Origin of the sequence: Bacillus basilensis, from assembly GCF_050630465.1 — a bacterium.
In the GTDB taxonomy this organism is placed as follows: domain Bacteria; phylum Bacillota; class Bacilli; order Bacillales; family Bacillaceae_G; genus Bacillus_A; species Bacillus_A basilensis.
The window spans coordinates 230,687-287,581 of the sequence record NZ_JBNTQO010000006.1 but is presented as its reverse complement, the minus strand read 5'-3'; the positions used below and the strand labels follow the sequence as shown (position 1 = coordinate 287,581).

60 protein-coding genes and 3 riboswitches (1 of these 63 running past the window's edge) are annotated in these 56,895 nt (G+C 34.4%); of the genes, 35 read left to right on the top strand and 25 right to left on the bottom strand.

Going from position 1 to position 56,895, the window contains the following annotated elements:
* Positions 1 to 223 precede the first annotated feature (223 nt).
* The 5 genes from ACQVV1_RS15570 to ACQVV1_RS15550 all read left to right on the top strand — a co-directional run bounded on the left by ACQVV1_RS15570 (position 224) and on the right by ACQVV1_RS15550 (position 3,952).
* On the top strand, positions 224 to 1,000 hold the full coding sequence (locus tag ACQVV1_RS15570) for a hypothetical protein (protein ID WP_088020132.1): 777 nt from the start codon (positions 224 to 226) through the stop codon (positions 998 to 1,000).
* Positions 1,001 to 1,030: 30 nt separating this feature from the next.
* Entirely contained in the window at positions 1,031 to 1,993 is a 963-nt protein-coding gene (locus ACQVV1_RS15565; protein ID WP_309259605.1) for a hypothetical protein, read from the top strand.
* Position 1,994: 1 nt separating this feature from the next.
* Entirely contained in the window at positions 1,995 to 2,663 is a 669-nt protein-coding gene (locus ACQVV1_RS15560) for a hypothetical protein (RefSeq protein WP_001171286.1), read from the top strand.
* An 87-nt stretch (positions 2,664 to 2,750) separates the two neighbouring features.
* Positions 2,751 to 3,626 (top strand): hypothetical protein, encoded by an 876-nt coding sequence (locus ACQVV1_RS15555; protein ID WP_088313891.1) that lies wholly within the window; start codon positions 2,751 to 2,753, stop codon positions 3,624 to 3,626.
* Positions 3,627 to 3,688: 62 nt separating this feature from the next.
* A complete protein-coding gene (locus ACQVV1_RS15550) occupies positions 3,689 to 3,952 on the top strand; it encodes a DUF4176 domain-containing protein (protein ID WP_071728650.1) in 264 nt (87 codons plus the stop codon).
* A 57-nt stretch (positions 3,953 to 4,009) separates the two neighbouring features.
* Here the strand turns inward: ACQVV1_RS15550 and ACQVV1_RS15545 are convergent, their stop codons facing one another.
* Entirely contained in the window at positions 4,010 to 4,279 is a 270-nt protein-coding gene (locus ACQVV1_RS15545) for a WXG100 family type VII secretion target (RefSeq protein WP_309259606.1), read from the bottom strand.
* A gap of 739 nt (positions 4,280 to 5,018) precedes the next feature.
* Here ACQVV1_RS15545 and ACQVV1_RS15540 point away from each other — a divergent pair.
* Positions 5,019 to 6,974 (top strand): S9 family peptidase, encoded by a 1,956-nt coding sequence (locus tag ACQVV1_RS15540; RefSeq protein ID WP_242256399.1) that lies wholly within the window; start codon positions 5,019 to 5,021, stop codon positions 6,972 to 6,974.
* 175 nt (positions 6,975 to 7,149) lie between these two features.
* On the opposite strand, the gene ACQVV1_RS15535 is transcribed toward ACQVV1_RS15540, so the two are convergent.
* Together ACQVV1_RS15535 and ACQVV1_RS15530 are read right to left on the bottom strand one after the other, a co-directional pair.
* The gene (locus tag ACQVV1_RS15535; protein WP_242256397.1) at positions 7,150 to 7,656 is read right to left on the bottom strand and encodes a DoxX family membrane protein; all 507 of its coding nucleotides are present in this window, start codon (positions 7,654 to 7,656) and stop codon (positions 7,150 to 7,152) included.
* Between the two features lie 158 nt (positions 7,657 to 7,814).
* Entirely contained in the window at positions 7,815 to 9,101 is a 1,287-nt protein-coding gene (locus tag ACQVV1_RS15530) for a DUF5068 domain-containing protein (RefSeq protein ID WP_309259608.1), read from the bottom strand.
* A gap of 440 nt (positions 9,102 to 9,541) precedes the next feature.
* Between ACQVV1_RS15530 and ACQVV1_RS15525 the strand changes: the two genes are divergently transcribed.
* On the top strand, positions 9,542 to 10,318 hold the full coding sequence (locus tag ACQVV1_RS15525; RefSeq protein ID WP_063223542.1) for an SDR family oxidoreductase: 777 nt from the start codon (positions 9,542 to 9,544) through the stop codon (positions 10,316 to 10,318).
* Positions 10,319 to 10,355: 37 nt separating this feature from the next.
* On the opposite strand, the gene ACQVV1_RS15520 is transcribed toward ACQVV1_RS15525, so the two are convergent.
* The 4 genes from ACQVV1_RS15520 to ACQVV1_RS15505 all read right to left on the bottom strand — a co-directional run bounded on the left by ACQVV1_RS15520 (position 10,356) and on the right by ACQVV1_RS15505 (position 14,052).
* Positions 10,356 to 11,024 (bottom strand): methionine ABC transporter permease, encoded by a 669-nt coding sequence (locus tag ACQVV1_RS15520; protein WP_242256393.1) that lies wholly within the window; start codon positions 11,022 to 11,024, stop codon positions 10,356 to 10,358.
* Positions 10,999 to 12,039, bottom strand: coding sequence for a methionine ABC transporter ATP-binding protein (locus ACQVV1_RS15515; protein WP_242256391.1), 1,041 nt, complete (start codon positions 12,037 to 12,039; stop codon positions 10,999 to 11,001). The genes ACQVV1_RS15520 and ACQVV1_RS15515 overlap by 26 nt, the downstream gene beginning before the upstream one ends.
* A gap of 12 nt (positions 12,040 to 12,051) precedes the next feature.
* The gene (locus ACQVV1_RS15510) at positions 12,052 to 12,864 is read right to left on the bottom strand and encodes a MetQ/NlpA family ABC transporter substrate-binding protein (RefSeq protein ID WP_431169065.1); all 813 of its coding nucleotides are present in this window, start codon (positions 12,862 to 12,864) and stop codon (positions 12,052 to 12,054) included.
* 84 nt (positions 12,865 to 12,948) lie between these two features.
* Positions 12,949 to 13,063: riboswitch (SAM riboswitch) on the bottom strand.
* Positions 13,064 to 13,143: 80 nt separating this feature from the next.
* Complete coding sequence (locus tag ACQVV1_RS15505; RefSeq protein WP_309259610.1) at positions 13,144 to 14,052, bottom strand: NAD(P)-dependent alcohol dehydrogenase; 909 nt, start codon at positions 14,050 to 14,052, stop codon at positions 13,144 to 13,146.
* Between the two features lie 156 nt (positions 14,053 to 14,208).
* Here ACQVV1_RS15505 and ACQVV1_RS15500 point away from each other — a divergent pair, with 156 nt between their 5' ends.
* From ACQVV1_RS15500 to ACQVV1_RS15480, 5 genes are all read left to right on the top strand, one after another.
* Complete coding sequence (locus tag ACQVV1_RS15500; protein ID WP_431169064.1) at positions 14,209 to 14,973, top strand: hypothetical protein; 765 nt, start codon at positions 14,209 to 14,211, stop codon at positions 14,971 to 14,973.
* A gap of 66 nt (positions 14,974 to 15,039) precedes the next feature.
* Entirely contained in the window at positions 15,040 to 16,476 is a 1,437-nt protein-coding gene (locus ACQVV1_RS15495) for an FAD-binding oxidoreductase (RefSeq protein WP_431169063.1), read from the top strand.
* A complete protein-coding gene (locus tag ACQVV1_RS15490; RefSeq protein ID WP_063223548.1) occupies positions 16,473 to 17,006 on the top strand; it encodes an MFS transporter in 534 nt (177 codons plus the stop codon). Before ACQVV1_RS15495 ends, ACQVV1_RS15490 begins: the two co-directional genes overlap by 4 nt.
* Positions 17,007 to 17,084: 78 nt before the next feature.
* Positions 17,085 to 18,803: a DUF3981 domain-containing protein gene (locus tag ACQVV1_RS15485; protein ID WP_242256410.1), complete on the top strand. Its 1,719-nt coding sequence runs from the start codon at positions 17,085 to 17,087 to the stop codon at positions 18,801 to 18,803.
* A 118-nt stretch (positions 18,804 to 18,921) separates the two neighbouring features.
* Positions 18,922 to 20,181 carry a multidrug effflux MFS transporter gene (locus ACQVV1_RS15480; RefSeq protein ID WP_142332696.1) on the top strand — a complete coding sequence of 420 codons (1,260 nt, stop codon included), beginning with the start codon at positions 18,922 to 18,924 and terminating at the stop codon, positions 20,179 to 20,181.
* 33 nt (positions 20,182 to 20,214) lie between these two features.
* Here ACQVV1_RS15480 and ACQVV1_RS15475 read toward each other — a convergent pair whose 3' ends face one another.
* Complete coding sequence (locus ACQVV1_RS15475) at positions 20,215 to 20,661, bottom strand: hypothetical protein (RefSeq protein ID WP_431169062.1); 447 nt, start codon at positions 20,659 to 20,661, stop codon at positions 20,215 to 20,217.
* Between the two features lie 274 nt (positions 20,662 to 20,935).
* Between ACQVV1_RS15475 and ACQVV1_RS15470 the strand changes: the two genes are divergently transcribed.
* Positions 20,936 to 21,439, top strand: a complete 504-nt coding sequence (locus ACQVV1_RS15470) for a hypothetical protein (RefSeq protein ID WP_242256381.1) — start codon at positions 20,936 to 20,938, stop codon at positions 21,437 to 21,439.
* Positions 21,440 to 21,455: 16 nt separating this feature from the next.
* Here the strand turns inward: ACQVV1_RS15470 and ACQVV1_RS15465 are convergent, their stop codons facing one another.
* A complete protein-coding gene (locus tag ACQVV1_RS15465) occupies positions 21,456 to 21,671 on the bottom strand; it encodes a DUF3951 domain-containing protein (protein WP_242256379.1) in 216 nt (71 codons plus the stop codon).
* A 173-nt stretch (positions 21,672 to 21,844) separates the two neighbouring features.
* Positions 21,845 to 21,950: riboswitch (SAM riboswitch) on the top strand.
* A 138-nt stretch (positions 21,951 to 22,088) separates the two neighbouring features.
* Here ACQVV1_RS15465 and ACQVV1_RS15460 point away from each other — a divergent pair.
* Genes ACQVV1_RS15460 through ACQVV1_RS15440 form a run of 5 tightly spaced genes read left to right on the top strand, consistent with a single transcriptional unit; the run spans position 22,089 to position 27,368 of the window.
* Entirely contained in the window at positions 22,089 to 23,006 is a 918-nt protein-coding gene (locus ACQVV1_RS15460; protein WP_242256378.1) for an ABC transporter permease, read from the top strand.
* A 17-nt stretch (positions 23,007 to 23,023) separates the two neighbouring features.
* Positions 23,024 to 24,028, top strand: a complete 1,005-nt coding sequence (locus ACQVV1_RS15455; RefSeq protein ID WP_242256377.1) for an ABC transporter permease — start codon at positions 23,024 to 23,026, stop codon at positions 24,026 to 24,028.
* A complete protein-coding gene (locus ACQVV1_RS15450) occupies positions 23,985 to 24,995 on the top strand; it encodes an ABC transporter ATP-binding protein (RefSeq protein WP_242256376.1) in 1,011 nt (336 codons plus the stop codon). Before ACQVV1_RS15455 ends, ACQVV1_RS15450 begins: the two co-directional genes overlap by 44 nt.
* A complete protein-coding gene (locus ACQVV1_RS15445; RefSeq protein ID WP_242256375.1) occupies positions 24,992 to 25,765 on the top strand; it encodes an ABC transporter ATP-binding protein in 774 nt (257 codons plus the stop codon). Before ACQVV1_RS15450 ends, ACQVV1_RS15445 begins: the two co-directional genes overlap by 4 nt.
* 13 nt (positions 25,766 to 25,778) lie before the next feature.
* On the top strand, positions 25,779 to 27,368 hold the full coding sequence (locus ACQVV1_RS15440; RefSeq protein WP_242256373.1) for a peptide ABC transporter substrate-binding protein: 1,590 nt from the start codon (positions 25,779 to 25,781) through the stop codon (positions 27,366 to 27,368).
* A 29-nt stretch (positions 27,369 to 27,397) separates the two neighbouring features.
* Here the strand turns inward: ACQVV1_RS15440 and ACQVV1_RS15435 are convergent, their stop codons facing one another.
* A complete protein-coding gene (locus ACQVV1_RS15435) occupies positions 27,398 to 27,865 on the bottom strand; it encodes a YusW family protein (RefSeq protein ID WP_242256371.1) in 468 nt (155 codons plus the stop codon).
* 172 nt (positions 27,866 to 28,037) lie between these two features.
* Between ACQVV1_RS15435 and ACQVV1_RS15430 the strand changes: the two genes are divergently transcribed.
* From ACQVV1_RS15430 to ACQVV1_RS15420, 3 genes are read left to right on the top strand one after another with little or no spacing between them, the layout of a single operon-like run.
* Positions 28,038 to 28,937: a helix-turn-helix transcriptional regulator gene (locus tag ACQVV1_RS15430; protein WP_242256369.1), complete on the top strand. Its 900-nt coding sequence runs from the start codon at positions 28,038 to 28,040 to the stop codon at positions 28,935 to 28,937.
* Between the two features lie 11 nt (positions 28,938 to 28,948).
* Positions 28,949 to 29,140, top strand: coding sequence for a hypothetical protein (locus tag ACQVV1_RS15425; protein ID WP_242256366.1), 192 nt, complete (start codon positions 28,949 to 28,951; stop codon positions 29,138 to 29,140).
* Positions 29,137 to 29,517 carry an ABC-2 transporter permease gene (locus ACQVV1_RS15420; protein WP_242256364.1) on the top strand — a complete coding sequence of 127 codons (381 nt, stop codon included), beginning with the start codon at positions 29,137 to 29,139 and terminating at the stop codon, positions 29,515 to 29,517. Before ACQVV1_RS15425 ends, ACQVV1_RS15420 begins: the two co-directional genes overlap by 4 nt.
* Here ACQVV1_RS15420 and ACQVV1_RS15415 read toward each other — a convergent pair.
* The 7 genes from ACQVV1_RS15415 to modA all read right to left on the bottom strand — a co-directional run bounded on the left by ACQVV1_RS15415 (position 29,434) and on the right by modA (position 37,988).
* Positions 29,434 to 31,074, bottom strand: coding sequence for a peptide ABC transporter substrate-binding protein (locus ACQVV1_RS15415; protein WP_431169066.1), 1,641 nt, complete (start codon positions 31,072 to 31,074; stop codon positions 29,434 to 29,436). The genes ACQVV1_RS15420 and ACQVV1_RS15415 overlap by 84 nt on opposite strands.
* 387 nt (positions 31,075 to 31,461) lie before the next feature.
* The gene (locus ACQVV1_RS15410; RefSeq protein ID WP_309259612.1) at positions 31,462 to 33,102 is read right to left on the bottom strand and encodes a peptide ABC transporter substrate-binding protein; all 1,641 of its coding nucleotides are present in this window, start codon (positions 33,100 to 33,102) and stop codon (positions 31,462 to 31,464) included.
* A 132-nt stretch (positions 33,103 to 33,234) separates the two neighbouring features.
* Positions 33,235 to 33,340: riboswitch (SAM riboswitch) on the bottom strand.
* 152 nt (positions 33,341 to 33,492) lie between these two features.
* Positions 33,493 to 34,326 (bottom strand): aldo/keto reductase, encoded by an 834-nt coding sequence (locus ACQVV1_RS15405; RefSeq protein ID WP_242256360.1) that lies wholly within the window; start codon positions 34,324 to 34,326, stop codon positions 33,493 to 33,495.
* Between the two features lies 1 nt (position 34,327).
* A complete protein-coding gene (gene proC / locus ACQVV1_RS15400; protein WP_063223564.1) occupies positions 34,328 to 35,131 on the bottom strand; it encodes a pyrroline-5-carboxylate reductase in 804 nt (267 codons plus the stop codon).
* 212 nt (positions 35,132 to 35,343) lie between these two features.
* Positions 35,344 to 36,195, bottom strand: a complete 852-nt coding sequence (locus tag ACQVV1_RS15395) for a GRP family sugar transporter (RefSeq protein ID WP_063223565.1) — start codon at positions 36,193 to 36,195, stop codon at positions 35,344 to 35,346.
* A gap of 300 nt (positions 36,196 to 36,495) precedes the next feature.
* A complete protein-coding gene (modB, locus tag ACQVV1_RS15390; protein ID WP_242256358.1) occupies positions 36,496 to 37,176 on the bottom strand; it encodes a molybdate ABC transporter permease subunit in 681 nt (226 codons plus the stop codon).
* Between the two features lie 5 nt (positions 37,177 to 37,181).
* Entirely contained in the window at positions 37,182 to 37,988 is an 807-nt protein-coding gene (modA, locus tag ACQVV1_RS15385; protein ID WP_242256356.1) for a molybdate ABC transporter substrate-binding protein, read from the bottom strand.
* 133 nt (positions 37,989 to 38,121) lie between these two features.
* Between modA and ACQVV1_RS15380 the strand changes: the two genes are divergently transcribed.
* Positions 38,122 to 39,069, top strand: a complete 948-nt coding sequence (locus ACQVV1_RS15380) for a substrate-binding domain-containing protein (protein WP_431169061.1) — start codon at positions 38,122 to 38,124, stop codon at positions 39,067 to 39,069.
* A gap of 71 nt (positions 39,070 to 39,140) precedes the next feature.
* Here ACQVV1_RS15380 and ACQVV1_RS15375 read toward each other — a convergent pair whose 3' ends face one another.
* Both ACQVV1_RS15375 and ACQVV1_RS15370 read right to left on the bottom strand, forming a co-directional pair.
* Positions 39,141 to 39,242, bottom strand: a complete 102-nt coding sequence (locus ACQVV1_RS15375) for a DUF3948 family protein (RefSeq protein WP_064774809.1) — start codon at positions 39,240 to 39,242, stop codon at positions 39,141 to 39,143.
* 255 nt (positions 39,243 to 39,497) lie between these two features.
* Entirely contained in the window at positions 39,498 to 40,364 is an 867-nt protein-coding gene (locus ACQVV1_RS15370) for a LysR family transcriptional regulator (protein WP_063223568.1), read from the bottom strand.
* A gap of 127 nt (positions 40,365 to 40,491) precedes the next feature.
* Between ACQVV1_RS15370 and ACQVV1_RS15365 the strand changes: the two genes are divergently transcribed.
* Positions 40,492 to 41,460 (top strand): DMT family transporter, encoded by a 969-nt coding sequence (locus tag ACQVV1_RS15365; protein WP_431169060.1) that lies wholly within the window; start codon positions 40,492 to 40,494, stop codon positions 41,458 to 41,460.
* Positions 41,461 to 41,481: 21 nt separating this feature from the next.
* On the top strand, positions 41,482 to 41,622 hold the full coding sequence (locus ACQVV1_RS15360; protein ID WP_000894066.1) for a YrzO family protein: 141 nt from the start codon (positions 41,482 to 41,484) through the stop codon (positions 41,620 to 41,622).
* 60 nt (positions 41,623 to 41,682) lie between these two features.
* On the opposite strand, the gene ACQVV1_RS15355 is transcribed toward ACQVV1_RS15360, so the two are convergent.
* Positions 41,683 to 41,778, bottom strand: coding sequence for a DUF3948 family protein (locus tag ACQVV1_RS15355; protein WP_001179705.1), 96 nt, complete (start codon positions 41,776 to 41,778; stop codon positions 41,683 to 41,685).
* A gap of 211 nt (positions 41,779 to 41,989) precedes the next feature.
* On the opposite strand from ACQVV1_RS15355, the gene ACQVV1_RS15350 reads away from it, so the two are divergent.
* A complete protein-coding gene (locus ACQVV1_RS15350) occupies positions 41,990 to 42,595 on the top strand; it encodes a lysophospholipid acyltransferase family protein (RefSeq protein ID WP_242256350.1) in 606 nt (201 codons plus the stop codon).
* 58 nt (positions 42,596 to 42,653) lie between these two features.
* Here ACQVV1_RS15350 and ACQVV1_RS15345 read toward each other — a convergent pair whose 3' ends face one another.
* Entirely contained in the window at positions 42,654 to 42,749 is a 96-nt protein-coding gene (locus ACQVV1_RS15345) for a DUF3948 family protein (protein ID WP_064774810.1), read from the bottom strand.
* 305 nt (positions 42,750 to 43,054) lie between these two features.
* On the opposite strand from ACQVV1_RS15345, the gene ACQVV1_RS15340 reads away from it, so the two are divergent.
* From ACQVV1_RS15340 to ACQVV1_RS15315, 6 genes are all read left to right on the top strand, one after another.
* Positions 43,055 to 44,032, top strand: coding sequence for a LacI family DNA-binding transcriptional regulator (locus ACQVV1_RS15340; RefSeq protein ID WP_242256348.1), 978 nt, complete (start codon positions 43,055 to 43,057; stop codon positions 44,030 to 44,032).
* A 148-nt stretch (positions 44,033 to 44,180) separates the two neighbouring features.
* Positions 44,181 to 44,510, top strand: coding sequence for a PH domain-containing protein (locus ACQVV1_RS15335; RefSeq protein WP_242256346.1), 330 nt, complete (start codon positions 44,181 to 44,183; stop codon positions 44,508 to 44,510).
* A 118-nt stretch (positions 44,511 to 44,628) separates the two neighbouring features.
* Entirely contained in the window at positions 44,629 to 45,465 is an 837-nt protein-coding gene (locus tag ACQVV1_RS15330) for a YitT family protein (RefSeq protein ID WP_242256344.1), read from the top strand.
* A gap of 138 nt (positions 45,466 to 45,603) precedes the next feature.
* Positions 45,604 to 45,960 carry a YxeA family protein gene (locus ACQVV1_RS15325; protein WP_431169059.1) on the top strand — a complete coding sequence of 119 codons (357 nt, stop codon included), beginning with the start codon at positions 45,604 to 45,606 and terminating at the stop codon, positions 45,958 to 45,960.
* Between the two features lie 743 nt (positions 45,961 to 46,703).
* Entirely contained in the window at positions 46,704 to 47,468 is a 765-nt protein-coding gene (locus ACQVV1_RS15320) for a TatD family hydrolase (RefSeq protein ID WP_431169058.1), read from the top strand.
* 93 nt (positions 47,469 to 47,561) lie between these two features.
* Positions 47,562 to 49,067: a DL-endopeptidase inhibitor IseA family protein gene (locus ACQVV1_RS15315; RefSeq protein ID WP_242256342.1), complete on the top strand. Its 1,506-nt coding sequence runs from the start codon at positions 47,562 to 47,564 to the stop codon at positions 49,065 to 49,067.
* Between the two features lie 35 nt (positions 49,068 to 49,102).
* On the opposite strand, the gene ACQVV1_RS15310 is transcribed toward ACQVV1_RS15315, so the two are convergent.
* On the bottom strand, positions 49,103 to 50,752 hold the full coding sequence (locus tag ACQVV1_RS15310; protein ID WP_431169057.1) for a DUF2334 domain-containing protein: 1,650 nt from the start codon (positions 50,750 to 50,752) through the stop codon (positions 49,103 to 49,105).
* Positions 50,753 to 51,002: 250 nt separating this feature from the next.
* On the opposite strand from ACQVV1_RS15310, the gene ACQVV1_RS15305 reads away from it, so the two are divergent.
* Complete coding sequence (locus tag ACQVV1_RS15305; RefSeq protein WP_060633079.1) at positions 51,003 to 51,536, top strand: transglycosylase SLT domain-containing protein; 534 nt, start codon at positions 51,003 to 51,005, stop codon at positions 51,534 to 51,536.
* Positions 51,537 to 51,547: 11 nt separating this feature from the next.
* Here the strand turns inward: ACQVV1_RS15305 and ACQVV1_RS15300 are convergent, their stop codons facing one another.
* Both ACQVV1_RS15300 and ACQVV1_RS15295 read right to left on the bottom strand, forming a co-directional pair.
* Positions 51,548 to 52,342: a DUF4931 domain-containing protein gene (locus tag ACQVV1_RS15300; RefSeq protein ID WP_431169056.1), complete on the bottom strand. Its 795-nt coding sequence runs from the start codon at positions 52,340 to 52,342 to the stop codon at positions 51,548 to 51,550.
* Between the two features lie 134 nt (positions 52,343 to 52,476).
* Positions 52,477 to 52,599: a spore coat protein B gene (locus ACQVV1_RS15295; RefSeq protein ID WP_431169055.1), complete on the bottom strand. Its 123-nt coding sequence runs from the start codon at positions 52,597 to 52,599 to the stop codon at positions 52,477 to 52,479.
* A gap of 425 nt (positions 52,600 to 53,024) precedes the next feature.
* Between ACQVV1_RS15295 and ACQVV1_RS15290 the strand changes: the two genes are divergently transcribed.
* Together ACQVV1_RS15290 and abc-f are read left to right on the top strand one after the other, a co-directional pair.
* On the top strand, positions 53,025 to 53,159 hold the full coding sequence (locus ACQVV1_RS15290) for an RAxF-45 family protein (protein ID WP_286676867.1): 135 nt from the start codon (positions 53,025 to 53,027) through the stop codon (positions 53,157 to 53,159).
* Positions 53,160 to 53,283: 124 nt separating this feature from the next.
* Positions 53,284 to 55,164 (top strand): ribosomal protection-like ABC-F family protein, encoded by a 1,881-nt coding sequence (abc-f, locus tag ACQVV1_RS15285; RefSeq protein ID WP_431169054.1) that lies wholly within the window; start codon positions 53,284 to 53,286, stop codon positions 55,162 to 55,164.
* A 248-nt stretch (positions 55,165 to 55,412) separates the two neighbouring features.
* On the opposite strand, the gene ACQVV1_RS15280 is transcribed toward abc-f, so the two are convergent.
* Entirely contained in the window at positions 55,413 to 55,610 is a 198-nt protein-coding gene (locus tag ACQVV1_RS15280; protein ID WP_242256332.1) for a hypothetical protein, read from the bottom strand.
* A gap of 230 nt (positions 55,611 to 55,840) precedes the next feature.
* Here ACQVV1_RS15280 and ACQVV1_RS15275 point away from each other — a divergent pair, with 230 nt between their 5' ends.
* A protein-coding gene (locus ACQVV1_RS15275; protein ID WP_431169053.1) for an ABC transporter substrate-binding protein crosses the window boundary here: on the top strand, positions 55,841 to 56,895 show its 5' portion. Its footprint extends 646 nt past the window's final position; the window shows 1,055 of its 1,701 coding nt (coding positions 1-1,055); its start codon is at positions 55,841 to 55,843; its stop codon lies beyond the right edge, outside the window.

The window sequence follows — 56,895 nt, the reverse complement described above, 5'->3', positions numbered from 1 at the left end:
TTGTTTAAGAGGTTATTGAAGTGAGGAAATATCCGAAAGTTTATTTTGAGAAATCCGTCAATTTTTATTCTGAATATTATAGAAAAAAAGAGTTGTTTTGTAATAAAATTAGAGTGAATTTAAATAGCATTTACTGATGAATTACATTAATTTGTAAAGATGAATAAATTTCAAAATAATTGTACTTTACTTGAAGGTATGATGGTGAAAGGATGACATGCAGTTGGGGTATGTAACATTAGAATTAGATAGTCATGAAGCTTTTTTCTTATTTAAAATGATTGGTTTTCAAGAGATAACTCTTTTTAATAATTTGTACGAAGGCTATTCTTCAGAAGAATTCAATGAAGCGTGGGAAGATATAAAATGTAAGCTTATAGAAGATAATATTATTGTTGAAGATAACAATGAAATCATAATTGAACCAACGGTATTTTCGTTATTTCAATCCTGTAAATTAAGTAATACAATAGTACGATTTCATTTATACAGTGCTGAAGAAGAAGTTCAAGCGTATTACTTTATTTCGTCTTACCAAGTTATTGAGATTAAACAAGAACAGGGCTCTTCGATATATAGAATAACCGTAATCTCTAATTTACAAGAGTATATTAATATTATTGGAAATCAATTGGAGGCTTCGAAAGAAACAAGTACTGACAAAAAAGAATCTATGAATATAGTGACATATGATCGAATTATGAAAGAGTTCCGTAATTTTACAGAAGAAGACCTACAAAAGTATTTACTAGAAAATGAAAAAGTATCAAAAGAATTTGCTAGAGAATTTATTTCTTCGTTGCAGAATTATACATATTTAGGGGAATATACAGTTTCTTCAAAGGGGTTAAACAGTTGGGAAAGTCAAAGTATTCAATTTATTACGGGGATATCTAATAATTGGTTAGTTATGCAAAATCAAAAGAGAGTAGAAGTATTCAGTGTAAATGATATCGAGCTTGTAGAAAGTATATATCTTATGACAACTTTATCTATGTAAGTGGAATAAATGAGAATGTGGGTGGGAGAAATGGGTAAAATTTTAGTGAGAGAGGAATATTTAACCTCATTACAAGAAGATTTATTGAGTATAATAGAACAACTTAAAGAATTAGATCAGAGATTACAAAGGGAGCTTCATAATATTCCGTGGGAATCAAAAAGTCGTGGACATATTATTGAAACATATGCATTTTATCAAAAGCGATTGCAGGAAACGAACGGAAAAATTGAATCGTTAGCAAATTTTGTAGATACTACGAAACAAGATTTCGTTAAGAAGGATAAAGAAGGTTCATTTCTAGGTATAACTGGCTTCAATTGGAATGCACCATTTGATGGGACGGGGAATACAGTTGGAACAGTTATAGGTGCAGGTGCAGTAGGGAAGGTAGCTTATAAAGTAAAGAATGGTTATGAGGTAAAACATGACTTTGACAGAAAAAATAAACGAATCCTTATAAGAGAGAGTTACGATTCTGTAAAAGACAATAAAAAAATTAATGGACGTCATAGAGAGCACAAGATTTATTATATAAATGATGTCGAAAAAAAAATAGAAAATGGAACTGCTTCCACTAAGATAAAAGAAATAGAAGCCATGATAAAAAAAGGAAGCGCAGCTAAAATGGCTTTAAAAGATAAGCTTGGATGGGCTAGTGTAGCTATAGACGCATATACGGATACAAGTGAGAATATCAAAAGTAATGCCTCAAGTGATAAAATCGCAGGTGATATTATTGGTAATGTTGTTGTAGGAGGAGCAACAACTGTGGGAGCAGCGGTTCTGACTGTTGCAGCCCTTCCAGCAGCAGCACCAGCTCTGGTAGTTGCTGCCGCGGGGTTTGGTATATCAGTAGGGCTAACGTATTTCACAGAAGGTGTGAAATGGGATGTTGATTTAGATGGTGATGGTGAAGATGATAATGTTAAGGATATGGTGAAAACGGGTGCGAAAAAAGCTTGGTCAACAGTAGCGGGGTGGTTTAATTAACATGCAAAAAAATATAGATTTTAATAAGAAAGCTTTTGAATACTATATGGCTGTTTATGCTGCACAGGATATAAGATCGACCATTATTACTCTTGTTATTGGGATAGCAGACATATTTGTTCTTGCGCCTGCTTTTGCGAATCCTTTTCGATTATTGTATGTATATATAGTGGCTCCTCCGATTATCTTTTTGAACCTATGGGCGATATGGATTATTATCAATCCTCGGAAACGGCAATTACAATACACTCTATTTCGAGGAGTATTTGGTATCGTATGTTCAGTAGGATTATTGGTTATAGCTCAAAAATTTGCATATGAAATGTTAGAATTACAAACGCCAATTTATTTTATTTTTTCATTTGGTTTATATAGTTTTGCTTTGTATCATTATTATAAAAATCATATTAAAAAACTTCAGGAACCAAGAAAAAAGTCAAAATCATCGAAAGGAATGGGGGGCATAGGAGCAGTTGCTTTTGTAGGATTAGGGCAACTTATTGCTAACATCAGTCTTGGTTTTGCAACACAACAGATGGTGGCAATTGTATTAATGTGTGTATACTCAATGCTTTCGCTTATTTTGTTTCATTTCATTATGGAACTTCATAGATATTATTATTTACGGAAGCATATAGAAAGTGGAGGGAAAACACATAGAGCCTTTTAAAGAGGGTTTGTTGAACCTTGATTATATAATTGCATTCCTCTTATAGTTGATTAAAGGTTAGAGAAAATAGAATGGGGAGCTAATCTTATGAATTTGGAATTACATTTAGATAGCAGAGAAGCTTTTTTTCTATTTCGAATGATAGGAATGGAAGAAGTTAGAGGATTTGAAAATCCATATAAAGGCTATACAGTAGAGCAAATAGATCAAGAGTGGGAAGAAGTGAAAACAACTCTTATAGAAGATGGAGTATTGAAAGAAACAGAAGGTAAGCTCACTATTGAACCAGATACAATGTATTTTTTAGAGATTTGTAAATTCAATGATGTGGTTGTTAAACTGGAAGTACAAAGTGAGGAACAGGATATAGATGTATACCATTATATTTCATTAGAGAAAGCCGAATTTATGATTCTTGAAGGAAAAAGAATTTCATCCTCAAAAAGTACATATACTTTTACGGTAACAGAAGGATTGAATGAATATATTAATATTATGGGAAATTGGTTAGACGAAACAGAAGCGGAGTCTATACATATGAAGGCGCGCATCCAAGTAGCAACATATGATCAATTGAATGAAATGTCTTCTAAATTTTCAATTGGAAACCTAAAGAAATTTTTAATAGAAAAAGAGGAAGTAACAAAGGAATTTGCAGAAGCATTTACAGTATCGTTAAAAGAACGTGAAAGTTTAGGAAGATGTACTACTTTTTCTAGTAAAGATGGGAAGAATGATAGAAAAAAGATAAGTTTTTTAGTAGGTCGAGGTTATAACTGGTTCATGATAGAAAAGCAAAATGAGTTAGAAGTGTGTAATTTAAATGACATGGTATTTTTAGAAAAATTGTTTTTTGAAATAACAGGAGTTACTATGACAGTTGCTCCAAAGTATATGATGAAAGATAGAGTGAAGAGAGAGATAAATAATGCTTGGTCGAAAATGACAGGGTGGTTCAAGTAAAATCTGTGCTATTAAAATAATACTAAAAAATATATAAGAAGTATGAGAGAGGATGGACAACTATGGAATTTTCTAAAGAAAGGCTATTACCAAATGGTTCTATTGTTTTGCTAAAGGAAGGGACGAAAAAGATTGTAATTTACGGAAGAAAACAAATACTTATGGTCGAAGAAGCTAGCATGTATGACTATATTGGTTGTTTTTATCCGGAGGGATACATTAACCCTGATTATACATTTGTATTTAATCATGAAGATATTGAAGAAATTATATTTGTGGGTTTTGTAGATGAAGAAGAAGAGGTATTTGTAGAGTTACTTAATTGAGTATGTTTTGGAAACATGAAAAGGAACCTATGCAGGTTCCTTTTCATTATGTTAACGCTATTCATCTACATTTCGGAATTGAGTAGCGGTTTGCTGTATTTTCTGACTGGTTTCGTGTAAACCATGAATGTATTCATTTAAAGGTTTTATGCATTCGGGTAAATCTTCTAAAAATTTTTTATGTTTATTCCCTTCCCATTGTTCTTTTGAATTAGAGCCTAACGTATTTATTTGATTTAAAATATTTCTAGCCTCTTCTGCAGCAGTAGAAAAATCCCTTGCAATACGTTCTAATTCTTCTGGTATTACATGAATATGATAGTTCATTTTTTTATTCACTCCTGACATTTACACTGACGTGATTAACTTATCTAAGAACTACAATACCATGTAAAATATTTGAAGTAAATTTTATATTTTCACAAAATTCATCTTTAGCAAACAGGTAACAGTGTATATTTAACTTTGATAATTATCTCGAAAGTAAATAAAAATAATTATGAATACATAAGCGATATAGTGATAGGAAAAAATAATAAATAAAAAGCAAAAAATATCCTTTTTTTACATTGGCATTTCCATAATCTCTTGAATACTTCCACTCGTGCGCATTAATGCAGATTTGAAATAAAATTGCGATGTTTTGATTAAAGGATTCCCAATGAGCTTTAATCAAACTTTTTTATAAAAATTGTACACTAATTCACAAGAATCTATTTTTAATCAATCTTTTTTCAAAATGTAAGTAATTCTTCTATTATAAAATCAACGTTTGCAGCATACTTTTTATCAAACTTTATTCAAAATCAACATATAGTTGTAGTTTAAAAATAAATTTATGAATTTGTACCCCATTAGATATTTTATCTAATGGGGTATTTTTGTGTTGAAAAAGAATATCTAAAATTAGTAATTGGATAGAACCCTATAGATTAAAATTTTACTTTATCGGATTCACTTTTATTTATCTGAATTTTCCGTTACTATTTTAAGTATCCGTGAACAATTTCCTTTATTATGACAAAAAGAGACGAGAGATTTATGGACATTACAAGGGGGCATATTGATGAAAGTGAGTGAAAAAACATATTTAAGTATAGAAGAGATTATTTCAGTACCGGCCTTATCAAGTACAAAGATAAGTGATGATGGCAAAAACGTAGCGTTTGTTAAGAAGACAGCTAACTGGAAAGACAATACATATAGAAATCATGTATGGATATATGAAACAGGTAAAGGGCAGAGTTATCCACTAACAACTGGAGATATAGATAGTACACATCCATTATGGTCCCCAGATTCTAAGACTATTGCCTACCTTAGCCCAGGTGGTGACGGGGATATTAAAAATCAGATCTTTCTTAAGTCACTAGATGGTTATGCTGGGATACAAATTACTGATGAGGAAGAAGGAATCAGCACATTCAAATGGGATCCTACTGGTAAAGGTTTTTATTATATTGCACATTCAAAAGAATGTGAGAAGATAAAGAAACGTAAGGAACTATATGGAGATTTCTATCATGTAGGTAAGGAACATCAAAATAATTGTTTATACTACATTGAAATAGAAAAAGTGAAACAAAATGATAAACAGGAACGGAAGGTTAGCGGTGTTTATCAATTAACGGACGGTAAGGATTTTTATATACATAACTTTGATATTTCAAATGATGGGAAAAAGGTTGTATGTATGGCTACACCAAGCCTAAACGATTATATGAATGGTGATCTATACATATTAGATATTGAATCTAGGGAACTACAAAAGATGAATATAGATAAGTTGTTGGGAGGGAGTGTTTACTTTTCTCCTGAGGGCAGCAAAATATGTTACTCAGCAAGCATAAGAGAGAAGGATTACTATAAAAACCATATACAAGAGAGTACATTAGAGATATATGATATGAATAGTGGAAAGATAATTCAGCCTTTAACAGATTTTGATAGTACGGTTATGCCATTACAGTGGACAGCTAAAGGAATTTTAATTAGATGGCAGGATAAAACGAATTACCTCATTGGATTGCTATGTGAGGAGGGTACTGTGGAAATGTTAAGCGAAAGAGTAGATGGCTTTATAATGGATGCTTCCATAACAAGGGATGGAAATCATATAACCTATAATAAGGCTATAACAAATGAAAATTTTGAAATCTATTTGGATGATAAAAAAATAACCAATGAAAATAGCTTTTTCGAAGGAAGGCTTAAAAGTAACAGGGAAATCATCTCATGGCAAAGTAGTGATGACCTGGAAATAGAGGGTGTTTTATCAACTCCTGTAGAGTTTGACGCAAATAAAAAATATCCCTTATTAGTAGTAATTCATGGTGGTCCGGCTTGGGCATCCTTTCCGATATTTTCAGACTGTTTTAATGAGAAATATCCGATTGAACAGTTTGTTGAAAAAGGCTTTATCGTTTTAGAACCAAACTACAGGGGAAGTTCTGGTTATGGTAATGAATTCTTAAAAGCAAACTATAGAAAACAGGGAATTGCTGACTATGATGATGTTGTATCTGGAGTGGATAAACTAGTTGGAAAAGGGATTGTAGATAAAGATAGAGTAGGAGTTATGGGATGGAGTAATGGGGGATATATATCGGCTTTCTGTTCTACATTTAGTAGTAGATTTAAAGCTATTTCGGTGGGGGGTGGAATTACTAATTGGAGTACCCATTATGTACATACAGATATCCCTTACTTTATTAGAATGTATCTAGGAGATACTCCATGGAATGATCTAGATATATATAAGAAAACATCACCAATGACATATATTAAATCAGCCTGTACGCCTACCTTAATTCAACATGGGGAAAAGGATGTAAGAATTCCAATTACAAATGCATATGAGCTATATGAAGGATTAAGAGATATGGAAGTTGATACAGAATTAATTATATTTAAAGGAATGGCATATAGCTCGGATCAGCCAGGAATTTATGTGGCCATTATGAAGCAGAATTTGATGTGGTTTTCACACTATATTCTTGGAGAAAGTATGAAAGATTTTTAGTACTATATAATGGATATCGGCACAGGTGTTTTTGCTGTGCAACCGAGTTAGCTTGTTGTAAACTGCGTTTAAATCATTACTGAGAAGATTTAAATGATTATAAGATTTGGAGTAAATAAGAAAGAGCCTATAATCAGGCTCTTTTTCTTATTTATATTTTAAAATTAAACTGTTACTACGCAGTTTTACTTAATTTATATGTTTCATGGTTGTTTTTACGGAAAAGTTTAGGGAAAACATAGCCATCTAATCCAATACGTCCAGCATTCTGTCCTGCAACTAAAATGAACATAGTTAAAATAAGCAGGTTTGGATTTACACTAACAGTTCCGCTTAATAAAAATGAAAGGTTCATTATGATTCCGAAAAATGCAGCTGTTTTTGTTAATCCGCCTAAAATCAAACCTAGACCTACTAAAATTTCGCCCCATTGAACTAAAAAGCTAAATAGGTCTGCATTTGGAAGAACAAAGTGTTGAAGGAAATCTGCCCACCAACCTTGCACAGCAGGGTGATCACCTGACGCCTGAGCGATAGCGCCCTTTAGAAAACCACTTGCGTCAAAGGATTGTCCGAAAACTTTACCTATCCCAGCAGCAAGCCATGCATATCCTATGTAAAGCCGTAAAAATAATAATATGAAAGCAGCACGTTTATCAGTTCTTAAAAAATTGATAACCATTGAAATCCCTCCAATATTGTATTTACAAGTTTATTATATATCCATTGTGAGAAGATTCACAATGGATATAATGTGAACAAAAATAGTGTTTTTATAAAAATAAAGAAGGCATATAACAATCATATGTTATATGCCTTTTCTATTATATATTTAGTAATTTATTTAGGTAATGTAAATTTCGCTTTTTTACCTTGTGAAATATCTTTAGCTTCTTTATTTCTCATAGGTCCTAACTCAATCTCAAAGCTTTTGTCTTTCCAAATCTTTTCATACTGCTCTTGATCTAAAATAAATACTTGCAGTAACTCTCCAGATGTTCCCGTTTTGACTGAAGCGTTATAGTCGTAATTTAGTAGCATACCTTCGTTAATTGTATATTGTGTACCATCATTCACTCTTAATGTAGAGCTTATAGGAGATAGTGAAACGTCTTGTGTATCTTTGTTATCAAGTTTGAATTGTACTGTTAATAGAACAATACCATTTTTGAAATTTGCAAAGCGCGGAGCTTCAACTGAATTTGGTGTGAATTGAGTAAATTGGTATCCATCTAATGTAACATTAACAGCGCCTAATTCTTGGCTGTTATTAATACTTGATTTCTCTTTTAACATTTTTTTATCGCCCATGTTATTAGCTGTAGCTTTATCTTGGTAGAAAGTTTTATCTGCTGCAACTTTTTCAGAGCCTTGTTTGTTTAAACTTAATGAAAAGTTTCCAGGGCTTCCGATTGGGGCATCAAATTTCCCTTTATTAGCTTGTGCGGTCGGGACATTGACTGAGACTGTTGAGAGACTAGAAATTTTTTCTAAATCATCTTTTCCGAATGGATAAGCGATATAACCAGAAATAGTTTCTCCTGCTTTTACTAAGTAATCATTCGTTGGAGCAAGCTTAGTTGGCAGTTGATCTTCTTTTGGAATTAAATCTCTATAGTTACTATATACTTTCTGTGCACCAGTAAACGATATGTCCAATGCTGGCATATAATAGATATCTTTAGCTGAACTATTTTTTACGCTATAGTTCACAAGAATAACTCCGCCCTCTGTTTGACGGTTAAATGGAATGTTAAAGTCCGTATGTAATCCATTTAATTCAACTAATGTATAACTATTCATTGATACTGAAACATCTTCAGCTTTATAGACTTGTGGTTCCTTATTTTCAAAAAGAACTTTTGTTTTCCCGCCTGTTTCTTTTTCCATGTAGGAAATCAGTTTAGAATAATCGCTGGAGCTAGTAGCGATATTTTCCGTCTTTTTATCTTCAGTTTTCTTGTCTTCGGATTTTTTTTCTTCAGGTTTATTTTCTTTCGTTGTATCCGTTTTTTCTGTTTTGTTTTCTTTTTGTTCTTTATTTGTCGTATCGCTTTGACCACAGCCAGTTATTACAAAAGCTGCTACGATTACTACAGAAAATAAAGAAAGTAATTTTTTTGACATGTTTCTTCCCCCTATTTGTTTAAAACTAAATTCTCACATTAGCCCCACGTTTTATTATAAGAAGGCTAGTCAATATTTACCAGCATTTTTTTCTGATTATTTCCATTATTTAAATATTATAATATAGTAAAATTGATAGGAATTTGGCATGAAATAGTGACTTTTATTTTTTTATCATTTGAAGTATTACATCATATTGGTATGATAGAAATAGAGATATATGGAAAGGAGACAAGGACTCAATATATGGATGAATTTGTAATGATTAGAAATTAGATAGATAAATTTTTCTCTCATAAGTGAGGGTTTATTTAGCTATCTATAAATCATGCAAGGACTGCATATTTGGCTTGTACATCCCTTTTGTAAGGATAGATACGTATGTGGGGAAATTTATATCTCTTATATAAAATATGCATCCTTTAAAATTGGAGGAGTATATGATGAATCAATTAAAAAATAAAGTAGTGGTTGTTACAGGTGTAAGTCGTTTAGATGGTATAGGCGCAGCGATTTGTAAAGAATTAGCTGAAGCGGGATACGATATATTTTTTACATATTGGACAGCTTACGATAAAGAGATGCCTTGGGGCGTTGATCAAAGTGAACAAATACAATTAAAAGAAGAGTTGCTAAAAAACGGTGTGAAAGTATCGAGTATGGAGTTAGATTTAACTCAGAATGATGCACCGAAAGAGCTTATAAATAAAGTTACTGAACAACTAGGGTACCCTCATATATTAATTAATAATGCAGCGTATTCTACGAATAATGATTTCTCTAATTTGACTGCTGAAGATTTGGATAAGCATTACATGGTAAATGTTCGTGCTACAACATTGTTAAGTAGTCAATTTGCCCGAGGATTTGATAAGAAATCTGGTGGTAGAATTGTGAATATGACTTCGGGGCAATTTCAAGGGCCTATGGCAGGAGAACTGGCGTATGCAACAACGAAGGGAGCTATTGATGCTCTTACTAGTACGTTATCGGCGGAAGTGGCTCATTTAGGAATAACAGTGAATGCAATTAATCCAGGGCCAACTAACACAGGATGGATGAATGAAGAGATAAAGCAAGGATTAAAACCAATGTTTCCTTTTGGCAGAATTGGTGAGCCAAAGGATGCAGCAAGGCTCATTAAGTTTTTAGTAAGTGAAGAAGCAGAATGGATTACGGGGCAAGTTATTCATTCAGAAGGTGGATTCAAAAGATAAAAAGAAGGTATCTCATTTTGGTGAGATACCTTCTTTTTTAATCTTTCTTCAATCTTCGTGCGACACCATTTCCTAAAGACTGTAATCCTTGAACGAGGATAATTAAAATAAACACGGTTGCATACATTACTTCAGGTTCATAGCGTAAATGTCCGAAGCGATATGCTAAGTCCCCTAGCCCGCCAGCACCTACAAGACCAGCCATTGCTGTTGCGCCAATTAAGCCGATCGTTGCAATTGTTAATCCAAGTACAAGGGAGGGACGCGCTTCTTTCACCATGACGTGCCAAATGATTTTTATAGTAGAGACTCCCATTGCTTGATATGCTTCAATCACACCACGGTCTACTTCTAATAAAGCCGTTTCCATTAAACGTGCAATATAAGGAGCTGTAAATACGACAAGTGGTACAATCACACCTTGCACACCAATAGAGGTCCCCATTAGAAACTTTGTAAAAGGTAAAATAAAGAATAATAGAATGATAAATGGAAGAGAACGAATGATATTAATAATTGTATTTAGAATAGGATAGATGATTTTATTTTCGCGCTGTCCACCAGGTCTTGTTAAAACAAGTGTGACGCCAAGTGGTAACGCAATAAGGATAGAAATTAACAGCGAAATAGATGTCATTTGAAATGTTTGAATGGTTGATTCCCATATGACTTTACCCCATTCATCCAAAAAGGACTTGTTTCCCATAGTCTGTTCTACCTCCTTCTACGATGATTCCTTGCTCTTGTAAAAACGATAAAGCACGGTGAATTTCATTTTGTTCACCTTGCATATGAACGACAAGTTTCCCGTATGCCTCGTTTTTTAATTGCGTAATATTACCGGATAAAATATTCGGATATACTTGGAAACGTTTTGTGGCAACAGCTAAAGCAGGTTCCCCTGAAGTAGTGCCAATAAATGAAAGGCTTACGATTTCCCCGGTACTTTGTAGCTCTTTTTGTACCTCTTCTGGAATTTTCGCTGCAAAGGCACTATTTACAAATTTCTTTGTTGTTACATGTTGTGGGTTTGTGAAAATATCCTTCACAGTCCCGCTTTCGACTACAGCCCCTTGTTCCATAACAGCAACCTGGTCGCATATACGCTGGATAACGTTCATTTCATGTGTAATGAGTAAAATCGTAATTCCGATTTCTTCGTTGATTTTTAATAACAAATCAAGAATAGAATCAGTTGTTTCTGGATCTAAAGCACTTGTCGCTTCATCACTTAATAACACTTCCGGTTCATGTGATAGTGCACGAGCGATGGCCACACGTTGTTTCTGACCACCAGAAAGCTCACTTGGATAGGCGTCTTTTCGATTGAAAAGATCGACAATACGTAAATACTTTTCCACCCTTTTTTCAATTTCTACTTTCGGAATGCCAGCAAGGCGTAAAGGTAGTGCGATATTTTCATAGACGGTAACGGTTTTAAGTAAATTGAACCCTTGAAAAATCATTCCGATTTTTTGTCGCGCTTTTGCTAGTTTTTTTGTCGACAGTGTTGTTAAATCTTGCTCGTTTACAATGATGTTTCCTGTCGTTGGTTTTTCTAATAAATTTACACAGCGAATTAATGTGCTTTTACCAGCGCCGCTATATCCAATGATTCCAAATACCTCACCTTTTTTTACTTGAAGGGAAGTAGGTTTAAGAGCTTCCACATTCCCTTTTTTTGTTGTAAATACTTTGGATACATTTTTCAATTCAATCATTATCCTCAGCTCCTACCAAGACGGTAAAACAGAACCATCAAATTTTTTCTCGATAAATTCTTTTACTTCTTTAGATTGATAAGCCTTCTTTAATTTATTTACAACAGCATCATCTTTATTTTCAGTACGAACAACGACCCAGTTCACATATGGTGAATCTTTTCCTTCACGGAAAATAGAATCTTTCGCAGGGCTTAATTTTGCACCTAATGCAAAGTTTGTATTAATTGCAGCTGCTTTCACTTCACTTAGTTGTGTTGGCAATTGAGATGCCTCTAATTCAACGATTTTTAATTTTTTTGGATTTTCAATTACATCTTTTGCAGTCGCTTTTTCTGTAGCTTTTGGATCCACTTTTAAAACCCCTGCTTTTTCAAATAGCTTTAAAGCGCGAAGTTCATTCGTTGGGTCATTTGGTACAGCAATTGCATCGCCCTCTTTTAAGTCTTTTACATCTTTTATATCTTTAGAATATACGCCCATAGGGAATGTTACAGTTGAAAATACTTCAGTTAATTTCATATTGCGTTCAGATTTAAATACGTCTAAATATGATTTCGTTTGATAGCTATTTACATCGAGACTTTTTTCATCTAAAGATACGTTTGGTGCTACATAATCATTAAATACTTTTATATCGATTTCGAGTCCGTCTTTCACTGCCACTTCTTTTACCTTTTCAAAAATTTGTTCATGCGGTCCACCTGTTACGCCGACAGTAATCTTTTTCTCATCTAACGCTTTTACCTCTTTATCTGAACCCCCGCTACATGCGCCTAATAATAGTACCGCTCCACTTACAATGCTCAATAATACCTTTTTCATCTATAATTCCCCCTTAATATACGTTTCAAAATAAAAAGCACCTCTCAAAATAAGAGAGGTGCCGAATAGACAAAATAGGTTCCTCTCTTATCTTCCAAAACGAAAACTCGTTTTGCAGGAATTAGCACCTTAGCTTATACGTCATAAGCTCGGTTGCCGGGCATCATCGGGCCAGTCCCTCCGCCACTCTTGATAAGAGTATGTGTATGTAGTTTTTTAATATGGTACTAATAGTAAATCTTACAAAAAGAATTGTCAACGTTATTTTCTGAATATATTTTATTTTAAGGTAATCGAGACATTCCCTTTTTTATGCCCTTTTTCTACATATATATGAGCTTCAGCAATTTCTTCTAATCGGTAAGTTCTATCAATAACGGGTTTTAAATTTTCTGTTTCAGTTAGTTTTTTTAGTAGAAACATATCTTCTTTACTGACCTTTGCCATCATGCCATTAACAGAGACATATACACCAGTAGGCGTTAATGCTTTTTTTCCAAGGGATCTATTATGTTTTCCAACAGCATCAAATATAATATCATAGTATTCCCCTTGCTTAGTAAAATCTTCTTTTGTATAATCGATTACTTTATCAGCTCCTAAAGATTGCACTAGTTCAAAATTTGAATGACTACAAACAGCTGTAACGATTGCGCCGAAATATTTAGCAAGTTGTACGGCAGCTGTTCCTACTGATCCAGATGCACCATATATTAGCACTTGTTGCCCCCTTTTTATACGGGCCTTTCTTAGGAAGTGTAGTGCCGAAGTTCCGCCAAAGGGAATAACTGCTGCTTCCTCATACGTCACATTGGTAGGCTTTAATGTTATTAATCCACTTTCATGTACACATGTATATTCTGCATAACCACCGACATTAAGCTCTGTTAATGCAAAAATTTGATCTCCTTTTTTAAATTGAGTTACATCTGTTCCTATTTCTTCGATTTCACCGGATAACTCTACACCGAGTATAGGCTTTCTCGGTTTTCTAAAACCTAATATGATCCGCATAGGAATCCAAAATAAGAGAGGGCTATTAAAGCCGCGTATTCTACAATCTCCAGTCGTTACACTTGTTGCGTGAATCTTGACTAATACCTCATTCTTTTTAGGGATAGGTTTCTCTGCATCTTGAAGTTTGAGAACATTGGGCGGTCCATACTTTGTGCAAATTATTGCTTTCATAATGACCTCCTGAAATGAGTTGTTGTTATTTACATCATATTTAACTAATTCTTTAAAAATGTTGCTATGAGAGTAATAAAGTTAAATAGGGAGATTAAAAATTATATAGATTTCAGAGGGAAACAGATGATATCCTTTTGGAAAGGAGGGGTAATTATGAAAAAACTTATTTTAACTTCTAGTTTAGTCCTTGCAGTTATGTTAGGTGCAGGATGTAGTAATGAGAAAACAGCAAAGACAGATGAACCGAAAAAAGAATCAGTTCAAAAAGAAAAGGAATTAACGGCGAAGGATGTTTTCACGAAAACGAACGAAGCTTTTAAAAATGAAGAACATGTAACGATGACATATGATGTAGGGATAAAAGCTGAGGGAACAGAGATGGATATATTAAAGGCTAAGATGCAATTAGAGCCAAAGACAAAGAATTCTCGTTCTGAAATGAATGTTTCTGGTACGGATATTGTAGTATATACTGTGGATGGTAAAGTTGCAGGTCAGGTGAAAAATCCTGCTACAGGAGAAGTTATATCTGTACCAGAGGAGCAATTAAATGCTGGTGGGATGAAAGCAACTCAAGATATTATAGATAATTTAGAGGTGCCAGCAGTAGTGTTAGATAAAATGAAGATGGAGAAAAGCGGAGATAAATACAAACTGAAGTTCGCATTAAAAGGGAAAGAAACAGAAAGTATGTTAACTAGCATGGATGAAACGCAGAAGAAAATGCTACAAGCGCAAAACGCAAAGATAGAAGAAGTGGATGCAGAATATATAATTACAAAAGATTTTAAATATGAATCAGCGAAGATTGATATGATTATGAGTAGTAATGGTGGGGATAAGGCGCACATTATTACGAATGCAAAATATACATCGTACGAAAAGTTTGAGCCAATACAGATACCAGCAGCCAAGTAATGAATGTTAAGGGAGGTACCTGAAAGAATGGGTATCTCTTTTTGTTGCTAATAAGGAGAGTGTCATTTGAAAAAAAGAAAGATAGCATTTGTCATTGTAGCGTATACCGTTTTGCTTGCAACGTCTGTACATACATATAAAAAACAACTTGATCATCCTATTATGAGTGATGTAGGCAAATTGCTTCCGACAAAAATAAAACGTGTTGAAAGTGCTACAGATGAGCACTCGTTAATACAATTATTGCGAGATGCAAATGTTTCAGGAGAGAAGATTTCTATTGCTGGTATGCAACATAGTCAAGGCGGTCAGACATATTATGCACATGGTACGATGCTTGATATGAAAGGGTATAATAAAATATTAGAATTTAACCCAGAGAAGAAGGAAATTACAGTTCAAAGCGGTGTCACGTGGAATGATATTCAGAAGAAAGTAAATCCATATGGCCTGGCCGTTCAAGTAATGCAGTCTCAAAATATTTTTACAGTTGGCGGTTCATTAAGTGTGAATGTACATGGTCGTGATATTCGTCATGAAGCATTGATTGATACAGTCGAATCATTTCGATTATTAATGGCAGATGGCACCGTACGTAATGTAAGTAGAGAAGAGAATGCGGATTTATTTCCTTATGTCATTGGTGGTTATGGGTTATTTGGTGTTATTTTAGATGTGACTTTAAAGTTAACAGAAGATGAATTATATGAAATGCATACGAAAATGCTAGATTATAAAGAATACACGTCTTATTTCAAAGAGAAAGTGAAAAAAGATGAAAATGTTCGTATGCACTTAGCTCGTATTTCTGTTGCTCCAAACTCATTTTTAAAAGAGATGTATGTAACAGATTATACATTGGCGCAAAATCAAAATATGAGGGAAGAGTATAGTGAGTTAAAAGAAGAAACTATTATAGCTGTGCCGAAATTTTTACTTGGATTATCACGCTATAGTGATTGGGGAAAGAATACATTTTGGGATATACAAAGAAGGTATTTTGAGCGTACAGATGGAAAGTATGAGACGCGAAATAATGTTATGAGATCCGATAGTGCCTTTATGGAATATGAAAATCCGAATAGGACAGAGGTGTTACAAGAATACTTTGTGCCTATAGATTCTTTCACGGAATACATAGATGATTTACGTAACGTATTAAATGAGGAAGAGTTTAATTTGCTCAATATTACGATTCGTTATGTGGAAAAGAACGAAAATGCAGTTTTATCTTATGCGAAAGATGATATGTTTGCACTGGTCCTTTTAGTTAACCAGGGCCGTTCTGAAAATGAGATAAAGAAAACAGAGGGTGTTATTCAAAAGATGATTGATGTTACGTTAAATCATAACGGTAGTTATTATTTAACGTATTATTCTTATCCAACGAAAGAGCAGTTAAAGAAAGCATATCCTCGTATAGAAGAATTTCTTGGAAAGAAAAAAGAAACGGATCCTAAAGAGAGATTTGTGAATTTATTTTATAGGGAGTATACGAAATGACATATAGAAGATTTGTAGCATCACAAAGCATTATTATGATGGCGGGAAGTATGGTGTTTCCCTTTTATATACTATTGCTTCGAAACGTTGGGAATAGCTTCTCACAATTTGGCTGGGCATATGGTTTGTTCGCTTTAACTTCAGCACTTGTATACCCGTTAGTAGGAAAGCTGTCTGATAGAGTAGGCGATCAAAAATTATTAATTATATATGCCTGGTCCATGGCAATATTAATGCTTTGTTTTCCTATTGCCACGGAAGTCTGGCATGTGTATATTCTTCAAATTGTAATGGGAGTTTTAGGGGCTGTGCAACGTAATACAGAGAAGACGTCGTTAGCACGAAAGGTTGTGCAGGAAAATGCCGGTTATGAGATTGGGAAATACCATGTATGGACATCGATTGGTGGAGCAGTAGCGATTATCGCAACAGGATATTTAGTAGATTTCTTTACGATTGGTACGATTTTTTACATTGCATCAATCTTATATGTAGCGAGCGGAATTGTATTAAGCAGTAAAAAAATATGACCATTCCCATTTTTACCTGAATAACCTTTATTTGTTATACTGAAGGGGAAGACAAAAGAAAAGGGGACATTGCCTTTGATAAAATTTTTAGTTTTAGCTATTCTCACTTTGTTTTTGATTCCATGGACAAGAAGCGGTAGTAGAATTCGAGCAGTGGATAAGAAAGGGGATGAGAAGGTTGTAAAGGGTAAGAAATCATCCATTTTAGTTATTCCTGTTTTATTTTGGATAGGGATTGCAATCTATGAATATCTTTGGCTAATTGATGATAGAGTAGATTCGATTCTTACTCATTATGCTGTTGCAGTAGCGATATTAATTGGGCTTGTTTTATTTTCACAAGATAAGGTAGGGAAATTGGAAGGTACGTTAAAGGGACTTCTAATGTTTATTTTACTCGCAAGTTACGGATATTTTGGTTATGTGCATGATATAGTAATCACGCAAAAGAAATATGATTCTGTTGTGAAGATAGAGAAAGATATTTCAGAACCATTTACTGAAAATGACCAGCCGTTTACAGTGCCGCCAAAGACAGCGGAGAATAAGATGAAAAAAGTATTTGGAGATATTCCGAAAGTAGCTTATTTTGAACTAGGGGAATTAACTCCGCAAATGGTAAATGGCGAAGCTTTATATGTAGCACCGATTGAAGTTTCAGGATTTTTTAAAGCACGTAAAGCTGAGACAATTCCAGGCTACGTAACGATGTCAGGTACAAACCCTGATGCGGAAGCGAAACTGCACCTCGGTTATAAAATGAAATACGTGCCAAGCATGTTTTTCGGAAATAATTTAGAACGTGTTGTACGAAAAGCAGAACCAAATTTAATCTTTAAAGGGAAACCGAAATTCGAAGTTGATGATAAAGGGAAACCGTATTATACAATGACGTATGGTGAATTTATTTCAGGGAGATCTGGATTTGAGGTAGAGGGCGTTGTAGTAGTAGATGCACAAACAGGTGAAGTGAAAAGATACGATAAAGGAAAGGCGCCTAAATTTGTTGATGGCGTATTAAATCACGAGACCGCATCTACATTAAATACGTATTTCGGTAAATATATTCACGGATTTTGGAATACAAAATTCTCGCAAACTGATATGAAGATCCCGACTGAGTGGGGAACGAAAGAAGGAGTTACACCAATCTTCGGTAAGGATGGAACTCTATATTACTTTACTGATTTCACCTCTCCGAAAGAAGGAGTAGATTCTGCGTTAGGTTACTCGCTTATTGATGCGCGTACAGGTAAGTTGTATTACTATAACGGAAAAGAAGTAAAGGGAATTATGGATGGTTCAGCTGCTTCGGAAGTAGTGGATAACTCCTTTAAGAGAGAAAAGTGGCATGGGACAATGCCGGTTATTTATAACGTGTATGGCAAACCTTCTTGGATTGTACCAGTTATTGATGACGGAGGATTAGTACGTGCTCATACGGTTATCTATGCTTCTAATGCGAAAATATTTGCAACAGGTTCGACGCAAAAAGAAGCGCTTGAGAATTATAAAAATGCGCTGAGCGGAAGTGGAGATTCATTTAGACCGACTTCAAGTGGTAAAGAGGCACAAAAAGAAGGCGTTGTACAACGTGTATATAAAGAAAAATCAGGTGAAAATACAATTGTTTATGTACTGTTAGAGAACGAACAAAAAGTATTTATGATACCTGCGAAAAAGTTCCCATATGCTATGTTTACAGAAGTGGGAGATCCAATTCAAATCACATATTTAGATACAGGAGAGGCGATGTCTTCAGTATCTAAATTTACAAATAGTAATTTGAACAAGTAAAGCGATAGAGATTCTATCGCTTTTTTTTACAGAATTAAACAGGAAAATGCACTATACTTGACGTATGTTTATGTTGTAACTATAATTGTTACGATTTAGTATGTGTAGGAAAGGGTGAATGGAAAAAGTGAATGAGGTTAATCAGGAAATATATAAGCCTGTAAAGACAAACAGGTTATGGATGATTCTTGTACTAGGGACACTTACGGCAATTGGGCCGTTATCTATTGATATGTATTTGCCTTCGTTACCGAAATTAACGGATGATTTACAAACAGGTGCATCCCTTGCACAGCTTACATTGACAGCTTGTTTGCTGGGGCTTTCAGTAGGACAATTATTTATTGGTTCAATTAGTGATATTTACGGAAGGCGCAAACCTCTTATTATTGCTCTTATTGTTTATGTTGCATCTTCATTACTTTGTGCTGTTGCGCCATCTATTTGGACTTTAGTGTTATTGCGCTTCCTACAAGGAGCTTCAGGATCAGCCGGGATTGTTATATCACGTGCAATGGTACGTGATATGTACTCAGGTTCTGAAATGACGAAGTTCTTCTCACTGCTCATGTTAGTAAATGGAGCAGCACCTATTTTGGCGCCGATTATTGGGGGGCAATTATTGCAGTTCACAACATGGCGCGGTGTATTCATCGTTCTTGGAGCAATTAGTGTATTTATGTTAATATCCGCTACTTTCGTATTACGTGAAACATTACCTCCTGAAGAAAGAGAAACAGGCGGTTTGTCAGGGACATTGGCGACATATGGGAAACTCCTAAAAGATCGTTTGTTTATGGGATATGCATTGTCACAAGGATTAGTAACAGCGGCAATGTTTGCTTACATTTCGGGATCACCATTTGTATTGCAAAATATATACGGAGCATCACCACAGCAATTTAGTTTATTCTTTGCGATTAACGGTATCGGTATTATTATTGCTAGTCAGGTAACGGGTCGTTTAGCGGGGAAAGTGAATGAGAAGACATTATTTGTTGCTGGTATTATTATTGCAGCTGTTGGTGGCTTATCTTTACTACTGACAATCGTACTGGGAATAGGTTTAATTGGTGTTTTATGTTCATTATTCCTTGTTGTATCAAGTGTCGGGGTTGTATCAACAACGGGGTTCTCGTTAGCGATGAGAAATCAGAAACAAGCTGCAGGAACAGCATCAGCTTTATTAGGTTTATTACAGTTCATTTCAGGAGCACTTGTTGCGCCGTTAGTAGGTATTGGTGGAAGCAATACTGCATTACCGATGGGGATTGTGATAGCTCTTTGTGAAATTGGTGCTGTGTTATGTTATCTCTTTATGGCCAGAAGAAGTGAGAAGCAGTTTGAACTGCAACAAAGACAAAATTTAGAGGCTTAACAAAAAAGAACTGATTCAAAGGGAATATTTGAATCAGTTCTTTTTTTTATTTCTTTGAAATACCTCATACATATTATTCATGATCGTATCATATAAAACAGCAAGTTTATCCCACACCCACCGATTACTATCGACTTCTTTTTCACCACAGTCGATAATATCGGTGTGATCGGTAATTTTATACGCTTTTTTAACGATAATAGGAGCAATCTTCGGTATGCGTGGGATTTCTTTTAAGATATCTGCAAAGTTTCCAATGTAGACGTGACCAATGATTTCGATTGTTAATGATTTATCCGATATATTTAGCACAGTATAAAATTGATTTGTATGTTGTTGTTTTAAATATTGGGCTAACTTAAATGGAGCATGCTTCTTTTTTAATACCCGGCGAAGGCTCTCTGTATTTTCAATATGAAGCGACTTTTCGCGAATGAGGACACGAATATCTTCTCCCATAAAAGACATTGTTTTGTACATAGATGATTCTCCTTAAAAACTTACATATGCTTGCTTTATGCATATGTAAGTCTAGCATGGTTTGTTCTTTATGTGTGCTTACAGTTTTGTAAGGTGAGGTAGTAAAGCAGTGCAAAAGTTATTTGTATAAAGTGACGATACTGTGACAAACATGTTGGTATATATATTACGATGTCGTCTTAAGTGTAAAAAGTAGGGTGTTCTCGGTATAATAACAAGTGGAGATAAAAGAAACTATAATGAGTAGTAGCTGTAGATAAAAGGAGAATTCGAGATGAAGAAGGTTTTGGGTATTGCTGTAATGGGAAGTATGATCCTTCTAGCAGGATGTAATGGAAGTAAAGATACGAAAGAACCGAAAGAAAAGGTAGAGCAGTCTACTGAGCAAACGGAAGAGATGAAAGAATACCGTGCAGTACATGAAAAATATGATTTGAAAATGAATAAAGAAATTAATAAAGCACTGCAGTTATTTGAAGTTGCAAAAGAAAAGGGCGGTAAGGAAATAACAAATGCTGCATATAAAGAAGATGTGCAGAAGGTAACAACGAACATGTTAGAAGGTATTGATCATATACGTAAAGAAATTCGTGTTCCGAAGTCGAAAGAGCAAGAACATGAGGTATATATTGGTTTCTTGAATGAATCGGAACAAGCGATGAAAAAATTACAGAAGCTGGCTAAAGAAGAAGATTCATCGTTGATTCGTGATATAGAAATTAACTTTGCAACAGCATCGACATACTATAAACGTTTCCAAGCAGAAACGAAAAAATAACCTTGCCTGTGCAAGGTTATTTTTTCTTCTTACCATCGCCGTCTTCATCTTCAGATACTAATACCTTCTGCTCTTCGTGAAATTCGGAAATTGTTTGTCCGGTAATATTATCGAAGGGGGTATAAAAAGAAGTGATATGTTTCTTTTTAATAAAGAGTTTATAGAAGCCGATGATGACAAGTATAACGATTGTTAATGGTAATCCTATAGTAGCAAGCAGTAAGGGATCCATCATATAACTCCTTTCATATGATTTCTTTTTAGTATAAGCGAAAAATTGTAATTTAGATAAATGACGCTATCGAAAACTGATTTTTCTAAATATATCCAATCTAATTGACTTTTCATTTTTTCAGAATTATAATTCAAAATATACAATTTGAACCAAATAATAATATAGCAATTTACTTATCCAGAGAGGTAGAGGGACTGGCCCTATGACACCTCAGCAGCGGGTTCTGTAAGATGAACACCGTGCTAATTCCAGCAAGCAAGTCTTGAAAGATAAGTGATGGGCCTTTGTTTATTAAGCCTTGATCTTATTTTTTTTAAGATCAAGGCTTTTTGTATTCTAAAAAGGAAAAAGGGAGTAATGGGAAAAATACGTTAATAAAACAAAGTAAATTCATGTGTTTAGGAGGTTATTGGAGTGTATTTTGTTAAAAAACTATCAGTTATGGTGTTTACACTATGGATCATTACAACAGTAACATTTTTGATTATGCACATTATTCCAGGCGATCCATTTTCATCAGATGCAAAGATCTTTCCAGCGGAAGTTGTGCAGAATATGAGAGCGAAGTACCACCTTGATGAACCGTTATGGAATCAATATGTTGCGTATCTAGAAGGTGTAGTTCATTTTGATTTTGGTGAATCCGTTCAATCGACGGGGCAAGGTGTATCAGAAATTATAACGACAGGATTTGGTCCATCAGCAATTATCGGTTTACAAGCACTTATTATTTCACTATTAGTCGGAATTGCTGCAGGTACATTTGCTGCTCTCTATCACGGGAGAGTAATTGATTATAGTGTGAGTTTACTTGCGATTCTCGGTATTTCTATTCCAAGTTTTATTTTAGCACCGCTATTCATACAAGTATTCGCTATTCAATTTGAGCTCTTACCAGTAGCCTCTTGGGGAACATTTGAACATACGGTATTACCATCTTTCGCATTGGCGCTAGGTCCAATCGCAGTGATTACAAGATTTGTTCGTTCTAATATGATTGAAGTTTTGCAGAGTGATTATATTAAATTAGCAAGAGCGAAAGGTATACCAATTAAGAAGATTATTATAAGGCATGCCCTTCGAAATGCAATTGTTCCAGTACTAACGTTTGTTGGACCGTTAATGGCTGGGCTTTTAACAGGAACTTTCATTATTGAAAAAATCTTTGCAATTCCCGGTCTCGGAAAATATTTTGTAGATAGTATTTTTAACCGGGATTATCCAGTAATTATGGGGACAACAATTTTCTATAGTGCATTATTAATTTCTTGTATTTTCATTACAGATATTATTCATCGTATTGTTGATCCGCGTATTCGTTCTATTACGTAAGGAGGGAGGATATTTAAATGGGTGGTTATGAAATCAATAAACAATTATTAACGAATGAAGAGAAAAAAGAATTAACAATAAATAAAGATCAGCAAACGATTAGCAGAAAAAAAGAAGTGTTTCGTAAGTTTGTATCAAACCCAATCGCAGTTCTAGGAACGGTGACATTGTTACTCATTATTATTTTCTCTCTTATCGGTGAAAGTTTAACCACTTTCACTGCGAGTGAACAAGTAAAAGAGGCGACAAATTTACCTCCTAGTAGTGAGCATTGGTTTGGAACAGATGATTTAGGTAGAGATATATGGGCGCGTACTTGGGCTGGTGGGAAGATTTCATTAGTAGTTGGATTAGTAGCAGCTGTTCTTGATATAGGACTTGGTGTACTGATTGGGGGATTTAGTGGATATGTGAGAGGGCGTAATCGCCTTGGAACGTTAATTGATGAGTGGATTGTGCGGGGGATTGAAATATTATACGGTATCCCATATTTATTAATTGTTATTTTATTACTAATTATTATGAAACCAGGACTTTTTACAATTATTATTGCTCTTGCATTAACAGGATGGATTGGTATGGCACGTCTCGTTAGAGCGCAAGTCTTATCTTTAAAGCAAAGGGAATTTGTTATTGCAGCAGAGCGATTAGGTACATCGCATATGAAGATTATATATGGACATATCATTCCGAATTTAACAGGCATTATTATCGTAAATTTATCATTTACAATTCCAGCAGCTATTTTCTCAGAATCATTTTTAAGCTTCATCGGACTCGGGGTACAATCACCGGCAGCAAGCTGGGGGACGATGACGAATGATGCGCTCGGGACATTATTGAGCGGGGAATGGTGGCAACTCTTCTTCCCATCGCTGATGATTGCGCTCATTATGTTTGCATTTAATGCAATTGGTGATGGTTTGCAAGATGCAATTGATCCAAAAATCGTAAAAAGGAATCGAAAGGAGAAAAAACATGGGACAGCTCTTATCTTTAGAAAACGTAACGTTAGCCGTTGAAAAAGAGAATAGTAAGCAAGCAATTGTGAAGCATGTTTCCTTTTCTATTAACGAAGGCGAAATCGTTGCACTTGTAGGAGAAAGTGGTTCAGGAAAAAGTGTTACAGCACAATCCATTATCGGACTAAATCAAGAGTCTATTCACATTGATGATGGAAGCATCTCTTTCCAGTCTCAAGGATTAACGAATTTACAAGAATCAGAATGGAATCAAATTCGAGGGAAAGATATTTCGTTTATCTTTCAAGACCCGTTGTCCTCTTTAAACCCGACGATGAAAGTTGGAAAACAAATTACAGAAGTAATTTTGCAGCATGAGAAAAAGTCGAAAAGAGAAGCAAAAGAAATTGCGATTAATTTGTTAAATGATTTAGGGATACATGAAGCAGAGAAACGCTTTGAACAGTACCCACATCAATTAAGCGGAGGTATGAGGCAGCGTATTTGTTTAGCAATTGCGTTTGCGTGTCATCCAAAACTTGTTATTGCAGATGAACCTACAACGGCATTAGATGTAACGATTCAGAAACAAATTATGGGGTTATTAAAAGAGCGGAAAGAAAAACAAAATACGAGTATTTTGTTGATTACACATGATTTGGCACTTGTACGTGAAGTAGCTGACCGAGTAGTTGTCATGTACGGAGGACGTGTTGTTGAAAAAGGAACGATAGAGGAAGTAATAGGTTCTCCTAAACATCCGTATACGAAAAATTTATTACAAGCAATTCCGAATATGGATGATTCCGAAAAGGTATTACGTGCAATAGAAGGAACGACACCTTCTATTGAAACACTAAATAGCTTTGGTTGTCCTTTTGTAAATCGTTGCCCAGTAGCAATAAAAGAATGCATTCATCGTTTCCCAGAAAGAACAACATATTCTGGGGAGCATAGTTCTCATTGTTGGCAACATGTTCTAGAGCATAACGAAGCGAAATCAAAAGAGAAGGTGAATGCTTCATGACGACAGATTTAATTACGGTAAAGCAAGTAACGAAAACGTATGGAAGTAAAAATAAAGAATTGGCAGCGTTAAAAGATATATCACTTTCTATCCCGAAAGGAACAACACTTGGCATTATTGGAGAAAGTGGTTCTGGAAAAACAACATTCGGTAAGCTCATAGCTGGGATTGAGAGACCAACGTCTGGTGAAATTGAATATAACGATCAAGTTGTTCACAAGTTAAAGGCGGCTCATAAGCGTGATTTCTTACAGAAAGTACAGTTCATTTTTCAAGATTCCACAGCTGCATTAAATCCGCGCTGGAAAGTACGCGATAGCGTAACGGAAGGATATATTTCATTCGGACTCGGTGATAAAGGATTGAAAGATAAAGTCGCAGGTGATGCGCTAGAGCGTGTTGGATTAGATAGACGATATATTGATCGCTATCCACACGAATTTAGCGGAGGACAACGTCAACGGATCGCTATTGCAAGAGCGTTATTATGTGAGCCAGAAGTATTAATCCTTGATGAACCAATTTCAGCGTTAGATGTTTCACTCCAAATTCAAATTGTACATCTGTTGCAAAAAATTCAAAAGGAACAAGGCTATACATATTTATTTATCGCGCATGATTTGCCGATGGTTCACTATTTATGTGAAAAAGTGGCTGTCTTATATAAAGGAGAACTTGTTGAATTTGGAAATACGGATGAAGTATTCCGTAATCCACAACATTCTTATACAAAAACATTATTAGCATCAACACCAAAAATTTCAGGTTAAAGGGGAAGGTAAGATGAAGAAGTTTTTATTATTTGTCATTATGACCGTATTAGCAATTACTTCTGTTGCTTGTGGTAAGAAAGACACTTCAAAAGCAAGTGCTAGTAAAGGAGATCGTTTTGTAACGAATCTTGGCAGTGATCCTTATACGTTAGACTCAGCAATTTCAACAGATAATAACTCTAATTATGTAATTGAGCACTTATTTGCAACTTTGTATAGACAGACAAGTGATGGGAAGTTTGAAAAGGATTTAGTAGATAAAGAGGAAGCTGGAGCGGATGGAAAAGAGTATACGTTCTATTTGAAGAAAGGACTAAAATGGTCTGATGGTTCCCCGTTAACAGCAAAAGATTTTGAATTTGCTTGGAAGAGAATATTAAATCCAAAAACGGGCTCTATGAATGCAACAGAACTATATTTCATTAAAGGTGGAGAAGCATTTAATACAGGGAAAGGTGCAGAAGATGCAGTAGGAATTCAAGCAGTAGATGACGTAACTCTAAAGCTACAATTTGAACACCCAGTGACATCTATTAAACGTACATTATCTCAGTCGTTATATATTCCACTTAATAAAAAATCTATTGATGAAAAAGGTAAACTAAAAGTAGATCCAAAAGAATTAATTACAAATGGTCCTTTCACATTGAAAGAATGGAAGCATAACCAAGCGATTATTTTAGAAAAAAATAAAGAGTTTCATGATAAAAAAGTAGCATCAAAAGAAATTGAATTCCGTATTATTCCTGAAGGTAAAACAGCGTATCAATTATACAAATCTGGAGAACTAGATTTATTATCTCACATACCAACAGATTTAGTTGAGAAGGAACAAAATAATAAAGAGTTTAAAAAAATGCAAGACTACTCAACTCATATTTACTCATTTAACTCAGAGAAGCCACCATTTACAAATGCTAAAATTCGTAAAGCTTTTGCATTAGCTGTAGATCGTAAGTTTATCGTAGAGAAAATATTAAAGAATAATGCAAAAGAAGCATATGGCTTTGTTCCAGAAGGAGCAAAAACAGAAGGTGGCCGCGATTTCCGTAAAGAGAAAGGCGATTATTTTCAATATGATCCTGCGGTAGCTAAGAATCTATTAGAAGAAGGAATGAAGGAAGAAGGATGGACTACACTTCCAGAAGTAACAGTGAAATATTCAGATAAAAAGAAAATAGCTGAAACACTTCAAGAAATGTTTAAGAAGAATCTTGGGGTAGATGTAAAAATAGAAGGTAAAGAGTGGAAAAGTTATATCGATATGTACAAACAAAGTGACTTCCAAATTGCATATATGGGATGGGGAGGATCTACATTAGATCCAGCAGCTCAATTAGAAATTTATGCAGGTGATGGACCAAATAACTATGCGAAATGGTTTAATAAAGACTTCGATAATTTAATCAATCAAGCGAAATTAGAACAAGATGAAAATAAACGTTTTGACTTATTGCATCAAGCGGAAGATATTATGTTTACAGAATATCCTTTAATCCCACTTGTATTCCCAACAGATGCGTATTTACAAAAATCATCTGTATCTGGATTAGAATACTATGTAGGATCTCAACCAAGCTTACGATATGCTAAAAAATAAAATAAAGAAGTAGGCAACCGCCTACTTCTTTATTTTATTTCTCTTTTATATTCTTTTTTCGTTCCGTCAGAGAAGACAACTTCTAACTCAAATTTTTGATAGTCTTTATCAAGTTTGAACACGTTTAAGACTTGATCGATTACTTCTTGGTCAGGAGTATCTTTATCAAATTTTAATTCTTGTAGAAGTGGGCTTAGTTTTGTGATAGCTTCGTCTCCTGTTAAATTTACATTTGCTTTATGATCTTCAATTTTTGCTTCCATTTTCTTATCAGCTGCTACATTTTTATAATCAGCTTCGTAGTCTTTCTTCGTATCTTGATAGTCTGCATCTAAACTAAATTCATTAAAGTTAAGTTTTAAGTCTGCAGAAGTCTCATTTTTTGCTTCTTCAGTCGTTTTCTTATTCGAAGTTGTATCTTCTTTTGCAGGAGCCTTACATCCTGTTAATGCAGGTACTAGCATAAGAGCTAATAAAACTGATAGTAAAATTCTCATTATAAATTCCTCCTTATGTAAATTCATTCTATACAAGTTTTTCCAAAAATCATGTAATTATGTATGTGTTGAAAATAAATTATTATCCTATAGCCACAAGGTTTAATCCGCAATTTAAATCAAAAATAATTTGTATGTATATGGTAAATTGAAGTTGTGAGGGAGTACTAAAATGCATGAAGAATATAAAGAGATGATAAAAGAAGCAATTGAATATATAGAGGATTATTTACAGGAGGAGCTTACAACAGAAAGAGTAGTGTCTCACAGTGCAGTATCGATGTATCATTTCCATCGTATTTTTCAAAGATATATCGGGATGAGTGTAACGGATTATATTAGAAAGAGAAGATTAACTCATGCTGCACAGGTTTTAGTGTCAACTGAGAGAGCTGTTATTGATATTGCAATGCAATATGGTTTTTCCTCACAAGAGGCATTTACGAGAGCTTTTAAAAGAATGTTTCAATTGCCGCCAAAGAAATATCGAAAGTACTTTCAGTCATTTTATATAGAAAGAGAGGGTGTTTCAATGCAAAAAGGTATACCGAAAGGATGGATCTTAAGTGGGAGTCATCCTGCCGAATATGAGATGGGTTTAGATTATGAAGTTGTCCATCAAGGAAAAGTATCTGCATACATAAAAGCAAAAGAGAATGTTACGCACGGAGGATTTTCAACATTAATGCAAATGTTCCGAGCGGATAAGTATGTAGGAAAGAGGTTACGTTTTACAGCATTTGTTAAGAGTGAGAATGTAAAAGATTGGGCAGGATTGTGGATGCGAGTAGACGGAAAAGATACAGAACCGCTTGCTATGGATAACATGCAAAATCGCCCCATTAAAAATACGAATAACTGGCAATCATACTCGGTTGTATTAGATATAAAAGAAGAAGCGCTTGGTATCGCATTTGGTGTTTTATTATCAGGAGAAGGTTGTGTGTGGCTAGATAGTATACGGTTTGCTGAAGTGGATAAAAAAATTCCTTCAACAGATTTGGCTGAAAACTTTTATGAAACAATTTTAGAAGAGCCGGTAAATCTGCAATTTGAAGAGATAGAAAAGTAAGGAGAAAAGATATGTTCAAATATGTAAAACTAATAAGCATTAGTTTAGTAGTGTCGTCTTGTATTATAGGGATTAACTATTTGATTAGCTATCTTTGGTCAGGGCATATACCTTCTTTGACGTGGAGGACATATTTGATGTTTTTGTTTATATTTATGATGAGTTTTGGTTCAATGCAAAAAGAAGGGAAAGAGGATTATTGACAATAGTTTTCTTTGCCTTTCTTTCATTAACACAAATGGTTCTAACTGTGTTTGGAAACGCAGGTATGATTTTTAATATTATCTCGCTATCGTTACAACTTGTAAGTTCAGGGGTAATCGTACCACATGAAATGCTTTCTAAAACATATCAAACAATTGGTGAATTATTTCCCGCAACATATGCAGCGAATGGCTATTATACAATAATATTTGGAGGAGTTAGTTTAGAGAAAAATATTATTGCATTATTAGTTATTATATTAGTTACACAATCAATAGCAGTGATTACTTTATTATTTTGCAACTTCTGTCCACTTGTAGTTAAACTCACCGCCGAAGTCAGTTGTTACAAGTCCTTTAATAAATCCGCGTTGTAAGTAAGAGCGACCTTGTTGGTATAAAGGAGCGACAGCACCGTCTTGCAATAAGATTTTTTCAGCTTGCTTCATTGCTTCAAAGCGAGCTTTTTCATCACCAGCTAAATCTGTTTTTACTTTATGAATTAGCTCATCATACTCTTTATTAGAGTATTTATCGAAGTTATAAGCATTATCTGTTGTAAATAAATCTAAGAATGTAATTGGATCAGCGAAGTCAGGGCCCCAGCCATCAATACCGATTTCATAGTCACCACTTAATAGTAGTTTTAACTGTTGTTTACGTGGTTGTGGTTTTAAATTCACTGTTAATCCATCTAGGTTCTTTTCTAGTTCACCTTTTAAATATTCACCAGTCTTTTTAGCTAAAGCATTATCACTAGTTAATAGTTCAATTGTTACTTTGTCAGTACTAAGTTCTTGCTTCGCTTTTTTCCAGTTTTCTTTCGCTGTTTTCACATCATCTTTGATTAGATTTCCATTTTCTTTACGGAAGTCATTCCCTTCTGGACTCTTTGCAAATTTCGCAGGAACCATTCCTTCAGCTGGAACAGCGCCGTTATTTAAAATTGTTTCTACGTATGCCTTTTTATTCATTGCGCCGTTAATAGCAAGGCGTGCATGTTGATTTTTTAATGTTTCATTTTTTTGATTGAGTCGTAAAAATTGAATGCCAACTTCAGCGCGTTCTTTGAAGTTTGGATCGCTCTTATATTTATCAACAAACTCCGCAGTCAAAGCAACACGATCAATTTGTCCAGAATCATATAAGTTAACTTCTGTAGATTTATCCTTAACGACATTGAAGTTAATTTCTTCTAATTTTACTGTTCTAGCATCCCAATAGTTAGGGTTTTTCTTTAATTGGAAGCTTTGCTCATGCTTCCAGTTATCTAATGTGAAAGCACCGTTGTAAATTAAATGATTTGTTTCTAAACCGTATTTATTACCTTGAGATTTTAAGTACTCTTCATTAATTGGTAAGAATGTTGAGAATGTCGTTAAGCTTAAGAAGTAGGGAACAGGACGATCTAGTTGTACTTCTAAAGTTTTATCATCAAGAGCTTTAATACCTAATTGATCAACCGGTAATTGTTTTTGGTTTATTTGTTTCGCATTCTTTATATCGAAGAATAAGAATGCATATTCAGCTGCTGTATCAGGATTTACGGCACGTTGCCAAGCGAAGACGAAATCCTTTGCTGTAACAGGAGTACCGTTTGACCATTTTGAATCACGCAGGTGGAATGTATATTTTGTTTTATCGGAACTAACGTCAACCGACTCAGCAACACCAGGAATCGGTTTATTATCTTCTCTCATTGCATATAAACCTTCAAAAACATTGCGCATTACGTTCATGGATTCCCCATCCGTTGCTTTTGCAACATCCATTGTTGGAATTTCTGAAGCAAATGATAAGTTAATTGCCTGTTTATCAGGTGCTTTATCATTTGCTTTCGCTCCGCTTGCGTTATCTTTATTTCCCCCGCAAGCAGTTAGTAATAGACTTGCCCCTAAAACAGATGCAACAACAGGTACAACTTTTTTCTTTATTGTTCGTTCCTCCCTAAATGTGTTGTTCGTAACGTCTTAATGTCCATGTTTTGAAGTATATCTATAGAAGAAGAAAAAACCTATTATAAATATGTGCATGTAGGTAATCAGGTGTTCTATATGTATATACATGTTGAGCTATAATCTGTCGTTATATGTTTCAACGTAGTAGACATTATATTTTGATGGTTAAATATTTCGTTTATTTGATTATTTAGAATATTAACACTGGAAAGAACTATATGTCAATAATAAAAGTTGGAGTATTATTTTTTAAAAATACTATATTGAAAAAGCGGATTTTCTCTCATTGAGAAATCCGCTTTTAATACATTTTTCCAATAAAACAATTGGTATGGGGAGAAAAACTTCAATTCAGGTTGCCTTTTATTTTTCAATTTGTGCCCATTTGAAGTTTAATTGACCTGCAAAGTCTACTTGTACAATTCCTTTCACATAAGAACGTTCTAAATAAGATTCACCTTTTTGGTAAAGAGGAGCGATAACAGAGTCTTTAAATAATATTTTCTCGGATGCTAGTAATGCTTTCCAACGAGCTTTTTCATCACCAGCTAAAGTCGTTTTAACTTTCTCAATTGTTTCATCGAACTCCTTATTAGAGTAATGATCTAAGTTGTAAGGGTTATTCGTTGTAAATAGTTCAAGGAATGTAATTGGATCAGCAAAGTCAGGACTCCAGCCGTCAATGCCGATTTCATAGTCACCTTTTAATAAAAGTGAAACTTGTTGTTTACGTGGTTGTGGTTTTACATTTACTGTTAATCCGTCTAAGTTCTTTTCTAGTTGTCCTTTTAAGAACTCACCAGTTTTCTTATCAAGGTCAGCATCACTTGTTAATAATTCTAATGTGATTTTTTCAGAACCAAGCTCTTGTTTAGCTTTCTTCCATAACTCTTGTGCAGATTTTGTATCAACTTTGGTTAAATCTCCGTTTATAGTACGGAAGTCCTTTCCATCAGTCCCTTTTGCAAAGTTTTTTGGAACGAGGCCAAAGGTTGGTGTAGAGCCATCATTTAATAACGTATTTACAAAGGATTTTCGATCAATTGTTTGGTCAATTGCTTGGCGTGCAGAAACGTTTTGAAGTACTTTGTTTTGTTGATTCATACGTAAAAATTGTACGCCTACGTTCGGGCGTTCTTTAAAGTTCGCATCCTTTTTATATTTATCAACGAAGTCAGATGTTAATTTTATACGGTCTAATTGTTTTGATTCGAATAAATTTACTTCTGTTGATTTTTCTTTTACTACGTTAAAATTGATTTCTTCTAGTTTGACAGTATCTTTATCCCAATAGGTAGGGTTTTTCTTGAATTTAAAGCTTTGTTCGTGCTTCCAATCGCTTAGTGTAAAAGCTCCATTGTACAAGATTGTATTATCTTCTAAAGCGTACTTATCACCTTGTGCTTTAAAGAATTCCTCGTTAATTGGTAGAAATGTTGGGAACGCTGTTAAACTAATAAAATATGGAACAGGACGCTCTAATTCTACCTCAAACGTATGGTCATCAACTGCTTTTACACCAAGTTGGTCGGCTGGAAGTTCTTTGTTGTTAATTTTTGTTGCGTTTTTAATATCAAAGAATAAAAATGCATATTCAGAGGCTGTTGCTGGATCGACAGCTCTTTGCCAAGCGAAGACAAAATCTTTCGCTGTAACAGGAGTGCCGTTTGACCATTTTGAATCTCGTAAATGGAATGTGTATTTCGTTTTATCGCCACTTACTTCATGAGATTTTGCAACACCAGGGACAGGTTTGTTACCTTCACCAAGATTATACAAACCTTCAAATACGTTTCTCATTACTTGACCAGAATCAGTATCTGTAGCACGAGCTGTATCCATTGTTCGTATTTCAGTAGGTGAAGATAAGTTTAAAACCTGCTTACTAGGTGCCTCGTCTTTTGCATTTGCTCCACTTGCTTCGTTTTTATAACTACCGCAACCAGTTAATAAAATACTTACTCCTACAACTGATGCAATACCGGGTACAAACTTCTTTTTCATTTGATTTTCCTCCTAAATAATTAAGTTTGGATGATGATGAGGGAAATGAAAAATAAAAAATCCCTCTTTTCGTATTGAGAAAGAGGGATTTTTACGTACAAGTTATGCACCCGTATATAAACGAAGTCCCTCATTCTATCTTTCAAGCCATAAAGCTTGCAGGAAGTGGCACAGTATTCAAAATGAACCTGTTGCCGAGGTTTCAAAGGGCCAGTCCCTCCACCTCTCTTGATACAATGAGTAAACAAATAAACTTTATTAAATTTTGTGTTTCTTTGATAATTCAAAATCTTACACCTTGGATGATGAAGTGTCAACCGAATGAAATATAGTTTAAATTTTCAGTTTTCTTTAACGGAAAAACCACTGCATATGGCAGTGGTTTTTCTACTAGAAGTTAAAGTTATCTGGATCTGGACCAACGCGAAGATCTTCATTTAAAGCTTGAATTGCTTTCATATCATCAGCACTTAATTCAAAGTCGAAGATGTTTGCATTTTCAATAATGCGATGTTCTTTAATAGATTTAGGGATTGTTACAACTTCGTTTTGTAAATCCCAGCGTAAAATAATTTGCGCAGTTGATTTATTATATTTTGTCGCAATTTCTTGTAACACTGGGTTATCTAGTAGTTGGCCTTGCATTAATGGTGACCAAGCTTCAAGCTGGATATTATGTTCTTTACAGAAAGCGTGTAACTCTTCTTGTGCTAAACGTGGGTGGTATTCCACTTGGTTGACCATTGGCTTAATTTCAGCAATTTCAAATACGTCTTGTAAGTGGTGAATGTGGAAATTACTCACACCGATAGCACGAACAAGACCATCTTTATAAAGCTTTTCTAATGCTTTCCATGATTCAGTATATTTCCCTTTTACAGGCCAATGTACTAAATATAAATCTAAATATTCTAGACCTAATTTTTCTAATGTAGTTTCAAATGCTTGAAGTGTTGTTTCATATCCTTGATCGCTATTCCATACTTTTGATGTAATAAATAATTCTTCACGTGAAACACCTGATTCACGAATCGCTTGTCCAACGCCTTCTTCATTTTGATAGATTGCTGCAGTATCGATGCTGCGGTAGCCATTTTTAATTGCTACTTTTACAGAATCAATTACCTCTGAACCATCTTCTACTTTAAAAACACCTAAACCGAACCAAGGCATTTTTACTCCGTTATGTAATGTTGTATAGTCTTTTAAACTTGTTAAACTCATATTATTTCCCCCTAGCTTTTTTGTTTGTTGCTTCTACTGCTTTTTGAATTGCCTCTGAAAAATTATACTCATATAAAGTTTTGAGGCCTTCAGCTGTGGAACCACCTGGCGTTGTTACTTGTTCGCGGAGGTTAGCCGGATCTTGCGTTTGTTCAAGCATAGAAGCGGAGCCAGAAATCATTTGAATAACAAGGTGTTTTGCGGTTGCTTCATCGACTCCATAACTTTTTGTTGCTTCAATTAAGCTTTCAGCAAAGTAATAAAGGAAGGCTGGTGCACTTCCAGTAACTGCAGTAAGCTGATGAATTTCTTCCTCAGTGCAGAGTTGCGAAGTACCAATGCCTTTTAAAAGTAGTTGCAGGGTTTCTTGATGCATCTCATTTACTGATTGTCCCATTGTATATAAGGAGATAGACTTTCCAATTTCAGCAGCTGTATTTGGCATAATCCAAGCAACAGGCGTTCCTTGGGGAAGTCTTTCTTCTAAATAAGATGGTCCAATGCCAGCAGCTACCGTTACGACAAGTTGGTTCGATAGTAACGGAGATAACTCTGCTAATAATTCTTCATGTGCAGCAGGCGGCATTGCTAAAACAATCGTATCAACAGATGTAACATGTTGCTTCCAATCTGTTGTAATAGACACATTATATCGCCCTTGTAATTGTTCTAGCTTTTCTACATTGCTTCGGTTAGAAACGATAATTTCTTCGATATATTCTTTGCTTGTTTTAAGTAATCCGGAAAATATAGCTTCTGCCATACGACCAGCACCAATAAATAGAATTCGATGTTTGTTAAGCATATCCTTTATTCCTTTCCAGTAGAGATATGTTATAAAAAACGATACCATCTTTAAGAGAATTTTGTAAAAAGAAAAGACTTATTGTGAAAAGAAAGAAATTGGAGGGAGGAGGGGGGATGCAAATAAGGTTGTAAAGATTATTATATTTAAAAAATAGTTGTAATAAAAAACCCCTGAAGCAGTTATGCTTCAGGGGTTAATAGATTATAAGTTTATGCTTTTGTTAGACCAAGTAATACAGCGCCGCCGATAATTAAAACACTACCTAGTGCAATAAAGATCAATTGACGTTTTGTTTTCTTTTCACCTAAGAAGACAATCGCACCGAATGTTGAGATAACGATTCCAGTTTGAGATAATGGGAAGCTTGTTGCTACTCCAACACGTGGTAATGAAAGAAGTAAGAATAAGTTTCCTGTTCCCCATAGTAAACCAGATAAAGCATTACGGATTGCATATTTGTTAAATGGCTTATGTTTAGATGTCAGTACAACCGCACCAACAAACATACCAACTGCTTGTGGTAAAATAGCAGACCAACCATCGATATTATACCAACGAATGATAATTACATATACAAGATAGCCGAAAGTAGAAACAATTAAAGTAAGAAGTCCTTTTTTCAATTGTCCTGGTGGTTGTGCATTTTCTTTGTCATCTAGTGATGTGAATACAACACCGACTACGATTAATAGGATTGCAATCGTTCCCATAATGATTGTTGTAGTAGTAGTCCACTCACGGAAAGCGATAACCCCAAAGATAGAAGTTGCAACAAGTTGCATACCAGTAGAAATCGTTACAGTAGTAGAAACACCTAACTTTTCAACTGTTTTTAATTGGTTTACTTGTCCTAAAGCCCAGAATAAACCTGAAATAAAACCAACAATCAAGATTGTCATTGTTAAAGCCGGTTGAGTAAATACATACATAATTGTTGCGAAGAATAGAGCACCGATTGTCATACCTACCGTTTGGCTATATGCACCACCGCCCATTTTTACGCTTACTAATAAGATGTTTCCCCATGCAATTGCAGGAAGAAGCGCTAATAAAATGTCCATTACAAGACTCCCTTCAGTTTGCTATACCAATATAATTACATATCGTTCTAACGATCGGTAATGCCCCACTAATAGAGTAGAAGATTACCGATCGCTAAAACAGGATGAAGAATTCACGATATAAATGCGTTTTCATTTCTTCAATTTTTGAAACACCTCCATATAATAACAGGAAATTGCCTATTTTAGAAAGTAAATTCAAATAGAATGTATATTTAAATAAAAGGTAAAATTCAGTTATTTCCCGATGACATATTTTATTTCCTAAGAAATAAAGAAGCAGCTTCGAAAAAAGCTGCTTTAAGATTTAGTAATTCTTTTATTAATAAGTTGAATACATAGCAGAAATACGAGAGACATACTAATAGTGATAACTACAAGTGTCCAGGCGAGTTGCATATTACTTGCATCAATGGCCATGTAAATGGCAGTTGGGATTGTCTGTGTTTTTCCAGGGATGTTCCCAGCAAACATGAGTGTAGCACCAAATTCTCCTAGTGCACGAACAAAGCTCAAAATCATTCCGCTTAGTAAGGTGGGAAATGCAAGAGGAAGTGTAACGTGCAGAAAAACTTGAGATTCACTTGCACCAAGGTCACGAGCACTTTCTTCAATTTGTACATTTGCGATAGAAAATCCTGTCTTTGCTGATTGGTACATAAGCGGAAATGCAACAACTGTGGAAGCGATGACCGCAGCAGTAGATGTGAACATAATAGACTGCTGAAACAATGATTCTACCCACATACCAATGGGACTATTATTTCCAAAAATGATAATGAGAAAAAAACCGATTACAGTTGGTGGAAGTACCATTGGCAATAAGAAAATAGTTTCTAATATTACTTTGTATCTCCATGAGGAGCGTGCCAATGCCCGTCCGATAATCGTCCCTAAAATTGTAACGAGAATAGTGGCACATGCAGCTACTCGTAAAGATAGAAAAATCGGTGACACAATAGCATCAAAATCAAAGCTCATGGCAATTATGATAGGACTGTAAATCCATATTTCTTAAAGATAGATTGTGCATCTTTTGACTGCAAATATTCATAAAATGAAGTCGCCTCTTTCTTGTGCTTAGATTCTTTTATAACACCTAAAGGATAGTGAATTGGATCATGAGAAGTAGCTACTGCTGTCTCGCCAATCTTTACTTTGTCTGAAATAAGAGCATCTGTTTTGTATACAATACCAGCATCAACATTACCTGTTTCTACATATGTTAACACTTGGCGAACATCTTTTGTAAATACGATTTTATTTTGAATGTCATTCCAAAGATTTTCATGTGTGAGAGAAGCCTTTGCGTATTTTCCCGCAGGTACAGATTCAGGTGTACCAAGTGCGATTTTCTTAATCTTTTTATCTTTTAAATCTTGAATTTTTGTAAGAGAACTATCTTTTGGGACGACTAGAACGAGCTCATTTCCAAGAAGATTTTTCCCATCTTTTTCATTAATGAATCCTTTTTTAACAAGAGTTTGGAATTTATCTTCTGCTGCTGAGAAGAATAAATCAGCAGGTGCACCTTGTTCAATTTGTTGTTGAAGTGCACCAGAAGCACCAAAGTTAAAAGAAAGTTTAATATTAGGTTCTTTTTCTTTATATTTTGTTTCAATTTCTTTTAGCGCATCTTGTAAGCTTGCAGCTGCTGATATAGTAAGTTCAACTGCCTTTCCTTCTTTAGCAGTTGATTTCTCTTTCTTATCTCCGCTTGTACATGCAACGCTAAATATAAGAAGAAAAGAAAGGATAAGTGCCCCGATGGATCGTAATGTAAACTTATTCATAAAAAAATCCCCTTTCGTTTTGATATAATTAATTATAACTAAATATAATTAATTATAACTAGTTATAATTGAATATAATTTGAACATGTAGATATTTTTAAAAAATAGGAGAAATATATAGTTCTTTGTTACAATGAAGGAAGAAAGTGAGGAATCGTCTATGGATCATCATTCCTACACAACGGAAGAAGTAGCAAAACGATTAAAAGTATCAAAATTAACTGTATACGACTTAATTAAAAAAGGAGAACTTCCTTCTTATAGAGTTGGTAGACAAATGCGCATTGATGCAGCAGATTTAGAACAATATATTAAGCAAATGAAAACAGGGAATGTACAAGCTGTTCCTGTAAAGAATGACAGTAATAGTATCTCGAATACATGTATTATTAGCGGGCAAGAACTAACATTAGATATGCTGGCAAAGCGTATAGAAAATCGCCTGCCAAGTTCAAATATATTACGGGCATATCAAGGTAGTTTAACGAGTTTAGTAAAGATGTATCAAGGAGAAGGAAGTATCGTTAGCTTGCATTTGTTTGATGGAGAAACGGATACATATAATGTTCCGTATGTAAAACGTATTTTAGTTGGACAACCATGTATTATGATTAATTTATTAGCAAGGAACGTTGGGTTTTATGTGCAAAAGGGGAATCCAAAAAATATAAAAACATGGGCTGATTTATCTCAGTCATCTATACGATTTGTAAATCGAGAAAAAGGTTCTGGCATTAGAGTGTTAGTGGATGAACAATTGCGAATTCAAAAGTTAAATAAAGAACGTATTAGTGGATATGAATGGGAAGAATCAAATCATCTTGGTGTTGCCACGCAAGTCGCGAATGAAAAAGCTGATGTGGGAGTAGGTTCAGAAAAGTTTTCGCAAATTGTAAATGTAGACTTTATTTCAATTATGAAAGAACAGTATGATTTAGTGATTTTGAAGAATAAAGAAAATGAAGAGCTGATCGAAATTGTGAAAGACATTCTGCAATCGGAAGAATTTCATAATGAATTAAAAGCGATTGGCGGATACGATATGACGAAAACAGGCCAGATTATATATGAAACAAACTAAAAAGCTGCTTGTCTATAAGACGAGCAGCTTTTTCTATATATAAAGGGGTTTGGGGAAACAAAGTGAAAGTGTTAAACAAGACCTTGAGCAAGTGTGTAAATGAAAGCTGTAAGAAGAGCCGCTCCACTTGCAAGTCCTAAAAAGTCTGATTTGTTGAAAGTAATGTTGTTCATTATAATCTCTCCTTATTTGTTTAATGTAGTTGCAACTGCTTTTGCATCGACAAGTGCGGATAGCACCATGCCCATTGTATTTAAAAATTTGTTTGATTTCATTTTGTTCATCATGCGTATCCGCTCCTTTTCGAATTGTTGTTGCCCTGCTTTATATCTTAATTATAGGAAATATGATCCGTTACAACTATCGAATTAGCTTACGGAAGACTTACACTTTTGTAAGAAAAAAAGACATTCGTGTAAGAATGTCTTTTAAAGCATATTAATGTGGTGGTGCTCTTCAATTGTTTTTAAAAAGCTACGCATTGAATTCGTCATATAGCTATCTTTGCGGCGTATGAAAACCGTTGAAATACTACCATATTTTTCAGGGATTGCATGGCAATGCACTTTACCTGCTTTAGAAAGATGATGGACAGCAGACTGTGGTACGAGTGTAATTCCAAGGCCGAGTGCAACACTGTTTAATATCGTTTCTAATATATTGAATTCCATAATTCTTTTTGGGAGCAAACCTTCATCTTTCAGCCATCGTTCTAGTTTGGAACGGTATCCACATCCTTGGTTAAAAACGAGTAGAGGCGTTGTTGTAAATTCTTCGATATGAAAAGCTTTATTTTGTGTTATAAGCATTAATTTTTCTGTACTAACATCGTATTGCTCGATTAGTGGATGTTTAATAGGACCCGATATAAAGGCACCATCTAATTGATGATTAAGTACTTCTCTAATTAGTTCTTCTGTTAGACCTGCTTGTAATGACAAATCGACATTTGGATAGCTTTTATAGTAAGAAGATAAAATGGTAGGTAATGTACTTACTGTTTCGACTGTACCGATTTTTAATATGCCAGAGGGTGTTTCACTATCTAAAAATACTTGTTTTAGCTCATCGACATCTTGCAAAATTTTATTAACATAAACGAGCATTTTTCTGCCTTCAGCTGTTAAAGTCATGCCTCGTTTATGACGATAAAAGAGCGGTGTTTTCAGCTCGTTTTCTAACTGTTTAATACGTGCGGTGACATTTGATTGTACGTAATTTAATTCCTTTGCTGCGCTACTTACACTACCTTGGTCAGCAACGCTCTGGAAGATTTGTAAGTCTCTTAATTCCATAATATGATCCTCCTTGATGTTAACTATCATTATAAGTGATAGTTAACATCATTTTGAATCATTTTACGTGATATATTTTTTCTTTTACAATTCTCTTTGTGCAAATAGAAAGAAACGGGGGATTGTGGTGAGAAGAGGTCAAATGATAATAGGGGCTTTAGCATGTTTAATTGCAAGTATGTCATGGGGAGCGATGTTTCCAGTTGCTGATCATGCACTAGAATACATAGATCCATTTTATTTTTCACTTATTCGCTATGGAGCGGTGGCAATAGTGCTGATTGTATTATTGTTAATAAAAGAAGGAAAACAGGCATTTCGTTTAGAGGGAAGAGGAAAGTTACTCGTCTTTTTCGGAACGATGGCGTTTACTGTATATAATGTACTTATATTTTTAGGGCAAATGTTAATGGGAAAGTCAGGTGTGATGGTAGCCTCCATTATGGAAGCACTTATGCCGATGATTTCTATTTGTATTCTATGGGGATATAAGCATGTGAAACCGAAAAAATATATGATAACGAGCATGGTTATCGCTTTTGTAGGAGCTGTATTTGTTATTACGAAAGGTGACATGAGTTTCTTTTTAACATTGAAAGATAACATGTTTTCACTAGCATGTATATTTGTTGGAGTTGTAGGTTGGGTTATTTATACGATGGGTGGTCAAACGTGTAGCGATTGGTCAACATTACGTTATTCTACGTTGACGTGTGTATTTGGTACGACTGTTACAGGAATTATAACAATAATTATAACGGCACTTGGATATGTATCGGTACCGAATATGGGAACGCTTTCTATTGTGAAATATGATTTGTTATTTATGATGACATTACCGGGAATTGTAGCATTACTCTCTTGGAATTACGGTGTGAAAATTCTATCATCTATTAATGGTATTTTATTTATTAATTTTGTACCCATTACGACTTTAATTATTATGATGATGCAAGGATATCAAATAACGATGTTTGATATTATAGGGACCTTACTTGTTATTGCAGCACTTATTCGCAATAACGTTTGTCAGAGAAAAGAAGAAAATATAAACAAGCAAATTTTACAAGAAGAGCAATTACGTCAAGCAGTTTAATAGGCAATTGGAGGATTTCATATGTTAGAAAGTTTATTGTTTTTCTTCGCTGTAGGAGTTGCTTGTGAGCTTGCAGCAATTAATCGAAATGGTCGTAAGAAGATAAAACAACAAGCTGAAATGATAGAGCTTTTAAAAGAGTTAAAAGAAAGAAACATTTAAAAAGACGACCGGGCATAGACGGTCGTCTTTTTCTATATAAAGGGGAAAGGGGACACAAAGTTATACAAGCGTAGCAGCGTAAATCAAAGCAGTAAGAAGAAGGGAGCCGCTAGCTAATCCTAAAAGGTCTAATTTGTTAAAAGTGATGTTTTGCATAATGAATTCTCCTTACTTGTTTCTTTCTGACTTAATTGTATGAAATATTGTAAGAAGTAACTATCGAATTAGCTTACAAAAAAATTACACTTTTGTAAGGATTGAAATTTAACAATTAATACTTATTTTTATTACCAACTCCTAAAACTTAGTGTTATAATTGTTGTAAGAAAATGATTATACTTCGGATGTTTAGAAAGGAACGAAACAAATGTATAAACCAATTACATTTTTGTTGAAATATATATTTAAAACAGCTGGGAAAGTAGAAGTACAAGGAAGAGAAAAGTTACCAGAAGGTGGCCCGTATGTTGTTGCGTGTACACATACAAGTTTTATGGATGTATTAATGTTAGCTACAGGGATGTACCCGACCCAAATTCATTACATGGCCAAAAAAGAATTATTTGAAGGGAAATTCAAAAATTGGTTCTTCAAAAACGTAAATGCATTCCCTGTAGATCGTGCGAATCCAGGACCGAGTACACTCAAAATTCCATCACGCCTATTAAAAGAAGGGAAAGTAGTAGGGATTTTTCCAAGTGGAACGAGATCAACAGAAGACGTTTCATTAAAAGCTGGAGCTGTTACGATTGCGCTGCGTTCTAACGTTCCATTAGTACCGGCAGCTTATGTTGGTCCATCAAGTATAAAAGAATTAATAAAAGGAAAAAGGGCACAATTGATTTTTGGAGATCCGATTCAAATTGATGCGGAAGAACAAATAGATCGAAAAACAGCTATGAAAATGATGACAGATCAATTAAATGAGAAGTTTGAGAAGCTAAAGGAAGCTTTGGAATCAAATCAAAAATAAGAAAAGACGACCTAGACGGTCGTCTTTTTCCATATAAAGGGGAAAGGGGACACGAAATTTATACAAGCGTAGCGGCGTAAATCAAAGTAGTAAGAAGAACTGATCCGCTAGCTAGTCCTAAAAAATCTAATTTGTTAAAAGTGATGTTATTCATAATGAATTCTCCTTACTTGTTTAATGTAGAAGCAACAGCTTTTGCATCGAAAAGAGCGGATAATACCATGCCCATTGTATTGAAGAAATTATTTATTTTCATTTTGTTCATCATATGAATCCGCTCCTTTTCGAGTAGTTGTTGCCCTGTTTCTGACTTAATGGTATGAAATATTGTGGAGATTCACTATCGAATTAGCTTACAGGAAAATTACACTTTTGTAAGAGAAACGAATGAAGTTGTAATGATAAGAAGATTTGACATATGTTCATGGGATTCATTAAGTTAAAAGTAGAGGTGAGTGTATGGCTAACATTAAAGATATTGCAAAGATGGCGGGAGTTTCCGTTACGACTGTGTCAAGGGTGCTAAATGATCATCCGTACGTAAGTGAAGAAAAAAGGAAAGTGGTTTTAGAGATAGTTGAGAAGTTGAATTACTCACAAAACGCAAATGCTGTTCATTTATCAAAAGGAAAGACGAATATTGTTGGTGTAATTCTACCTTATATTAATCATCCGAGCTTCGATGCAATGGTAGGGGGAATGATGGAGGGAGCGTTAACTCATAATTACAGGGTGCTACTTTGCCAAACAAATTATAATAAAAAAGAAGAAATGAAAAGTCTACATATGTTAAAAACGAAACAATTAGATGGTCTTATTATTTGTTCACGTGCAAATGATTGGGAAATGATAGAACCGTATGCTTCTTACGGCACAATCATTGCTTGTGAAGATAATGATATTGCAAACATCTCAAGTGTATATACAAATCATTCGGCAGCTTTCCAACTAGGAATGAATCACCTTATTGAAAAAGGTTATAAAAAAATTGGTTATTGTACGGGAAGAAAGCTAGGACCGAGTAGTCAAAAGCGTTTTGATGTTTATAAACAGCAATTGCAATCTATAGATGAAGAAGTTAATGAAGAATGGATTTTCACAGAATGCTTTACATTAGAAGATGGTGTGAGAGTGGCTCATAAGTTAAAAGGGATGCAGAATCTTCCTGAAGCGTTAATAGTAGCAGGAGATGAAGTTGCAATTGGGGTTATGACGGAAGTTGGGAAATTGGGTATTCGAGTTCCTGGGGATTTAGCGATTATTGGTTTGGATAACCAACCTATTTCGCAAGTGTTGCAGTTGACAACTATTGATCAAAATTTGAAGGAGATAGGGAAAACGGCTTTTGAAATGTTTTACAGGAAAATAAGTGATGAGAGCTCTAAACAAGAAAAGGTGGAAATTTCATATGAACTTGTGGAGCGATCTACAGTGTAGTTTTAATCCGTTATGTGCATAAGTGCATAACGGATTGTTTTTTTGAAATATCTTTGACAGGAAACGCGTTTCATACTTTATAAAGGAGTTAAGCCGGTTTGTAACAATCCATGGATTCTTTTCAAGAATAGTATTTGGAGGGATATGCATGAATGAACTTTTATTAAGTATGAAAAAGTATATAGAAGATGACGAAAAGATTTTAGCCTTTATGGTAGGGATCTTTGAGAAGGATAATTTCACGTTATGTTATCAACATGGAATTTTTGTTGCCACTACTAGACGTCTCCTGTTTTACGGGAAATTTCCGTACTATCCTTCAACATTTAAAGAGTACTCATATTTGCATATAGATAGCATAGATTTTTATCCGTACTTTGAGTTTACTTGTAATCAAGAAACGGTTAGAGCTAAGCATATTCAGAAAGGGAATGTGGAGCGATTTGTTCGTACAGTTAGAGCAAATGTGAATAATTAATCACCCCTTTGTTTAAACATGATATCTCGATCTTTAAGAGGAAAAATGCGGAATAAAAACCACTTCTAAACCTCTAGGAGATAGTGATACAATGTCAAATGGGGGGAGGGGATGAACTATGGTTAATCAACGTATAAAGGAAATAACACTAATTACAATTGGTTCATTATTATTCGCAATTGGTATTAATTACTTTGCAATTCCAAACCGTTTATCGGAAGGTGGAATTATTGGTTTAACGGTTGTTACGTACTACTTATTTGATTGGTCACCAGGGATTGTGAACTTTGCTATAAATGCAGTTTTACTAGTTATTGGTTATAAGTTTTTTGATAAAAAAACGATGGTTTATACAATTTTAGGGATTGTAGAAACATCCTTGTTTTTATATGTTACAGAACATATTGAGTATCATGTAAATAGTGATACACTATTAGCAGCTTTATTTGCTGGTTTGTTTGTAGGTATCGGATTAGGCTGTATGTTCAAAGCTGGAGGTACATCAGGAGGATCGGCAATTTTAGCACAGTTAGCAAATCAATATTTAGGGTGGAGTGTTGGTAAAGGCGTACTTATTATTGATATCGTTGTAATTGCTGGTTCTGTATTTATAATAGGACAAGAAAAAGCGATGTACACACTTGTTGCAGTATTCATCGGAGCGAAAGTGATTGATTTTATTGTAGAAGGAATGGATACAAAAACAGCTGTTACAATTATTTCGAATCAACCAGACCTAATACGTGAGGCTATTACGAAAAACATGACACGCGGTGTCACTGTACTAGAAGGACGCGGCGGATATACTGGTAAAAATAAAGAAGTTTTATATGTTGTTATTAATAAACAAGAGCTTGTTAAGTTAAAGCAAGTTATTAGTCGAGTAGATGAAGATGCTTTCGTTGTTATTCACGATGTGCGTGATGTACTTGGTGGTGGCTTTAAAGCGAGCTAAAAGGTGAACGAGTAAATTCGTTCACCTTTTTTTATTCTTACAAAAATGTAAGTGTAATGTAATGAGATTCAATAGTAGATTTTATTCCTTCTTTTTAAAATGGATGTATATATATCCTGCAGAGGAGGAATGTTTATTATGAAGAAAAAAATGATCACTACTATAATAGCGATGCTAGTGATAGTAGTAATGTTACTGCCTACGAAACTTGGACCAGTTATCGATAAATATAATCCGCTTTATAAGACGAAAAAATACTATACGGTTGTGAATACAATTGGTCAGCATGTTGGTGATGAGTGGTATGAATATGAATTTATTGCATTTGACGAACGTGGAAGAGAACAAAAAATAAAGAAGACTGTTAAGCATATGTTAAAGAGAGATGAAGCATTAAAGGTGTACGCAAAAGGACGCTACGGCGAGTCAATTGAAGAAATTGAAGCTGTAAATATTCCTATTAATGCAAAGAGTAAACTTTTAGCGATGAGATAGCAAAATATACCCCTGCCTATTTTTTGTCGAAAACGAAAATACTAGGTAGGGGTATTTTTAGGTGCGTAAAAAAGCCTTAGTCCATATGGGCTAAGGCTTTTTTTATTATATAAAGGGGAAGGGGGTACATTGTAGTAGCATGAGTGAAAGGTATAAGAAGAGTAGCTACTAGCAATGTGATTTGGTTATGCGAGTGTTCTTCTTATTTGGCTTACTTTCTAAATTTATTGTATGAAATATAGATAAGGGAAACTATCGAATTACATTACACGTAGCTTACAAACATGTAAGTCTTCTGTAATGTAATTCGATGGTTAAAAGCTAGTGAATTTTATATAGTGTAATTAGAAAGTCTCACTGTATTACTTTCTGTTTGTAATGTAATGAAGAATGAAAAACCAACTACTTTTTAATAGCCCTCATCTGTATGTAGATGGGGCCTTTTTATAAACCTTACAACATTGTAAGGTTTACGTAAGTTAATTCGATAGTAAATTTGTCATATTTTTTGCATAATAGATACAAATAGATAAAAATAATTAGGGATATAGTAAGAAGGGAGAAGAATGGGATGTTTAAAGAAGAAGTAGTGAAGTTTCCAATTAAAGATTTCTGTAGCTACTTTACTGTTGCCGTAGTATGTATTGGATTATTTGATATCATAACAAACTTAATTGTTAAATAATATAGATGATAAAACAAGAAGGGAGATCCTTTCTTGTTTTTTTTATGGAGGAATAAAGATGAAATGGATGGATAGTCATATACATGTTGACCAATATAAGGATGAAGAGAGAAGTAGATTACTGAAAGATGTGGAAAATAGTAAAGAGATACAGGGGCTTATTGCGGTATCTATGAATTATCAATCATGTAAAGAAACTTTATCTTTAGCAAAGCGATATCCTTTTGTACATCCAGCAATAGGTTTTCATCCAGAGCAACCGATTCATAAAGAAGAATGTCAGCAAATCTATAAATTAATTGAAGATCATGTAGAGGATATAGTAGCGATTGGTGAAGTAGGCTTACCGTATTATTTAAGGAAAGAAGATGAAAGGATTACTCTAGATCCATACATAGCTGTATTGAAAAGATTTATAGGGCTAGCTAGTGAGTATGATTTACCAATTGTATTGCACGCAGTTTCTGAAGATGCTGACATTGTATGTGATTTACTTGAAGAATATAAAGTTTCACGTGCGCACTTCCATTGGTTTAAAGGAAGTGAGGAGACAATGAAACGGATGATGACGAATGGTTATCATATTTCTATTACACCGGATGTTTTACATAAGGAGAAAATTAGAAAAATCGTTTCATATTATCCGCTTGAATATATGATGGTAGAAACAGATGGGCCGTGGGAATTTCAAAAGGACGTTATGACGCACCCAAGAATGATTAGAGAAGTATTAAATGAAATTAGTATCATAAAAAACATATCTATTGATAAGGTTACAGAAACATTATATGAAAATACCATTCGGTTTTATTTGAAAAGATAGGAGTGTTACTCTTATCTTTTTTTATGGATATTTTTTCTATTTTTCCCTATAATTCATGATGTGTTTAATTTTGTGAAGGAAGTGGGTAGGAGAATGGGGAAAGTATATAAAAAAATAGCTATTACAATTATGACTGGGACGCTTTCACTTGCAATGTTTGGGTGTGAATCGGAAAAAAAGGTGACAAATACAAACGTAGCACAAGAAAAATTGGAAGAACAAATTGATCCAGTAGTTGAAAAACAGATGAAAGAGACTGAGAAAAACGGGAATTCGGTTGGAAACAGTTCTAATAAAGGGAAGATGGTAGAGAGTAAGGGATGGGTTTACTATGCGGTAAATGGTGATAAAAATACAGGAGGCATCTATCGTACGAAAGATCAATTTCAGACTTCGGAATGTGTAGTAGAAGGTGTAAATGCTTCTTACATAAATATAAAAAACAAAGCTTTATATTTTATTCATACGGATGAAGAGAAGAATGCGGGATTATCTTCTTTAATGAAGTATGATATATCTAGCAAAAAGTTAGACACGTTAAAAGAGGATACAAATTATGTTTATATTAAAGATCAAACTTTATTTTATCCGAAAAAATATTCTGAGCATGGTGGTTTTGACATTGTAGGGATCGCAAAAATGGATTTGAAGACGGGACAGGAAGAAGAAGCTGCATTTCAAAACTCCGGTTGGTCTCGAACGATAGATGATAGTATTCTACATTGGAATAAAAATCGTGGAACACAAGTGACAAAAGATAATAAAACTTGGTCAAAAGAAAATTATGCAACAATATCTAGTGCTACGTATAATAATGAAAAATTATATGCTGTTGTTGATTTTTCGTTACCTTTTGAAACAAATAAAGCTGAGCACGGTATATATGAGATAGACCTTCAACAAAATAATGAAAAGTTATTGGTAAAGGATGCCTTGCAGATGAATGTGAAAGGGGATACTTTTTATTATTTAAAAAAGGACGGAGTATATAAGAAGAAAATGAATGGTGGAAATGAAAAAGTAATTTATAATAAAGCGGTTGAACCAACTAAATCCTATTTATATTTTGTAGCAGGAGATATGTATCTCTATACGGATAATGGAACTATCATGAATCTGGATACAAAGAAATCAAATGAAGTAAAAGATAAGAAGCTAGCAGATAACGTTATGTTACAGAAAGTATGGAATGCACAGAAGGAACTGACTAATGTTCAAATGGCTGCACTAACAGGAAAACCAAAACGAGTAGGGGATTTTTCATACGGGGAATTAGTGAATCCTATTTATAATAAGAAAGATAATTTAGAGACTACGCTATCTACGTACTTCTCAAAATCATTTATAGCAGAGTATATGAAGAGTAAGTATATTAAAGAGTTAAATGGAAAAATGCACTATGTTATTGGAGATCCAGGGTCAAAAGCAGCAACTAAATTTACAAAAATTATTTCTGCCGAGTTAAAGGATGAGAAAATAAAAGCACAGGTAGAAACGTATAATGACTATGATAATGTAACGGAAAAAGTAGAAGTTGAATTTATTTATGAAAATAATCAATGGGTTATTAATAATATGCCACGTTTTGGTTTAAGTTAAAAAAACCACCAAGCATTCTGCTTGGTGGTTTTGTATTAGGATTCTAATTTTTTCGCACGTCTTAATAATAGAAGAAAGACAATGACGAAGAAACCAAGTAGAAGGAAGAATCCATATTGTTTTATATAATCCATTACGTCACTTGCGCTTGTTGGTTTTTCAACGTGAATCCCGTCTTTATTAGTAGTGATATGAATATCTTTCATTTTCACTTCATTTGTTTCTTTTTGTAAATCAATCCATTCTATGTTTGGAATGCTTTCTAGGTCCTTTAACACTTCTTTTAATGGTTTCACACCTAAGTAAGGATGATAGAATGCACCAATAACCCCGTCAGATAATTTAGCAACAGATACTGCATTTGCTTTCATCTTTGCAATAGCGTGTGGTTTATCTTCTTCGATAAATCCAACTGTTTCAGGCACTAATTTCATGCCATGTAAAAATGATGGTGTACTTCTGTATGCTGGAGAGTGCATGGACTTCCAAGTTGTATCACTTAACTGTAGTTGTCCTACATAAGTTGAAAAATACCTTGATAATATTTCATATCCTTTTTGAGACATCGTGTAATGAGGTGCTTCAAATGCGATAGGATATAGTTTAGCATCTACAAGTTCTTGAATCCCTTTTTCAATATGATCAGCCGTATATTTTTCTTCAAATTCTTCCCCTTTTTTTACGTATGCATTATATGCCTCTATATTAGGGAAATCATCTTTTGTTTTTGGTTTTTCATGCTTCGGTTGACGAATTGGTTGATCTGTTTTTACGTCCCAAAATTCAAAACCTTCCCCAGTTTCACTATCATAAAATTGGTGCGTATAACCATGCATAATAATTGCTGCACCATCATCTTGCATAGAGCGTAAAAGATCGACTAGTTCGGGTTTATCTTTTAAATGTAGTGTTTTACCTGTCTCTGGATCCGTATATACAGGAATAACAGTGATCATGTATGGCATCTTTTTCTCTTTTAGTAATTCAGCAATTTCTTTTAATTGATTTATATCTGCGGCTGGATGAACGTCCTCAAGACGTAAATAAGCTTCCACTTTATTTGTCGTTGGCTTTTGTTCAAAGTAAGAAAATAGGCTTTCGCCAATATAATAAGATATCCAATCAAAGAGGTTAGAAGTTGCAACATAATAAGAATTATTTTGTTGTACAATTAATGGATAAGTAGTATTTCCTTTTAAAGCATTGGCAAGAATTGTTCCATTTGTATCAAGGTTTTTAATGGATCGTTCGTCCTCTAATGTATTCTTTAGTTTACGTGTTGGATATTCAATTGTATCAGAGTTTATGCCTTCATTTTTAAGTGTGATAAATGAAAAACGATTGGATAATTGTTCTATATTTTGACCTAAAACTAGTAGTGGCCCTGAGAAATTTTCTAGAAATTCTTTTGTTTCAGTGGAGAGTTCTTCTTGTTTTTCACCTATGTAAATAACATGTGTATATGAAGATTTATCAGTTATTTCAGCTAACTGTTTTATGTTTTTTATTGTTATGTTATTAGTAAAATGTCCTACTTGTGTATTAAGTATTTGGGTATCATTTGTAATTTGATCATCGCTCGAACTGTATAAAATAAGGACTTTTGGATTTTCGTTTTTTTGTGCGGAAATAGGGACAGGAATTAATAGTAGTAAACTAAATAAGAGTAGCAACCATTTTTTCATATTATTATTCTCCTAGTTTATATTTGGAATTCAGTTTACAATTATATACAAAAAATGCGTTTCAGTCTATGAAAGTTACATTTTTGCACGTATTTACCAGCTGTTTTTTCACAAAATCGGTCTAAAGCATGATGATAATATGTATAGTTATTTGCTATGATAAAAGGGTAAGAGAATGATAGAATGTGGATAATTGTAAGGGAAGAAGGCTGAAAGGGGACAAATTTCAGCGGAGAAAGAGGTAGAAGTAGTGAAGAAATTCTTTGTAGGATTTTTAGTTGTTCTTGGGGTGTACTTATATTTCCAAGGAAAGTCTGAAGGAATGGGCAAGTTAGTAAATGAGACAAGCTATGTTGACTCAGAAGAAGCAAAACAGATGAAACAAATTATTATAGAGGAAGCAAAGAAAGTTAATCTTCCAGAATGGATACCTCTTACAATTGCCGAACATGAAAGTCGGTTAAATCCAAGAAGTGTTGGAGATAACGGAACTTCATTCGGATTGTTTCAATTGCATCGTGGTGGTGGACTTGCGCCGGATCATTTAACTGATGATGAGCTGAAAGATCCACGTATAAATGCGCAAATTGCAATGCCGCATTTAATGAAAGGATATAAGCGTGGGGTGCAAAAAGGCTTGACGGATTTTGCATTACTAAAATATATAGCAAATACATCTGGATGGCCAGGGAATTTAGGGCCAGAGTGGACGGATAATAACATGAAGTACAACGTCGGATTAGAGAATGTGTACTATCGAAATAAAGGTGTGATTAAAGAGTAGGTTTTCTATACCTACTCTGTTTTTTTATGAATAATTTTATCTTCTTCTCTCGTGAAGTACTGCGCGAGTTGTATTTTCACCTCTTCTAGCTTTGTAGAAACTTGTGGTATTTTATATCCTACATATAAGGGTGAGACGACAAACCTAGGAACAACTTTACAAATGATTTTTCCGTTTAAATGATAGAAAAATAAGTTATAACTACTACATCCTTTATGGAAATCTGTCAGTATGTAACGTACAGTTTGTTGAATATAATTTGCCAATTCATCTATGCATCTAACATCTTCAATAATGATATTAAATTCAGTAAAACCGATAATAGGACGATCTGAAATATTGAGTTCAATGTGGTCATTTTTTTGTACAATGACTCCTTGGAAGTTTTCCGTTGCTACGTTATCGAGATAGTCTACATATTTCATTCCGATAATCTGCATGTGTGCATGATGCAAACTCCCGCCTGAGAATGGACCATGATTTTTGTATAAAATCACAGATGTGAATTCTTCATTCTTCTGTAAGTCTAACCAATATTTAATGGAGAAACGAATTAGCGATCTCATATGTTCTTCTGTATATGTCGCAATATGGTCTTCACAATTATCTGTTTCGATTAGCACCGTTTGAAATGTATCTTTTAATGTAGAGAATTTGTTTTTTAGCCAAATAATTGACCCCTCAGTTGCTAAAATATCCGTTAAATTTTCTCTGTCACAAAAAGGACATGTAGCGCTTCTATTCCGAATGCTTTCTGGTTTTTGTTTTCCAATATCGTTTAAAAAGTATAGTTGTTGTGTATCCATTTGTATATATGCCCCTTTAAAATATGTATAAAAATCCCGCTTAATACATTCGGGAAAGGGAGAAGGAAATCCTTTAAAGGGAATAGGAAAAATAAAAGACAAGATATCCTCGTTACAACAGGGTACCTTGTCTTTTATTCTTTCTTTAATAATGCGTATGGATAATATAGATCATTTTTATTATGCTTCTTTTTTCTATTGTTTATTGTGTATAAGGCAATTGCTATACTTGCAATTATAATAATGGCTTTCTTCATATTCCTTTACCCCTTTTTATTGTTGGTTTAATTCTTGGCTAACTGCTTTTGCATCAACTAAAGCATGTAAAATCATTTTTACCATGTTCATCATATTCCTTCACTCCTTTTTATAGTTTGTTTAGTTCTTTTACAACTGCTTGTCCGTTCACTAATACCTCAAAGATTGCTTTTACGATTTCTTTTGTCATGATTGTTTCCTCCTTTTGTTCTCTCTCTTGTTTACACCTTTATTGTATAGGGAGGCATCTTTTCGTACTATCGCTTTCCATTACGTGAACATAACAGTTTTGTAAGATTTGATGTCACTTATTGAAATGTTTAGTCTATCTTCATTATTTTCAGAAAAATGACTATTCAAACATGAAATGGGAAAGTATAATAAAGAAGTAAGTATTAAATTCCGTACGAAAGAGGTGAATGAGATGAAATGTTCTTTAGCTGCGCGTGCCAAATTTTTAGATTTTATCTATTTTTGTCGTGCAATTTTTCATGATGTAGTTGTTAACGGGATACGTCTGTCCTTTTTTAACAATTGCATAGTAGCTATTGAACAATAGAAATCTCTTCACCCATTTTTAATAAACGTGTGAAAAGGGAGCTATTTGGCTTCCTTTTTCTATGCCGAAAACCATGGGGAATGTTTCTTTCTCACGGTTTTTTATATTGAAAGGAGTACGGAAAATGACAATTTGTAGTGTAAATAATATAACGAAATCTTTTGGTGGAAACATCATATTTGAAAATATATCGCTTGAAATAAAGAATGGTGAACGTGTTGGATTAGTTGGTCGTAACGGTAGTGGTAAGACAACAATCTTTCAGCTGCTAACTGGAATGGAAAGTTTGGATACAGGGGCCATTCATATGAAGAAAGGTACACGTATTGGTCATGTGGCACAGATTCCGAAATTTGATGAGGGTATGACTGTATATGATGTATTAAATTCTGCTTTTAAAACAGAAAAGGAATTAGAAAGAGAAATGCGTGCATTAGAAAAAAATATGGAGGAAGAACTGGAACCATCTGCTTTACAAAAGTTGATGGAGAGGTACGGAGTAATCCAAGAAAAGTTTGCGTTTCTTGGTGGTTATGAAATAGAAGCGAATATTATGAAGGTAGCAAATGGTCTACAGGTGACAGAACTATTCCCTCGAACATTTCTGGAGTTAAGTGGTGGAGAACAAACAAAAGTAAGCCTTGCATACATGCTATTGCAGAAACCAGATTTACTTTTATTAGATGAACCGACAAATCATTTGGATTTATTTGCAGTCGAATGGTTAGAGCAATTTTTAAAAGAATACAATGGAACGGTTATGGTCATTTCACATGATCGTTATTTCCTTGATGAAGTTGTAACAAAGATTTTTGATTTAGAAGATGGAGAGATTCACGTGTATCATACAAACTATTCTCGGTTCGTTGAAGAAAAGGAAGAAAGATTGCTCCACGAGTTTCAGGCTTATCAAGAACAGCAAAAGAAAATAAAGAAAATGAAAGAAGCAATAAAGCGACTACGTGAATGGGCAAATCAGGCGAATCCTCCGAATGAAGGATTGCATAAGAGAGCGAGAAGTATGGAACGTGCACTGGAACGCATGGAAAAACTAAAGAAACCTATTTTAGAACGAAAACAAATGGGACTTCAGTTTGAAGGGCAAGAGAGAAGCGGAAAAGATGTTGTTGTAATGAAAGAAGTGAGTAAAGGATTTGCTGATCACCCTTTATTTAACGAAGCAAATTTACATGTTCGTTTTCAAGAGCGTGCAGCTATCGTTGGTCGTAACGGTACAGGAAAGACAACGCTACTGAAGTTATTATTAGAAGAAATGGAACCAGATGCTGGAGAAATTCGGATTGGTAGTAGTGTGAAAATCGGTTATTTATCACAGCATGCGTACGGAAATGTGAAGAGTAATGTATTAGAGGCTTTCAGGGAATATGTAGCTGTAACAGAGGGAGAAGCGAGACATATATTAGCTAAGTTTTTATTTTATGGTCCAGCGGTGTTTAAGAAAGTAACACAACTGAGCGGTGGAGAAAAAATGAGGTTAAGACTCGCGCAACTTATGTATCAAGACATTAATTTTTTAATATTAGATGAGCCGACAAACCATCTCGACATTGAATCAAGAGAAGTTTTAGAGGAAGCTCTTGAGCAATATAATGGGACGATTCTGGCTGTTTCACATGATCGTTATTTTTTAAATAAGTTATTTGAAAAGACGTATTGGATTGATGAGCACAAATTATTTGAGTTTGCAGGGAACTATGCATGGGCGCGTCAAAAGTGGGAGGAAAAGTTCGAGACGCAAGTAATAAAGCAGCAACGCCAAGGAAGAAAAAGTATTGAAACAGCCCCTGTAAAAAAGAAAGAAGCTAGGAATGTTGAGGAGATTGAAACAGAGTTAATGCATGTAGAAGAAGATATATATACGCTTGAGTGTAAAATGGAACATGTAGTTGATGTTGAAATGCTTGAACAATTGTATGAAGAAAAAACGAAGAAAGAGTTGTTACGAGCGGAGTTATATAATGAGTTAGAGAATATTGTGGAGTGAAAAATAAAAAGCGAATTCCCTTCAGTTTTACTGAAGGGAATTCGCTTTTTTATACTGATACTTTACTTTAAGAGATAAATAAAAGTTGTGTTTCACGTGAAACAGTAAGTTTGATAAATCTTTGTTCCGTAATTTACATGGGCTGTGAAACATAAATAGTATTAGGAACTTTTGGGATCGGTTAATTATTTCCCGAGACATAAGTATATGTAACAGCAATTCATGATTGAGAACAAAAAAAAGCAGAGTTACAGCTTTACACGCTGAACTCTGCTTTCTTTTTGTGAGGCATCTTCCTTTGTTGAAATGATTATAGCGATCCCGAGCATAATAAAAAAAGCTAAAAAGAGGACGAACTTTGGGAAGAATGGGAATAGTAATAGCGCCCCGACTATCATAATTGTTAATAATACGTAGTGCAGGACGTATTGGAATAGGTTGTCCATGTTTTCGCCCCCTTTTTGGTAATTGGTTATTAGTATTCTATGTTTCATACTGAATGAATAGAAGTGAATTTTTAATTTTTTTATACGAAATAAAAGAGAACGATTGACATGTTTAAGGGAAAGGAATAATCTTGAAATTAATTCATACTATTTTTGTAGGAAAAATAAAGATAGTTACAGTAAGGGGTTTATGTTGTTACATACTTAGAAAGGAAGTAAGGGTGAAAATGATGCGAAAAACTTTTAAAGGAGTACTGTCTACATGTCTTAGTGTGTCAGTATTGCTAGCCGGATGTGGTCAAGAGGAAGCAAGTATAAATGAAGTTGGGAACGTACCGAAAGTAAAAGATGAATTTATTAAGGCAAGCGACAAAGCAAAAAGTCCTATAAAAGAAAAAGAAAGAAAAGATACTTTTGTAGTTGGCATGCCAAGTCCTGGGGGAATATTTCTTCCGCATTTTATGGAGAATGGATGGGATGGTAATATAACGCAAGCTATCTTTGCTCCACTTGTTGGGCTGGATAAGGAAGGAAAGCCAATTCCGATATTAGCGAAGAAGTGGGATATTTCGGAGGATCAGCTTACATATACATTTCATTTGAAAGATGATTTAAAGTTTAGTGATGGTTCGCCGTTAACTGCAGATGATGTAGCATTTACATTAACGTTATTACATGATCCAACTTATAGTGGTGCGACTGATATAAGCCAAACAGCAATAAAAGGTGGGCAAGCTTATAGAGAAGGAAAGGCAACCTCTATTGAGGGAATTCAAGTCATTGATTCGAAAACAATTACGATTACGACTGAAAAGGTAAATGCTCAAACACTATCATTAATCGGCGGAGAAGTTATATCTAAAGCTTATTACGGGAAAGAGTATAAACAAGGACACTTGGAGTATTTAAAAGAGCTGTATGGAAATCCGGTAGGGGCAGGAGCTTATAAATTGGATAAATATATTCCGGGTCAAGAGGTTCGATTTGTAGCAAATGAAAATTATTTTGAAGGAAAACCAAAGATTGAGCACTTTATTTATAAAATTACAAAAGGTGATACGAAGCTACAACAATTTCAAGCAGGAGAAGTAGATTATGATGGTTTTACAACAAACGTGGAGACGGTTGAACAATTAAAAGATTTAGGTTTTGCTAATATTAATGTGTATACAGGAAGTTCTTATGGATACATTAAAATGAACTATAAGAAACCATACTTTAAAGATAAACGTGTCCGCCAAGCATTTATTTACGGATTAGAGCGTCAAAAGGTTATTGATACGTA

What these genes read in the sequence shown, in the direction of transcription:
- ACQVV1_RS15480 (WP_142332696.1), top strand. Translation starts at nt 18,922, where the DNA reads ATGGAAAAAGTGAATGAGGTTAATCAGGAAATATATAAGCCTGTAAAG.
- ACQVV1_RS15555 (WP_088313891.1), top strand. Translation starts at nt 2,751, where the DNA reads ATGAATTTGGAATTACATTTAGATAGCAGAGAAGCTTTTTTTCTATTT.
- ACQVV1_RS15535 (WP_242256397.1), bottom strand. Translation starts at nt 7,656, where the DNA reads ATGGTTATCAATTTTTTAAGAACTGATAAACGTGCTGCTTTCATATTA.
- ACQVV1_RS15410 (WP_309259612.1), bottom strand. Translation starts at nt 33,102, where the DNA reads ATGAAAAAGAAGTTTGTACCCGGTATTGCATCAGTTGTAGGAGTAAGT.
- ACQVV1_RS15475 (WP_431169062.1), bottom strand. Translation starts at nt 20,661, where the DNA reads ATGTACAAAACAATGTCTTTTATGGGAGAAGATATTCGTGTCCTCATT.
- ACQVV1_RS15515 (WP_242256391.1), bottom strand. Translation starts at nt 12,039, where the DNA reads ATGATTGAATTGAAAAATGTATCCAAAGTATTTACAACAAAAAAAGGG.
- ACQVV1_RS15470 (WP_242256381.1), top strand. Translation starts at nt 20,936, where the DNA reads ATGAAGAAGGTTTTGGGTATTGCTGTAATGGGAAGTATGATCCTTCTA.
- ACQVV1_RS15290 (WP_286676867.1), top strand. Translation starts at nt 53,025, where the DNA reads ATGAAATGTTCTTTAGCTGCGCGTGCCAAATTTTTAGATTTTATCTAT.
- ACQVV1_RS15360 (WP_000894066.1), top strand. Translation starts at nt 41,482, where the DNA reads ATGTTAGAAAGTTTATTGTTTTTCTTCGCTGTAGGAGTTGCTTGTGAG.
- ACQVV1_RS15455 (WP_242256377.1), top strand. Translation starts at nt 23,024, where the DNA reads ATGGGTGGTTATGAAATCAATAAACAATTATTAACGAATGAAGAGAAA.
- ACQVV1_RS15490 (WP_063223548.1), top strand. Translation starts at nt 16,473, where the DNA reads ATGACATATAGAAGATTTGTAGCATCACAAAGCATTATTATGATGGCG.
- ACQVV1_RS15350 (WP_242256350.1), top strand. Translation starts at nt 41,990, where the DNA reads ATGTATAAACCAATTACATTTTTGTTGAAATATATATTTAAAACAGCT.
- ACQVV1_RS15520 (WP_242256393.1), bottom strand. Translation starts at nt 11,024, where the DNA reads ATGGGAAACAAGTCCTTTTTGGATGAATGGGGTAAAGTCATATGGGAA.
- ACQVV1_RS15405 (WP_242256360.1), bottom strand. Translation starts at nt 34,326, where the DNA reads ATGAGTTTAACAAGTTTAAAAGACTATACAACATTACATAACGGAGTA.
- ACQVV1_RS15355 (WP_001179705.1), bottom strand. Translation starts at nt 41,778, where the DNA reads ATGCAAAACATCACTTTTAACAAATTAGACCTTTTAGGATTAGCTAGC.
- ACQVV1_RS15430 (WP_242256369.1), top strand. Translation starts at nt 28,038, where the DNA reads ATGCATGAAGAATATAAAGAGATGATAAAAGAAGCAATTGAATATATA.
- ACQVV1_RS15380 (WP_431169061.1), top strand. Translation starts at nt 38,122, where the DNA reads ATGAAGGAAGAAAGTGAGGAATCGTCTATGGATCATCATTCCTACACA.
- ACQVV1_RS15295 (WP_431169055.1), bottom strand. Translation starts at nt 52,599, where the DNA reads ATGAAGAAAGCCATTATTATAATTGCAAGTATAGCAATTGCCTTATAC.
- ACQVV1_RS15510 (WP_431169065.1), bottom strand. Translation starts at nt 12,864, where the DNA reads ATGAAAAAGGTATTATTGAGCATTGTAAGTGGAGCGGTACTATTATTA.
- modB (WP_242256358.1), bottom strand. Translation starts at nt 37,176, where the DNA reads ATGAGCTTTGATTTTGATGCTATTGTGTCACCGATTTTTCTATCTTTA.
- abc-f (WP_431169054.1), top strand. Translation starts at nt 53,284, where the DNA reads ATGACAATTTGTAGTGTAAATAATATAACGAAATCTTTTGGTGGAAAC.
- ACQVV1_RS15545 (WP_309259606.1), bottom strand. Translation starts at nt 4,279, where the DNA reads ATGAACTATCATATTCATGTAATACCAGAAGAATTAGAACGTATTGCA.
- ACQVV1_RS15280 (WP_242256332.1), bottom strand. Translation starts at nt 55,610, where the DNA reads ATGGACAACCTATTCCAATACGTCCTGCACTACGTATTATTAACAATT.
- ACQVV1_RS15560 (WP_001171286.1), top strand. Translation starts at nt 1,995, where the DNA reads ATGCAAAAAAATATAGATTTTAATAAGAAAGCTTTTGAATACTATATG.
- ACQVV1_RS15345 (WP_064774810.1), bottom strand. Translation starts at nt 42,749, where the DNA reads ATGAATAACATCACTTTTAACAAATTAGATTTTTTAGGACTAGCTAGC.
- ACQVV1_RS15525 (WP_063223542.1), top strand. Translation starts at nt 9,542, where the DNA reads ATGATGAATCAATTAAAAAATAAAGTAGTGGTTGTTACAGGTGTAAGT.
- ACQVV1_RS15435 (WP_242256371.1), bottom strand. Translation starts at nt 27,865, where the DNA reads ATGAGAATTTTACTATCAGTTTTATTAGCTCTTATGCTAGTACCTGCA.
- ACQVV1_RS15425 (WP_242256366.1), top strand. Translation starts at nt 28,949, where the DNA reads ATGTTCAAATATGTAAAACTAATAAGCATTAGTTTAGTAGTGTCGTCT.
- ACQVV1_RS15320 (WP_431169058.1), top strand. Translation starts at nt 46,704, where the DNA reads ATGAAATGGATGGATAGTCATATACATGTTGACCAATATAAGGATGAA.
- modA (WP_242256356.1), bottom strand. Translation starts at nt 37,988, where the DNA reads ATGAATAAGTTTACATTACGATCCATCGGGGCACTTATCCTTTCTTTT.
- ACQVV1_RS15550 (WP_071728650.1), top strand. Translation starts at nt 3,689, where the DNA reads ATGGAATTTTCTAAAGAAAGGCTATTACCAAATGGTTCTATTGTTTTG.
- ACQVV1_RS15445 (WP_242256375.1), top strand. Translation starts at nt 24,992, where the DNA reads ATGACGACAGATTTAATTACGGTAAAGCAAGTAACGAAAACGTATGGA.
- proC (WP_063223564.1), bottom strand. Translation starts at nt 35,131, where the DNA reads ATGCTTAACAAACATCGAATTCTATTTATTGGTGCTGGTCGTATGGCA.
- ACQVV1_RS15500 (WP_431169064.1), top strand. Translation starts at nt 14,209, where the DNA reads ATGAAAAAACTTATTTTAACTTCTAGTTTAGTCCTTGCAGTTATGTTA.
- ACQVV1_RS15540 (WP_242256399.1), top strand. Translation starts at nt 5,019, where the DNA reads ATGAAAGTGAGTGAAAAAACATATTTAAGTATAGAAGAGATTATTTCA.
- ACQVV1_RS15330 (WP_242256344.1), top strand. Translation starts at nt 44,629, where the DNA reads ATGGTTAATCAACGTATAAAGGAAATAACACTAATTACAATTGGTTCA.
- ACQVV1_RS15340 (WP_242256348.1), top strand. Translation starts at nt 43,055, where the DNA reads ATGGCTAACATTAAAGATATTGCAAAGATGGCGGGAGTTTCCGTTACG.
- ACQVV1_RS15300 (WP_431169056.1), bottom strand. Translation starts at nt 52,342, where the DNA reads ATGGATACACAACAACTATACTTTTTAAACGATATTGGAAAACAAAAA.
- ACQVV1_RS15335 (WP_242256346.1), top strand. Translation starts at nt 44,181, where the DNA reads ATGAATGAACTTTTATTAAGTATGAAAAAGTATATAGAAGATGACGAA.
- ACQVV1_RS15450 (WP_242256376.1), top strand. Translation starts at nt 23,985, where the DNA reads ATGGGACAGCTCTTATCTTTAGAAAACGTAACGTTAGCCGTTGAAAAA.
- ACQVV1_RS15505 (WP_309259610.1), bottom strand. Translation starts at nt 14,052, where the DNA reads ATGAAAGCAATAATTTGCACAAAGTATGGACCGCCCAATGTTCTCAAA.
- ACQVV1_RS15370 (WP_063223568.1), bottom strand. Translation starts at nt 40,364, where the DNA reads ATGGAATTAAGAGACTTACAAATCTTCCAGAGCGTTGCTGACCAAGGT.
- ACQVV1_RS15375 (WP_064774809.1), bottom strand. Translation starts at nt 39,242, where the DNA reads ATGAACAACATTACTTTCAACAAATCAGACTTTTTAGGACTTGCAAGT.
- ACQVV1_RS15395 (WP_063223565.1), bottom strand. Translation starts at nt 36,195, where the DNA reads ATGGACATTTTATTAGCGCTTCTTCCTGCAATTGCATGGGGAAACATC.
- ACQVV1_RS15440 (WP_242256373.1), top strand. Translation starts at nt 25,779, where the DNA reads ATGAAGAAGTTTTTATTATTTGTCATTATGACCGTATTAGCAATTACT.
- ACQVV1_RS15530 (WP_309259608.1), bottom strand. Translation starts at nt 9,101, where the DNA reads ATGTCAAAAAAATTACTTTCTTTATTTTCTGTAGTAATCGTAGCAGCT.
- ACQVV1_RS15315 (WP_242256342.1), top strand. Translation starts at nt 47,562, where the DNA reads ATGGGGAAAGTATATAAAAAAATAGCTATTACAATTATGACTGGGACG.
- ACQVV1_RS15310 (WP_431169057.1), bottom strand. Translation starts at nt 50,752, where the DNA reads ATGAAAAAATGGTTGCTACTCTTATTTAGTTTACTACTATTAATTCCT.
- ACQVV1_RS15465 (WP_242256379.1), bottom strand. Translation starts at nt 21,671, where the DNA reads ATGGATCCCTTACTGCTTGCTACTATAGGATTACCATTAACAATCGTT.
- ACQVV1_RS15565 (WP_309259605.1), top strand. Translation starts at nt 1,031, where the DNA reads ATGGGTAAAATTTTAGTGAGAGAGGAATATTTAACCTCATTACAAGAA.
- ACQVV1_RS15325 (WP_431169059.1), top strand. Translation starts at nt 45,604, where the DNA reads ATGAAGAAAAAAATGATCACTACTATAATAGCGATGCTAGTGATAGTA.